This window comes from Capnocytophaga sp. CM59 (genome assembly GCF_000293175.1).
Lineage (GTDB): Bacteria > Bacteroidota > Bacteroidia > Flavobacteriales > Flavobacteriaceae > Capnocytophaga > Capnocytophaga granulosa.
Genome location: NZ_ALNN01000058.1, coordinates 1 through 57,671, shown reverse-complemented (window position 1 = coordinate 57,671; position 57,671 = coordinate 1). Strand labels below are relative to the sequence as shown.

Genomic DNA, 57,671 nt, shown 5'->3' with positions numbered 1-57,671 from the left:
TTTGGACGACCTTTTAGCCAAACAACAAGCCCAAGAAGCTTCTGGTGAGACAGATAAGACCCCTGGCGAAGCAGAAGGCGTAGAACCACCCAAAGTGGAACCCTATAAGGTCAATGATGGTATGTCTTTTAAAGATTTGGAGAAATATAAGCCACAAAACAAGAATGAGAAAAAAGCCAATAAGCGTACCCTGATTTCCTATTATCTCTCTGGAAGAGAAGCCGTTGCAGAACTTCCCAACCCTGTCTATACTTGTGAAGAATCAGGCAAAGTGGTCGTCAATATCACTGTAGATGACCAAGGACGAGTCATAGAGGCCTCTTATAACAAAGCCTCTTCAAGTACAGCCAACGGATGCTTGATAGACAATGCTATCTATTACGCCCGCAAAGCTCGCTTTAACAAAGATAGCAAAAACAAACAACTCGGAACCATTACTTACCTATTTCAATGATACGTACAGCCACCCCTGCCGATGCCCCTTTTGTGGCTCCCCTTATGTTTCAGGCTATGTCTGAAATCGTTTTCAAACTTATTCAACAAGAAGATATTCAGGAGTCTATCCGATTCCTTGAAAAGCTCTTTATCCAAGAAAACAACCAATATTCCTATGAGAATACTTTGGTCTATGAAAAAGATAAACAGATTCTCGGTTCGCTTGTCTATTATAATGGTGCCCATATAGACCCCTTGTCTCAGTCTGTTTTTGATTTTATCAAAGCTTCCTATGGACATGACATCCGCTTGGAAAAAGAAACCCAAGCTGGTGAGTATTATATAGATACACTAAGTGTCTCCCCCAAGGTACAAGGAAAAGGTATAGGCTCCTCTCTGCTACTCCACCTCAAGGAACTACTCAAGGGAGAGACCATTGGACTATTAGTCTCTATGGACAACCCTCAAGCAGAAAAGCTTTACCTTCGTATGGGCTTTGTATATGCCGATATGAAGATGCTCGCGGGGGCTCCTTACAAGCACTTGGTATACCAATCTTAAGGCGTTAATTAATCATTAAACATCAGTTCATTAATCATTAAATTTCTTATCTTTGCAAATAAGAAATGAATTATCAATTATGAATATAAAAGATTTACAAGAGAAAGTAGAGGCTGCATGGGAAAACCGCCGTCTGCTTTCCGATGAAGCTACTATGAAAGCCATTGATGCTACCATAGACCTACTCGACCGTGGAGAACTAAGGGTAGCCACTCCTTCTGATAAAGGCTGGCATGTACACGAATGGATTAAAAAAGCAGTCATTCTATACTTTCCTTTCCGCAAAATGGAAACCAAAGAGGTAGGGATCTTCGAGTACTATGATAAGATTCCCCTCAAGCACAACTATGAGGACAAGGGCGTACGTGTAGTACCTCCTGCTACCGCTCGTCGTGGGGCTTATCTCGCCTCAGGGGTCGTACTGATGCCTTCTTATGTAAATATTGGTGCTTATGTCGATAGTGGCACCATGGTTGATACATGGGCTACCGTGGGTAGTTGTGCCCAAGTGGGTAAGAATGTACACATAAGCGGAGGGGTAGGTATAGGAGGCGTGTTGGAACCCCTACAAGCCTCCCCTGTAGTGATAGAGGACGGCGCTTTCTTAGGCTCTCGCTCCATCATAGTAGAAGGAGTACGCGTAGAGAAAGAAGCTGTCTTGGGTGCCAATGTAGTACTGACAGCCTCCACCAAGATTATAGATGTAACAGGGGAGAAACCTGTGGAATACAAGGGCTATGTCCCTGCCCGCTCAGTAGTGATTCCAGGTAGCTATACCAAGCAATTCCCCGCTGGTGCTTACCAAGTACCCTGCGCCCTTATCATCGGACAGCGAAAAGCCTCTACAGACCTAAAAACTTCTCTTAATGAAGCTCTTAGAGACTTTAATGTAGCAGTATAAAATAACAACTGTGTTATATTTTTGTTAATTACATCTTTTTCTTAGAACTACGCAAAAACATTGCGCAGTAGGGTTATAATTTTGCACCCAGAAAGAGAAAAAGAACCTCTATAACAAATTGTATTTATAACATATTAGGACAGTAGCTCAATTGGGTAGAGCAGGTAATGGTAAGATTATTCTCTTTTAGCAGGTCAATTACCATTTACTTCTGAGCTTCTAACTCCCTGGTTACGGGTTCGAGTCCCGTCTGTCCTACAAAAAACAACTAAGAAAGGTCAAACAGAAGTTACTTCTCTCTTTTAGGTTAAGATTTACTTCTGTGATTACCTTTCTTTTTTTATTGTATAATGTGCTATGGAAAAGATAACCGCCCTACTAAAAGTTGCCCTTAGGCAAAACGCTTTATTCGTCCCTGATATGATGCCTTTTCAAAAGGCTATACAGCCAGGCACCTTGGAATTGGTAGCTGCCTTGCGAAAACATGGTTTTGGCCTTACCGAAAACCTTTTGCATGCTATCAATGGTACGACAAACGAGTATCGCCAGTCTGTTGTCAAGGTAATAAAAGAGGTACTTCATGTGAAACTCAACTGGGCACCCCTTATCAAGAATTGGGAAGTGCCTACAGGCGAGGGCTTTATTGACCATCTTATCACTGCTTTCTATAACCAATATCCTCATTTGATAAAGTCTGATGATTACTTTGACTATCTATATGAAGAGAGCTATAAGAAAGAAAATCATAAGGAGCCTTTTACCCCTAAGCATGAACGCTTTTTAGCCTGCGGACACTATATTCCTTATGGTACTTTTCCGCTGGATCGCTACAATGGTTGTCCTTTCTGTGGAACCCCTTTTGAATTGGGTGAAATAGAATATCAAGGACAGGGTAGCAAGTTAAAAATCCTTGACCTATGGCGTGAAGCAGAGGCCAATACCTTTTTCCAAAACCTACTAAGCTCCAAAACTGCTTTGGATGCCACTCAGTCCGATTCGCTTAAGCTGTTGTTACCTTTTTTCTCAGTGGCTGCCGAGACTCGTATTGGTATGAAAGAGACGCTCGTCTTGGTAGTAGATAGCTACATTGCTCAGGGTGAGGAGGCCGAGGCTGGAGCTTGTTTTAGCTCTCCTACCGATATATTGCGCTATTTGTGGTATAAAAGAACAGGTTTTTTACAAATTGTAGAACCTAAGACCATCATGAAGAAGGACGCTAAAAACAACTGCCATATCGTCAGATCCTTAGACCTGAGTATGACTGTCAAAGAAAGAGCACAAAAAGAACTCAAGCTCAAATACTCCCGCCAGGAATGTGCCAGAGTGGCGTGTTGGCTCAATGCCTTACCTCTTTCAGCGGAAAAGGCGTGTGAGATCATGCACCCTAAGCGTGAGATGTGGGTGCGCTTTATCCGTGCCTTGCGCTTGGCGGAATATAGCAAAAAGAAAGGTTTTGAAAAGCTCGCTACTCTTTTGGACGTATTCTATAACGAGCGTTATAGTGTATGGCAAGCCGAACTTAATGCTGCTTACCAGAATATGGATAGCGAAAAGGCTTTTTTCCTGCTTAAACAGCGCCCTGGGGTCTTTGCCCGCTCTCTCTTTGCTTGTATGCTTTGGCTGGGAGCCGATGACACGCTTTCTGCCTTCAAGGAAATCATAGACCAAGTGCCTACTCGCCTGCTCTTTACCCTAAATACATATGCCGATTTGTACTTTAGCAAAGAGGGCAAACGCAGCGTACAGACGATCTTAGGAACTCGAGTAGAAATTCCTAAACACCCTTTGGTTGTCGAAAGCTATAATGAGGAGCAATTGGCTGAGATGAAGGCCAAGATAGAAGATCTTTGCTTATGGACAATACAGCATCAGTTCGCTAAGGAGGAAAATAAGAACCATTTTATCTATATAGACCCACAACTCTACCATATACCGCTACCTATAGGTGATAGAAGCCATAATGTACATGACTTCAATGCAACCCTTATGGGTACTCGTTTCCCATTAGAAGGTAACGAAATACGCCTTTTTATGCAATGGGGTAAAGACCTGCCTGCTCAGCATCTCGATATGGACTTGTCCTGCCGTATTATCTATAAGGACAGGACGGATATTTGCTATTTCGGGCAACTTACCACCTTAGGGTGCCAGCACAGCGGAGATATTCGCAGTATCCCTGACAAGATAGGTACGGCCGAATATATCAATATTGACGTCAATACCCTACGCCAGCACAAGGCCAAATATGTAACCTTTGTCTGCAATGCGTATTCTTGTGGTGCTTTGTCGCCTAACTTAGTGGTAGGATGGATGGATAGTAAGTATAAGATGAAAGTATCCGAACGCACTGGAGTAGCTTATGATCCTTCGGCTGTGATTCATCAGGTGCGTATCACCCAGCCCTTGCAGAAGGGACTGCTCTTTGGGGTGTTGGACGTGGAGGCTAAAGAGATTATCTGGATGGAACTCCCTTTCCAAGGACAGGTAGCCCAGGCGCTTTCTATAAGTGGGGTAAATGCGCTCTTAGAAAAACTCAACAGCAAATTCACTATCGGAAACCTACTAAAGCTCAAAGCCGAAGCCCAAGGGCTACAAATAGAAAATGACCCTACCCTTGCTGACGAGGTCTATGATATGCAGTGGGCGGGACAAGGAAAGGTGAGTGAATTATTTTTTAAATAATTTTCTCAAATATATTTTATTGTTTGGAGAAAAAATATTACATTTGTGGCAAAATTAAAGATAATACCATGAATCACAACATCAAACCTGGAGTTGCAGTAGGAAAAGAAGTACAAGAGATTTTCCAGTATGCAAAGCAAAAAGGATTTGCCCTCCCTGCTACCAATGTCATCAGTTCCAACAGTATCAATGGGGTATTGGAAGCCGCAGTAGCTATGAAAGCTCCTGTGATTATCCAATTCTCCAACGGAGGTGCCCAATTTATGGCTGGTAAAGGCCTTTCCAACGAAGGCCAAAAAGCAGCTATCTTGGGGGCTATCGTAGGAGCAAAACAAGTACACCAACTAGCTGAAGCCTATGGTGCTACGGTAATCCTACATACTGACCACTGTGCCAAAAAATTACTTCCTTGGATAGATGGCCTATTGGACGCCTCTGAAGCTCACTTCAAGGCTACAGGCAAGCCCCTTTTCAGCTCTCATATGATTGACCTCTCTGAAGAACCGCTCAAAGAGAACATTGAAATCTGTAAGAAATACCTCGAGCGCATGAGCAAAATGGGCATGACCCTCGAAATAGAGCTCGGTATCACAGGAGGTGAAGAAGACGGGGTAGATAACTCCGATGCGGACGAATCTCGCCTATACACTCAGCCTGAAGATGTGGCTTATGCTTACGAAGAACTCCTCAAGGTAAGTCCACAATTTACCATTGCGGCTGCTTTCGGTAATGTACACGGAGTATATAAGCCTGGTAATGTGAAACTTACTCCTAAGATCCTAAGAAACTCACAAGAGTATATCTCCAAAAAATACAATGTAGCACACAACACTATTGACTTTGTATTCCACGGAGGTTCTGGCTCTACCCTTGAGGAAATCCGCGAGGCTATTAGCTACGGAGTGGTGAAGATGAATATAGACACCGACCTACAATATGCTTTCACCGAAGGGGTACGTGACTATATGAAGAACAAAGCCGCTTACCTACAAAGCCAGATAGGAAACCCTGAAGGAGCCGATGTACCTAACAAAAAGTACTACGACCCTCGTGTATGGCTTAGAGAAGGTGAAAAAACTTTCATCGCTCGTGTAAAGAAAGCCTTCGAAGACCTCAACAATGTGAATACTTTATAAAAACTGCATTCATAAGAAAAAGCACTGCCTTTTGGGTAGTGCTTTTTCTTTTTTGAGTTATAATCTCTTGATTAGAAAGCAATTGTAACCTGCTTAGAAGTATCAACTGTAAATACAGAAGCCTTATAAGACTCTGTACCTCCATTTGTTAAGAATATATAACGCTTATCTTTCTCCAAGTCCTCACAAGTAACCACTCCTTGTGCGTTAGTAGTTACCTCCTTGATAGTTTTTGCTCTTAATTCAACTCTTATGATAGTAGATAGACGATTATTATTTTCATAATAATTCTTTACCCATTCATCAGTCTTTCCTGCATATATACTTTCTACTTGACGGAAATATACCTTAGTATTGGCCAAGGGTTGTCCATCTTTAGTCAAAGTGATTCTAGCAAAAAGACTCACCAAGTTAATAGTAGCTTCCTTGGTCTGTCCTTCGGCTACAGTTACACTCACCTCTTGGTAACTTCTCTCGCCCAATACCACTGCCTTATAGGTACCCGGAGCTGGGGTAAAATTAGCTACTCCCTGTGCATCGGTGATCGCTTTAGTTGCGCTACCTAATACTGCTTTTACTCCTTGCTTGTCATAACCTACAGCAACTGATGCTTGGAAACCTGCCGCTGTAATAACATCGAGCAGATATACTTCTTCTCCTTGTAGCGGATTACCATTCTTTGTAACTGTAATCTTAGCGGCTGTCACTGGAATGGCCTTTAGTGTAATTGTGATAGCATTATCTCCCTCTGTAATAGTGTGTTCCACTACATCTGAAACGATTTTATTTCCCACTTTCACTATAAAATAGAGCTTTTTCCCTATGTAGTTTTTTACATCTATAGCCGCTTTTCCATTCTCTATAGCTGCATGTCCTTTCACAGAAGTTCCATCTTCAGTTTCAGAGAAAAGCACCTCTGCCCCTGTATGTTCTACCCCCGTAGTAGTGATCTTTGCTACTGCCTGTTTCTCTTGATTTTTGTTTTGGTCTTGCTGACCTGTCTGATTCTGGTCTTGTTGACCTGTCTGATTTTGGTGTTGTGGTTGCGGTTCATCATTGTTTTTGGAGCAACCCACTACGAAGGCTGTAGCAAAGCAAACAGCCGCGATAAATGTGTAATTTTTTTTCACGATTGTAATAATTTTAATTTCTTCCTACTCTGTTAAGGGCTTTTCGGATACCGCCTATGATTTAACTATTTATCGAACAACTACAAAAAAAGCAAGTCTGCCTATGGAAATTCCATAAGCAGACTTACTTTTAAGAAATAGCAAACAGACAAACGCGGCCTACCTTATTAGTATAATAAGGTGCTGTGCTGTGCTGTGCTGTGCTGTGCTGTGCTGTGCTGTGCTGTGCTGTGCTGTGCTGTGCTGTGCTGTGCTGTGCTGTTTCGCATTACAAAGTTACGAATTTTTACTGAATTATACAACTTTTTTAACTATAAAGTTGCTTGATTATTTAACCTCTATTTAGGTGCAAATTTACATATTTTTCAATAAACACCAACTATTTAAGCGTTAAATTTTTTAGTTCTTTTTTCTATTTACAAATGAAAATATAAAGAAAAATACTATATAAAGAATTTATATAAGTACAAACCAAAAGTTATTACCCCACTACCTCCTTCACTTTTCACTTTTCTCTCTTCACTTAAACGTTTCTATTGCTTCATAGAAGTCTTGTTCATCTATACCGAGGTTTTGGCAGAGCCATTTAGCTCCTGATAGGTAGTTCATCTGCTCCTTGCCTGAAATCATCAGAGGCATTTCTCCCTCTGGGGTAATAAGATAGGTAGTGCCTCCACTTTCTTGGTGTGGGGCTGTCTCATAAGGCATCAGGCGCAATTGGTTTTCTGTGCTTTCGGCCAATGCTTTGAGAGCTGCATCTTCCTCATTATATAGTAGGATCCCCCCTTTGGTAAGGGTATTTATGAAGTCGGTATACTGCTTTTCCTTACCGCTCTCTATATGACTGATCAGTGCAAGAGTCGGGCGATAGAGCTGAAACATAGGTACTTGTTCTATGGGTGAGAGGGTATCTCCGCCCTCAATAAGTACAAATTCTGCTTCAGGAGAATACTTACAAGTAGGGATATTTCCTATAGGAGATTCCAAAAAATAATCTATCTTTTTGGAAAAATAATCCATCGTATGTAGTACCATGGCCGCTATCTCACTTCTTCCCTGAGTGCCAGCAATAACCACTCTGGTTTTCATCTTATGCAATTCATAGAGGAAAGCCCCATAGGAATAGATAGGCAATCCAAGTGCTTGTGCCTGTTGCCATTGCGGATGGGTTGGGGATACATGCTCTCCTATTACTACGGCTTCTGTACTTGGGGAAATCTCTGACACTGAGCCACTTTCTGAGACCTCATGCACAGGCGAGAGTGCCACTACAAGGGATGACAGGCAAGACGCCCCCTCTGTAATAAAGTGTATTTTCATCGCTATTGTTTAGAAGTGCAAATGTACGAAAATTTTTTTTCTTTCCCATTTCTTTCCCAAATTATGTTTTACCTTTGCATCGTAAAATAATAAAATAATTAGATTATGAACACATTTAGAAAAATCGTAACTGTTGTTACTGTACTTTTTGCTGTAAACCTTGCTGCTGCTAATGATGTACCAATCAAATTCAGTGAATTGCCTCAGAAGGCGCAAACCTTTGTAAAAACGCATTTTTCAGAGTCCGATATAGCCTCTGTATGGAAAGATACCGAAATGCTTCTTGTAGAGGATTACACCGTTGTATTCAACAATGGTACTGAAATCGAGTTCTATCCAAGTGGCGAATGGAAAGAAGTAAAATCACGTGGTACAGAAATTCCTGCCAAGATTATTCCTAGTGGTATTGCCCAATATGTAAGCCAAAACTACAATGGTCATCCTATTAAAAAAATTAGTAAAAAACGCTATGGATACGAAGTAGAACTCTCAGGAGGAACTGATTTAGAATTTAGCCAAAACGGAAAATTCCTACGTATAGACGACTAATTAAAATAAAAAAATCGGGATTCACTCCCGATTTTTTTTATTCATTCATACTCATAAGGAACTCTTCATTGTCCTTTGTCTTCTTTATTCTGTCTTGGATAAACTCCATAGCTTCCACTAAATTCATATCTGACAGATACTTACGGGCGATCCACATACGCTGGAGTGTCTTTTCATCTTGCAAGAGATCATCTCGGCGAGTAGAAGAGTTCACCAGATCAATAGCAGGGAAAATACGCTTGTTGGCAATACGGCGATCCAGCTGTAACTCCATGTTACCCGTACCCTTAAATTCTTCAAAGATAACATCGTCCATCTTAGAACCTGTATCGGTAAGGGCAGTGGCGATGATAGAGAGAGAACCTCCATTTTCTATATTGCGGGCGGCTCCAAAAAAGCGCTTAGGTCTGTGCAAAGCGTTGGCGTCCAATCCCCCTGTGAGCACCTTACCTGAGGTAGGTTGTACCGTGTTGTATGCACGTGCCAAGCGAGTGATAGAATCCAAGAGGATTACCACATCGTGGCCACACTCTACTAAGCGTTTGGCTTTTTCCAAAACGATATTGGCAATCTTAACGTGTTCAGTGGCTTCCTTGTCAAAGGTAGAGGAAATAATCTCCCCGCGTACACTACGTTGCATATCAGTTACCTCTTCTGGTCTCTCATCTATCAGCAATACCATGAGATACACCTCTGGGTGATTGTCGGATATGGCATTGGCTATATCTTTCAAAAGGCTCGTCTTCCCTGTTTTAGGCTGAGCGACAATCATACCACGCTGTCCCTTTCCGATAGGGGCAAAAAGATCTATGATACGGGTAGAGACAGAACTCCTACGCCCTGAAAGATTAAATTTTTCATTGGGAAATATAGGGGTCAGGTTGTCAAACGTTACCCTATCACGTACCGATTGTGGGTCACAACCATTGATTTTCAGTACTTTAATAAGCGGATAATACTTTTCACCTTCCTTAGGCGGACGTACGGTTCCCAGTACAGTATCGCCTGTACGCAAGCCGAAAAGACGAATTTGAGAGGGAGAAACGTAGATATCGTCTGGAGAAGCCAAATAGTTGAAGTCCGAGGAGCGAAGGAAGCCATAACCGTCGGCTACCAGTTCAAAGACGCCCTCGCACTCTACAATCCCGTCAAATTCGAAATCTGGAGAGCGATAGCGGTTCTTCTTCTCCTTATCAAAATTCTCATTGTTATTTACCTTAGGGGTATTGTTATGATTTGAAGGGGCAGCATTTGGCTGAGGAAGTGGATTAGGGGCGGTCGTCGGGGGGACAGTTTCCGTGGAAACTGGTTTTGCTGCTGGAGTAGGCTCTGTTTTTTTCACAGCAGGGATAGCTGTATCAGCCTCCTTTCGCTCTTGTTTGGGGAAATTATTAGCTTTTTTGTCCTTATTGGCATGTTGGGAGAATTTCCCTTTGTTTTCCTTATTAGTATTCTCTGGTTGTTTGCGAGCAGCTTGAGCAGCTGCGTCTTTATTTTCCAAGACAGTACTATTTTCCTTGGGCTGCGCTTCTTTTTTGTTTTTCTCTTTTTTAGGACGTGCTTCTTGAGATTTTGTGGTATTAGGAGCTTTTTCTTTTTTATCTCTATTATCCTGATTTTCTTTAGCTTTAGGTGCCGCCTTGGCAGGTTTCACCTTTTTCTCTCCCTCCTCAGAAGGCTTGGTCTCTTTCTCAGAGAGGATCGTGGCTGGGTTCTCGGCTTGGAAATCAATGATACGATAGATAAGCTCTTCTTTTTTGAGCGTCTTAAATTTTTTCATTCCTAAGGATTGTGCAATTTCTTGCAAATCAGGAAGTTTTTTCTCCTTCAGATCGGAAATTTCAAACATATATTCAATAGATTGATATGAGTTTATTTTATATAGGGGATTAAAATAGAAAAAATATTCTATTTGGAAAGATTTTTAAAAATATAGTTGGGAATATTTTGAGAATATCACCTGTAGAGCAAGCGATCTATTTTATTTTCAAGTACTTATTTGAGATGGCAAAGATACACATTTTTTTTAAGGAAAAACATTTTTTCATGAAATTTTTTTTTACTATCTTTGTCCCCACTAAATCAATGAAATGATACAACGTATTCAAACTATTTATATGCTGATTGTCAGCCTTATAAGTGGAGTTGCTTTGTTCTTTAGTTTTGGAGATTGGCCTTCATTATTGCTCTTTGGACTAAGTGCCCTACTGGCTATAATAAGCATATTTGCTTTCAAGAACCGACAAAATCAATTTGTTTTGAACAGATTCAACATATTGAGTAACCTTATTTTACTGGGTGTATTTTCGTGGAGGACGCTACAGTCATCTGGAGAAAATTCGTTTTCTGAGAAAGGTGTTCAGCTCGTAGTCCCATTCATTTCTATCGTATTTTTGTTTTTGGCCAATCGCGCCATTCGCAGGGACGAAGAATTGGTAAAATCGGCAGACCGCCTACGTTAGTACCAAGTAACTTTGTGTGTAAGCTATCCTACACCCCGTGTGTAGGATAGTTTTTTTGCTCTTATATCAAAAGAAAAGAACTACCCCCCCAAGGGAGATAGTCCTTTTTCAAACCTATGTTTAACAGAAAAATTATAAACTGGTATAAGGGGCTTTCTTGAATTTCTTTACCAAATCCTTAGGTGCTCCTTTTTGATTGACTAAGATAGCTATGGTTTTGTAGCGTACATAGTCCTTGCTGGCATACAGATAACCTTTGTTATCATTCTCTGTCCCCCAAGAGTTCTTCACTATGTAGTATTCCTTACCTGTTTGGTCTTTCGCTAGGCCTACAATGTGCATAGAGTGGTCATCAAGGGTTTGATAGTTATCAAAAGCCTCTTGGCGGAACTGGGGCGTAATTGTTTTTTCCTTCCAGTAAGTATGATAGTAGTTTTCTTGCTCTGCAGGGCTTAGGCTCTCAAAATCCTTTTCAGGAACGATTGCTAAACCATTCTGCCAACTGAAGAATTTTTCAGAGACATCGGCCTCCCAACCTACAGTGTAACCTTTTTTGAGGGCATAGTCTATGGTTCTAATTAGATCCTCCATATTTACATTGAAGGCATAATCATAGCTCCAGTTATCAGGTACTGCCATAAGGACATTGTGATACTTAGGCTTGTCCTCTACGGAGATCATCTCTATGTATTTTTCATCTTCCAAACCTACATACTCTTTGGCAAAAGAGTGGGCATCATACATCTTACCATTGTACATAAAGGTCTTAGGCACTTCTCCTAAGTAGGCGTCCATTTTCTTTTCAAACACCTCTTTCCAGTTGTCTGGGAGTTTTTTCATTTTGACAAGCTCTTCTAGGTAAGGCTTCAAGTCCTTTTGCATCTCGTCAAAATTGTTATAGGTAGCCCCATTGATCAGCCCCGTATAAGCCGATTGTGGAAGCACTCCATAGCGGCGATAGCTGTTGATTACATCATGAGGCTCGCCACCATCACCCCAGTTAAGTGCACCTTGCATACGCACATAATTGATAGCTTTGTCCAAATAGATCTTACGCGCGGTGTAGATTTCGGCCAAGTCTACAGGTTTTTTCTTCTTTTTCAAGGCTTCAGATTCCAAGAAAGACGAACCTGCATAGCTCCAGCAAGTACCACTCCAACCTTGGTTTTTTACATCGGTAGCATCCAAGGCCAAAACAGGAGTAATTTGGTAATACTTCTGTATGTCTTTGCCCTTGTTGTTGGCCAATGCATTAATCAAATTCTCTTGCGCAAAGGCCTGTCCTGCACTAAGAAGTACCAAGACAGAAAAAAATCTTTTTATCATTATATAGTAATTTTGATGCTAAGTATCGGGTACTAACTTACATACCCTGCTTTTTTGTATTTTTTAAGCAAGTCCTTAGGGGTTCCTTTTTGGTTGACTAAGATAGACATAGTTTTGTAACGTACATAGTTCTTAGATACGTATAGATACCCTTTGTTATCATTATCAGCTCCCCAAGAGTTCTTTACAATATAGTACTCTCTACCTTTTTGATCTTTGGCTAGACCTACGATGTGCATGGCATGGTCATCAGTAGTTTCATAGTTATCAAAACCTTGTTGGCGCAAAGCTGGTGTGATTTCTTTTTCATTCCAGTATACATGGAAATAATCTTTTTGTTCTGCCTCTGTAAGGTCATTGTAATCCTTTTCTGGTACCAAGGCCAATCCGTTCTTCCAACTGAAATATTTCTCAGATACATCGGCTGCCCAAGCTACGGTATAGCCTTTGCTGAGTGCATAATCTATGGTGCGGACGATATCCTCCATATTTACATTGAAGGCATAATCATAGCTCCAGTTATCAGGCACTGCCATAAGAGTATTTTGATATTTAGGTTTGTGTTCTACCGAAAGCATTTCTATATACTTTTCGTCCTCTAAGCCTACTACTTCTTTAGCAAAAGATTTTGGATCGTACATCTTGCCATTGTAGAGGAAGGTTTTAGGCACAGCTCCTAAGTAAGTATCCATTTTTTGTTCAAATACTTCCTTCCAGTCGGCTGGTACTTTTTCACTCTCTACAATTCCCTTGAGGTAACCCTCTAGGTCCTTTTGCATTTCGTTAAAATTATTAACAGTAGCACCGTTAATTAAACCTGTATAGACAGACTGTGGAACCGCTCCATATTTGCGATAGATATTGATAATATCGTGCAATTCGCCACCATCTCCCCAAGTAAGAGCACCATGCATACGCAAGTAGTTAATAGCCTTTTCCAAATACACCTTACGAGCTGTATAGATTTCTGACAAATCCACAGGTTGTTTTTTCTTTTTCATCATTTCTGACTCCAAGAAAGAAGCCCCTGTATAGCTCCAACAAGTACCACTATGTCCTTGGTCTTTGACATCGGTTACCCCTAAGGCAAAGATAGGCTTAATCTGGTAGTACTTTTGTACATCTTTTCCTTGATTGTTTGCCAAGGCATTGATCAAGTTGTCTTGTGCAAAGAGCTGTCCTGCTCCCATGAGCACAAGTACTGAAAGTATTTTTTTTGTCATAATTAATAATTTAGAATACTATTTATACTGTATTTTTTCAACTTTTCTCGCCCATGAAGAAAGTCCAATTCCATAAGGAAAGTACATTGTACGATTTCCCCGCCTAAGTGCTCTATGAGCTTGGTTGCTGCCTGTGCAGTACCGCCTGTGGCCAACACATCGTCATGCAAAAGCACGCGCTCGCCCTTAGCAATCGCATCGGTATGGATCTCTAAGCTACTGTTACCATACTCTAGGTCATAGTGTTCGCCTATAACCTCTCCTGGGAGCTTACCTGGTTTTCTAATAGGTACAAACCCCACCTTAAGCGCATGCGCCAAGAGGATTCCAAAAAAGAAACCACGACTCTCTATGGCAGCCACTTTGTCTATTCGCTCATTTTTGAGAGGGGCTAAGAGCTGTTGCAATACAGCCTCGGTTGCCTCAGCACTGGATAGTATAGGGGTTATATCCTTGAAGACTACTCCTTTCTTAGGAAAATCAAGAATGTCTCGTACAAAATCTTTTATTTGTATATTATTCATTACAATTGCTTTCAAAAAACCTTTTGCAAAGATACGTTTTTTTAATTGAAAAACCTAATATATAATGATTAATGTTTAATGATTAATGCCATTAATCATTATCGGCGTTAATCATTGATTGGCATTAATCATTAAACATTATTGTATAAGTCCATCTACAATGCGGATAATGCGTTGTGTCTGGGCGGCGATGTCCTCCTCATGGGTTACAATAACGATAGTTGTGCCCTTGGCATTCACCTCTTTGAAGATCTGCATCACCTCAGCGGTTGTCTTGGAGTCCAATTGTCCTGTAGGCTCATCGGCCAGTAGCAAGGGCGCATTGGCAATCAGTGCGCGGGCTATGGCCACACGCTGTTTCTGTCCACCTGAAAGCTCATTGGGATAGTGCTTTGCCCAAGAGGCAATGCCTAAGGGTTCGAGCTTTTCCATGGCGCGCTCCTCTCGCTCCTTCTTAGGGACATGCTGGTAGAAGAGCGGCAGGGCTACATTCTCCACCACATTCTTATAGGCAATCAGGTTGGCCGCTTGGAATACGAAGCCTATATTTCGGCTGCGATAGGCCGAGCGCTCTACACTATCCAAAAGACTCATATCCTGACCATCAAAGTAATACGTACCACTATCGTAAGTATCCAATAGGCCTATGATATTCATCAGGGTTGATTTGCCCGAACCCGATGCCCCCATGATAGAAACCATCTCACCGTGCTCTACTGTGAGATTGATCCCTTTGAGCACCTGTAGGGTGTCATATTCGGTATGATAGGCCTTTTTAATATCATTGAGCTGAATCATTCTGCACTATTTTATCGTTAGTGGTTAGTCCCTTGGTAACTTCAGTATATTTTCCATCGGAAATTCCCAGTTCTATATACTTTTTCTCCAATGTTGCCCCATTTTTCACCCATACATAGGTAGAATCATTCTTATAACCAATATATTTTTCCTCGATAGAAGGTACATTCTTCTTGCTATTGAGGATAATTTCAGCGGTTGCAGAATAGCCAGAGCGAATCACAGGCATCTGTGCATTTACAGGAAATTCCGCTTCCAAGGTGTATTTCATGATCCCATTCTCCAAGGTACCTTTGGAGGATATTTTGGTGATTTTGGCCGTAGCTTTAAGGTCTTTATACGCATTGAAAGCCAAAGAGATACTATCCCCTAAGTGTATATTCTCCAAGTACTGTTCGGCTAGCTGAGTACGAAAAACAAACTCTCCCATCTTGGCCAAGATAGCCACGGTAATCCCTGAATTGAGGGTGTTACGCTCAATCACTGAAGCCCCTTCTTGTAAGGGTAGGTCTATGACCGTACCTGAAATACTGGATTTTACTATATTGGAGGTCTCACTCTTTCCGATCACCTTACCTGTTTTCTGGATTGCCAATTGGTTCTGAGCCGATAGGAGTTGTTCCTTGGCCGTACCGTATTCTCTTTCTGCGGTTTCCATATTAGCTTGGGAAATAGTCTGTGCCTGATAGAGTTTCTTAGAGCGCTCATAGGACAGCTTGGCTGCATCAAAGTTTATCTGAGCCATTTTGACATTGTTCTCCAAGCGTTCCAGCTCTAAGGTACTAGGTACAAGGCTGATAGAGGCCACTGGAGACCCCTCTTGCACTACATCGCCTATCTTGACAAAGATTTTGTCCAAGACCCCTGAGAGCTGCGACTTGAGTTCTATTTCCTTGACAGGATACACATTGCCAGGGATATAGATTTCCTCCTTGATGTCTCTGTTGGCTATACTTACAGAAGGCATTTCCACCTGTGCTTTGGAGCTGTTAAGCCAAAGGAAGGCTACCACTCCCACGAGCACTATGGCTAAGAAGATTAAGAGTTTTTTCTTTCTTTTCATTACAATTAGTTTTGAGTTTTAGTATTATAAAATCTAAGGACTATAAGGTTTTAGCTATTGATTCGCATTACTAATAATGATTCACTTTTCACTATTCATTGTTCACTTTTCACTCTTTTCTTTTTCCCCGAAAAGGTTCAGTGCTCTTACCCAAGAAGTTTTCTTGTAAGAGATAAAAATATCAATGACCAACAACACAAAGGCAATAGCTAAAAACCACTGGAATTGGTCTTTGTAATCGGAAAATACCTGAGACTCATATTCATTTTTCTCTATGTTGTCCAAGGCCTTTTTTATATTATCCAACACCTCACGCGTATTGGTACCGTCAAAATACTTACCCGATGCCCCTTGTGCTATTTCCTCCAATAGGGGTTGGTTGAGTTTGGTGATGACCACCTGCCCATCTTTGTCTCTTTTGGGGAAGGTCTGCCCATTTTCAGTGATTGGAATGGTAGCTCCTTGAGCGGTTCCCAGTCCAATGGTAAAGATACGGATTCCCTTATCATTGATCTCTTGCAACAAATCCCCTGCCCCTTGCTCGTGGTCTTCCCCATCGGAGAGGATCACAAGTATTTTGGAAGCCTGTCCTGAGTCCTTAAAGTAATCTATGGCCGTCTGTATAGCCTCCCTTATGGCCGTTCCCTGAGAGGAGAGCATATCGGTATTAATCCCTTGAAGGAATATCTTGGCGGCCGAGTAGTCCGATGTCAGTGGCAGTTGCGGGTAAGCCTGTGCAGCATAGGGCACAAAGGCAACCCTATCCCCATGTAATTGTTCTATAACTTGGGAGATAATATGTTTGGCTTTTTCTATGCGGTTAGGCTTCACATCCTCAGCCAACATACTCTTGGAGACGTCTATGGCAAAAACAATGTCCACTCCTTCACGCTTTACGGTCTCCAGTTTTGTCCCTACTTTGGGATTGACAAGCCCTATGACAATAAAAGTGAATACAAGGATAAAGAAAACAAACTTTACCCAAGGCTTGAAGTGGGAAGTCTCCGAAGCCAAACGGGAAAAAGTGGGCTTCTCTGCAAAACGCTTTACGGCTCTTGCCCTCCATAGCTGTACCCCTACATAGAGTAAGGTAAAAAGAGGGAGCAAGAGCAATAGGTAAAAATATATTTTTTCTTCGAGGTGTATCATACAAAACTTCTAAAAACTGTGTGTCGTAATCCGAACTCAGCAGCCAAGAAAACCAAGGCTAAGAGTGCCCATAAGCGGAAATTCTCCTGATGTTGGTAGTACTTGAGTTCTTCTATCTTTGATTTTTCTAACTTATCTATTTCAGTGTATATTTGTGCCAACTTCTGGTTATCCGTTGCTCTAAAATACTGTCCACCTGTGGTTTGTGCTATCTGAGTGAGGAGCTTCTCGTCTATCTCCACAGGTACCATATCGTACTGCAAAGAGCCGTCGGGGTTATAGGCCACAGGCGAAAGTGCTTTACCGTTGGTACCTATCCCAATGGTATAGACACGTATGCCATATTCTTTGGCCAGTTCGGCCGCACTAAGTGGGTCTATTACCCCCGTGTTATTTACCCCATCTGTCATTAGAATAATTACCTTACTCTTGGTCTTGCTATCTTTAAGGCGGTTAATGGCCGTCCCCAATCCCATACCTATGGCAGTACCATCCTCTATTTCTCCCTGCTTGATGTCCTTAAGTGCCTGAAGCACAACCGATTTATCCGTGGTAGCAGGTACCTTGGTATAGCTCTCCCCAGAATAGACGACAATCCCTATACGGTCGGACATGCGCTGCTCTATAAACTGAGATGCTACTCGCTTGAGCGCTTCTATCCTATTGGGTTTGAGGTCTTTGGCAAGCATACTGGAGGACATATCTATAGAAAGGATTATATCAATCCCTTCGGTAGTTTTCGTCTTGGTAATTTCTGAGGAAGAGCGTGGGCGCGCCAAAGCTACAATAAGTGCAGCCAATGCCAAGCCTCGCAGTACATACAAGAGTGGTCGTAACCTAACTCGCCATGTACGCAAGGGCTGTACCCCTTGCAGAGAAGAGAAAAGTACAGACGGCATTTCCCTCTTTCTGCTAAGCCACTGCCAAAGAATCAGCAGAGGAAAGAGTAAGAAAAGCCAAAAAAATTGGGGATTCTCAAAGGTGATATCTTTCATTTTAATATTCAAAAACATACATGCTTTCAAGGCTCAAAGTTACTAATTTTTTCGGGATATTTCAATAGAAAAATTGTTTTTTTATATAGAACAGACTCATTTTAACTTACTTGCTGAACTCCCGTTAATTAAATAAGAAAAGGCCGTCCCTTTGGGGACTGCCTTTTGTTTTACAAAACTATTTTAAATTAGTTTACAGCATTAGAGAGTTCAGTTCCAGGTTTGAACTTTACTACTTTTTTAGCAGGGATACTGATGGTTTTCCCTGTCTGTGGATTTCTTCCTTCACGGGCAGCCTTTTCAGATACTGACCATGAACCAAATCCTACCAAGGAGATCTTATCTCCTTTTTTCAAGGTCTTTTCTACAGTTGCTAAAAAAGCTTCTAAGGCCTTTTTTGCATCGGCTTTTGAAAGTCCAGCCTCTTGTGCAATTGCGTCGATGAGTTCTGTCTTGTTCATAAAATAAATACTTAAATCGTTAAATACAGTACAAAAGTAAGGTTTTTATTGAGATAACCAACCATTTAAGACGAAAATTCATTGAAAATGAAAAACTTTATCGTTTCCTTAGCCCTTACTTTATTTTTTTATGAGAAAATGACCTAAATAATCAAGCAAAAAAATCGCCCTCTGCAAAGTGAAAACCATTGAGAAACTCACGAGCACTCATGCGTTTTTTGGAAGGAAATTGCAAACTTTCTATCTTGAGAAAGCCGCCTTGTACAGCTACTTTTATCTGCTTATCTTCCAAGAGAACACGCCCTATAGGTAGGTTATGGGTAGCCTCCTGTGGAGTGGCTTCATATATCTTGACCGCATACGTCTCTCCCTCATGATGAAGCTGTGCCCATGCTGTTGGGTAAGGCGACATACCACGTACAAACCTGTCTATCTGGGCAAGGGATTGCTCCCAAGATATGTGGGAAGTCTCCTTGTGTATCTTAGGGGCTGGTTTTTCTACCACTTGTTTCGGCTGTGACTGTGGAACTGCCTTATCTGAAGCAATCAGAGCGAGGGTCTCCACTACCAGGTCTGCCCCTACTGTCATGAGCTTGTCATGGAGTGTACCCGCCGTCTCTCTGGGAGCAATAGCTACTTCCTTCCTAAGGAGGATTGCCCCTGTATCTATCTGCTCATCTATAAGGAAAGTGGTTACCCCTGTGGTCGCCTCTCCACCAATAATCGCCCAGTTGATAGGGGCTGCCCCTCTATAATCGGGAAGTAAAGAAGCGTGTAGGTTGAAAGTACCCTTTCGGGGCATCTGCCAAACTACCTTAGGAAGCATACGGAAAGCCACTACCACCTGTACATCGGCTTGGAAGGCCTTTAGCTGAGCTAAAAAGCCCTCATCGCGAAGGGAAATAGGTTGCAATACAGGAATCTGCTGAGAAAGGGCATACTTCTTGACAGACGACTCTTGTAGCCTCTGTCCACGCCCGGCAGGCTTATCGGCTACCGTTACTACGGCTACTACCTGTAAGCCCGCTTCTACCATGCGTTGGAGTACCCCCGTAGCAAAATCAGGCGTCCCCATAAATATAATACGTAAATCTTTCATCTGTAATTAGTTGTTAGTCACTCGTCATTAGTCATTAGTCATTATCAAAGGATTCCATTAAGTTTAGAGTGTAGCTTCGTCGTCTGTGTATCGGTAAGGCTGGCTACATAGCAGGTAATGGCCAATATCTGCTCATAGAGGCTGTCCTGTTCCTGTAAGTAACGTGCAGGAATGGTCTTGAGTATAATATGGTCATAGGAGGAAGTCGTCCCATGCCACTTGTGATAGACAGCTGTAAAATATACCCTAAGCAGATGCTGGAGAATGGCATACCCGGCCAACTCCTTCTCTACAACCTGTGGTGACTGGTAGATATTGCCTACACTCAGGTCTATAATATCCTTGATTTGGTTCTTATACTTGCTTTGCTCCAAAAGTGAGGAGGTCAACTCCCCCCTGAGCAGCTTTTCTTCGTTTTCCTCAAAGAGGGCAACCGTCTCCCCTATCAGCGTACCTATGGAAAGTGCTCTAAGGTAAGCTACTCTATCTTGCTTATGGGTAAGTTGGTAGTACTTTTGGGTGATATTCTCAGGCTTTATTTTGCTCCCTCGTATCAGTTGTATAAGGTACTCCAAGGCATTGTCTTCGGGAATCCAACCCAAGTTGATACCGTCCTCAAAATCAATGAGCGTATAGCAAATATCATCAGCTGCCTCTACCAAGAAAGCCAAGGGGTGTCGTACATAGCGCGCTTGGTCTCCCTCGTCTATAGGTAAGAGCGAAAGCTCTTGGGCAACCTCATGGAAAAATGCCTTGTCCGACTGGAAGATATTATACTTCTTATCATATACTGCCCCAGTGGGTTTTATCGGTAAGGATTCCTTAGGATATTTGATAAAGGTACCCAAAGTAGCATAAGTAAGGCGCAAGCCTCCCTGTACTCCTGCGCGGCTTTCGGTCAGAATCTTAAAGCCATTGGCATTGCCTTCAAAACTACATAGGTCGGCATATTCCCGCTCGGAGAGCTGTTCTTTGAGTACGCTCCCCTCGTGATAGCGAAAGAAATCACCTATAGCCTTCTCACCACTATGCCCAAAAGGCGGATTACCTATATCGTGCGCCAAAGCAGCCGAGGCGACAATGGTACCAAAGTCATTCATCTGGTAGCCCAGCGCTTGCAAGTGGGGATACTTCTGGAGTACCTTGGCTCCTATGGCTCGCCCTAACGAACGCCCTACCACGGAGACCTCCATACTATGGGTCAAGCGTGTATGTACAAAGCCTGAGCCTGAGAGGGGAATGACCTGTGTCTTGTCCTGCAAGCTACGGAAAGCTCCAGAGAAGACTATACGGTCGTAATCCACATCATAGCTCAGCCGCGTAGGGTCTTCCTCCTCTCGTGAGCGAGTCTTGGTGTCTCCTTGTTTGCGCAAGGATAGTAGGTGTTGCCAGTCCATCATTTGAGTTTTGAGTTTTTAATTTTGAGTTCGAAGGATTATAAGATTTTAGTATTTAAGAGAGTACCTTACTGAACGCCTCTGAGTATTTGGTAGGGGTAAATTCAATGATTTGATAGGTAGCTATTTGGTGCTCATAGAACGGATCTTGGGCAATGATTCCCTCTACCTCTCCCCTATTGCTTGCCTTACACAAAATCACTCCTCCTGTGCGAGGTACTTGCGCTCCCGATGCTACAAAATACCCTGAAGCATAATGCTTATCTAAGTAAGCACGATGTGCCTCTAAGTGTTTTTCAACCTCATTGAGGTCTTTCTGATAGGTTAAAATAATAAGATACATAGGATAGTTTTTAGTGATTAGTAGTTAGTGTTTAGTGTTTAGTTATCAGAGACTTAGCTACTAATCACTATTCGCTGATCACTATTCACTATAAGTGGCAAAGATAGGAATTTATTTTGAGTTTATCAATTTTTTTATAGTATGATGGTGTATATATCGAAAAAAAATAATATTTTTGCACCAAATTAAAAAGCATTATATGTCTCAAACAAGAAAAGCAACTAGTTTGCACAGTAAAGTAACAGAGTTACTTCAAGCACAGATAGCTATGGAAGCCCATGCAAGTGCCACTTATTTAGCAATGTCTTCTTGGTGTGATGCCCATGGTTACAAGAGAAGTGCTGCTTTCTTCCTTAACCATGCTGACGAAGAACGTGGCCATATGCTCAGAATATTTAACTTCTTGAACGAAAACGGTGTAAGAGCACTCTCTCCTGAAGTGACCAACATCCAACAAGAATACAAGAGCCTTAAGGACGTGTTTGAAAAAACTTTAGAGCACGAAATCGCTGTTACCGACTCTATCAACAACATCGTAAAGGTAGCACGTCATGAAAATGATTTCGCTAGTGAAAGTTTCCTACAATGGTTCGTTAACGAACAATTGGAAGAAGAACGCCTTGTACATGATATACTTGATATGTTCGAGTTCGTAACTAAAGAAGAGCCTTTCGCTATCAAACTCCTTGACGAGCGTGTGCCTCTCGAAAGCTAATCAAGCACTTAACAGAATAAAAGGCTGCCTGAAAAGGACAGCCTTTTTTGTTATTCGATAATCAATTTTTCTTGTAGAGATGTCCTCTTATTTCATCTGTAGAAATAAAAAAATGTCCAAAACCTTTTTCTGTCAGACCTAAAATAAGTTCTTTGTCTCTTGACCAAATTCTATGCTTGTACTGAAAGTACATAGCAATAAAAGGATAATCATCTTCGTCAATATCCTCTACAATAGTATATTTTTTTCCTTAGCCAGACGGAGGGCTACATTTCTATTGGTTTCTTTAGAAAGTGCCATAATAAATTCATAATCTTCAGGGCTTTCTTCTTCGAAAGTAGGCTCTACAAGGGCTGATTTTTCCCTTGTAACAGTCTTTTTTGTCTTTGTTTTGGTCCCCTTAAAGAAAACAAAGCTAAATGTCTTAAGAAGTTCCATAAGGGCAGAGGCTTGTGGGTGACTCGCATTAATGGTAAAGGTCATAGACATAAGATTCTTATTTTGTAAGGCAAAGATACAAAAATTATTCCAAAGTAGGAATTAGTGATCGTTTTTGCTTTTAAGGACAAAGCAAAAACATACAAGTAGCTTTAAAGCGAAGTAATAAAAGTTAAAAATCCTAAAACTACCCCTACCAAATTGGGGATAATGAGAATATAATCTGGCTTAGGCTCTTTTGTCCAGCCATAGACCACCCAGATAAGACAAGACCCCGCTGCAAACAAAGGTTGCCAAGGTTGTGCTTTGTGCCCCTCTAAGTTGGCCATAATTTGAGGAATATAGGCTACAAATACCGCCACTCCTATAAAGGCTCCTATGGAACCTATAAACAAATTAATTTTTTGCTTGATATTTCTTTTTTCGTTCATAATAATATTTTTTTCTGCAAAGGTAGTAATAATTTTCGTATTTTGCAAAGAAATCTCAAAAATAATTAGAAAAATTTTCATTTTACACTCTCCATAATGAAGCCTGTAATCTGCGAATATGAGGGTCCTCCACTACATCAATAATAGCTAAAATATCAGCTGGAATACGCATGTGATGAATGAGTAATATTAATCTTTTTTGTCAATTTCTAAATTTACTAATCAGCCTCGCCAACTCTTCCGAAACCTTATATTTAAGAAGAAACAATACACTCATCCCCCCTACAAGTAATGATTTCAAACCAATATTCACCAGCGGGTGAAACGGAAAATCCCAAAAGAAAAAGCATCCTATCGCTAACAAACCAAAGAGAGTAGTCTGTAATGTTTCCTTATAAAAAGGCTGTAAGCCATACTTGCGATACACAAAAACCGACTTGAGTAGGTTATACGAACTAAAAGCAATCAGGGTCGCTACGCCCGCCCCATTGATACCATAAAGGGGAATCAGCCACCTATTCATCAGAACGGCTCCTATGACCAAGAAAACGCCCAAAAATAGCACTGTGCGATAGTAAGGAGAATTGAGCAATACGGCATTGCTAAACCCTACTAAGGCATCAGAGAGCTTTACTACGGATATGATAATAAGCACCCAAAGCCCTGTGCTGTAATCCTTATCAGGCAAGAGGGCGTAACACTGCTGGGCATTCACCACAATAAGTACACAAATGACCATACTCACAAAGTAAGTATTTACCGTACTGCGCTTGTACAAATCTGCAAGCTCTTGGGGTCTCTGTTGGTTCATAAACTGTGCCGTGAGCGGACTTACGATCTGGTACATACTGCGGTAAGGAATAGCAATCACTGTGGCGGTAAAAATAGCTACATTGTACACCGCAATCTCACTAATCGGCAAATATTGGTTGAGCATAAACTTATCTATGTCCATCAACACAGAAGCTACTGAACCTGATAAAATCACAAACAAACTGTACAAAAAGACTTCCTTCTTACCCTGTGGCAGTCCCCAAGCAAAGGTAGGTCGGCGTACATAAAAAGCAGAAACAAACATCAAGAGCATACGCAGGACATACACCCAAAACACCCCCCACATTAGCTGATGAAAATCAATAATACCAAAGTAAATGGCTACTAATAGAAGCATCACCCCTACCCTATGGAATACCTCCTTGAGGAAATTGCCAAAGACCGTTTTGAGTTGTACCCGCATCCAAGCGTAAGCTATCTCAAAATAAGCCATAGCTACCGCTGTAAGGAAGATAAGCCACACATACGGACGCACTTCTGCATTCTTTGCCGATAACCATTGTGTGATTTGCTCATATGCCATACTTCCAAAAAGCGTAGCAGGGAGAATCACTAGTAGTGGCAAAAGGCAAAGCATCAGGTTGAGTTTGCCTTGTTCCTGCCTATCGGTGTAAGCGGAGTAATAGCGTACCCAAGTGTTGGACACCCCAAAGGCTATCAGTGGAGAGAGAATCGTAGCAGTGGAAGTAACATAGCTTACCAAGCCATATTGTGCTTTGGAAAGGAAATAGGTAAATAAGAAAAGAGTGTTCAACGCCCCTATGGCAAACCCCAAATAGGTAGCCACTACATTCTTAAACGATTGTCGGAGTACGATGCCCATAATATTTATTTTTCTAATTCTTCTCTATCAACCACTACCCATTTCCCATTCTTTTTAGCCCCTTCCCGCTTGATAATCCCTGCTTTGGTTAGTTTTTCTATATAGTATCTAACACTATTTCTCTCATCTATTATTTCACTTTCCAGTTCTTTCCTCGTTATTCTAGGATTTTCTTTTATAGCCTTTATTATCTTATGTTCAATATTACTTAAGATTTTATTGTCAGATTTATTAGGTAGTCCCTCCAATTTATTAGGTAGTTCCTCAGATTTATTGGGTGTTTCTTCCGATTTAATGGGTGTTTTATTGGTAGATTCTCCTAATTTATTGTCAGATTCTCCTAATTTATTGTCAGATTCTCCTAATTTATTGTCAGATTTATTGTCAGATTCTTCTCCAAAACCTTCTTCAAAGTAGGTTGTAGAAATTGGTTCTACAACTCTGAAAGCGGTAATAAGTGAAAAATCAAAAGAAGCCTTTCCATTTCCATTCTCTTCCAATTCTTTCTGTACCCTATATACACCACGACTAAAGCGGTTCACATAACCCAATACCTTCATAGCCTCAGCTATAAATTGCTTGTTTTTGTTTTACCCCAACTCCTTAGGATCTATCCCCAATACCTTATACCAAGCTTGGGCGTTCTCTGAGGTTGGGTCTATGCCTTTGCCTTCGGTATAAAAAGGTTCCCATTGCCAATCCTCTCCTCCTATGCAGCCAATAGCAGCGTAGTTCATCAGAAATTCTTTAAAGTTACTGCCTATATAGAGTCCATGGTTCTCACTGCCATCGTGACTAAGATACACAACCTTACCATAATTCTCTGGTTCTAACTCAATAGCGATATAATCGCCGTTGCCTACTTGGTGAAAAGCCATTTTATTATGCCAAACACGATCATATTCGTTATTGTAATCGGGATATACCTCTTTTACCCAACCTTTGCGGTCGTCCTCATAGTCCAAAAGCAAATCCAATCCAAAAAGCAACTGTCCACGAAAGATTTCAACTAATTTATCAGGTAGAGAAATGTCCCCCTCGTCTGTAATGTCGTTGATATCCCAATAAAAATCCAAATGAGCGGTGTTTTCCAAGAGTACTTCACGGAAATGCGAAGGCAATATATAGCCTAATTGCTCCTCTACTGCTTTGATTTCCTCTTCGGTAGCTGGTTTTCCTATTGTTAAAGGGTCTATATTACCACCAAGGGTTTCTATCTTTTCTAAAAATAGGTTTAAGCGTTTTTTAAAAAGATCGAAATTGTAAGTTGATGTCATCATAATATTTATTTTATGGAATTAATTGTTTGTTTTTACTTCCCAAAAGCCATTTCGCTTACCATTTTTGCGTTCGATAAGTTCTTTTTCTACCAGATTTGCCGTAATAGTCTTTACGGTACGTTCTGATTTTCCTATATGCTCGGCAATAATCTTTTGAGTAGCGGTAGGATTCTGTTGTAAGTATTGTAATACTGCCATTTCCTCTAAAGTGCAATTCAAAGTGCAAATTTTGCACTTTGAAATTTGTTCTTTTGCACTTTGAAATTCTTCACCTACTAATAAATACCGGTTTTTAAGCTCGTTATCTTCGCCTAAAAGTAGATTTCTAAAGAAACGTTCTATATATTCGGTAGTTGCTGTTATCCCTTTAGCAAGGTTGTTGTAATTGGCACGGACTAATTAAATAATCACTATTTACCTTTCTTGCATTTTTACTTTCCTATGCAGAATGTGAAGTTTAACATATAATTTTTTGTTTATCAATGAATTAAGATGATTTTTGAGGTAAAAAAATGTAAAAACGCAACCAAAATAAAGAAATTAAGGTGAAATAAGAGAAAAAATACTTTGTTTTTTGAGTTATTAGAAAAGTGGTTTTTCTTTGCACAAAGGTACGTATTTTTTTGTGATTCAACAAAATTATTCTCTATTTTACCTTTTTTATATTAATTCATCTACTCTTTCCCCTATACTATTTAGATAAGCATTTAAATCTATTGCTGGAATAGTCCCTATTGCTTGTTGTAAATATCTTGTTAATTGCATAAAAAATGTTATAAAAGAATGTTCTTCACTACTAAAATGAAGGTCATTAAATTTTCTATTAGAATAAAACTTCAAATAGGCTTCCTGCCCTACCTGAGTAATCTCTTCATTTGGAGTATAATCTACATAAAAACTTCCATAATCTGCAATACATCCTAAATCAATAGTTTTTAAGCCTGTTAAACTCTTTAAATGCTCTTCTATTGTATCTTTTTTTGAAAAGGAGTTTGTACTACACAATATACCACCTAATATTTTTGTTAAAGCACGAGGGTTACAAATATTTCCTCCATTCACAAATTTAGCAGCTTCTCTTTTTAGGACTCTAACACTTTCTATTTTTTCTCCTGCATATTCAATATATGATTTTTTTCCTACATTACCTTGTATATCAGGTTTTACTTCAAAAACAGCGTATACACCTTCTGCAGGTATGTAATAAAATCCATTTTGATTAAATATGAAAGGTGTGAACCAATTATCATATATAACAATATCTATTTGCTGACTTGTATTCCCTTCGTGGTCTATTACAATAGCCTTATCTACAGAATATCTATTAGGTAAGTATTTCCTTAACCATTCAATCCACGCATTTTCTAATGAATCACCTTTTGAACCAGGATGATAAATAAAATCTCTGTTGGTGTTAAGTTGTGCGGACATTTGGTTTTGTAAACCACTAAAAAGCATTTTTAAATCAACTTTATTCATATTTGTAAATTTTATTTTTATAGTAAATGTAAAAATCAAATTCAACTTCTTCCTCTTTATTATATCCAATAATCAGAAGTACAGGGTTCTTTATACTATTAGGCTCTTTGACTATTGTATGTATTGCTGAAATATCTGTCTTACTTGGGATTGCCTTGTTATCAGGATGAGTGTGCCATTCTCCTATATAAGTTTTCTTTGGCACTTCATTGTATTTGTCAATAAACTCTTTTTCTAACCCTTCTGTATTTCTTTCAAAATTGAATTTAGTAGATTTGTATTTTATAGGTAATATTGAGTCAGTAATTACTAAATGAGTGTCATCTTCAAAATATCCTATTAAGAACCCTCCAAATTCATTTGGATAAAACTCTTTTCCCTTATTGTACAATGAGAATAACAATTCATCTGATACTTTAAGGCTCATCCCTATTGACTGAATACTTACTTCCAAATTAAAACTCTTTTAAAATAATTCCAAAATCATCTTCTTTTGTATCAAGAATAAAGTTTCGTAATTCTTGTCCATTCTTTTTTCTTATATTGATATGTTTTATAGCAAATTGAACTAATACATTAATATCGTTGTAGGAAGCCCTAAATGTAGGGCTCCAGCAGCCTGTAGGATTATACAAATCCTCTTCTTTTAAGTTTGAGCTCAGTCTTTGAAACTGTTTTAAAACAAAATCATATCTATTATTTTGAACAGCACAAACTAACTGTTTGGCATAATTAGAAATAGATATATTTAATATTTCAGAGGAAATATCTAATTGGCTAAAAATATAAAGCAAATCATTATCAGCTGTACAATCTATAATAATGTCATACCCACATAAATATGTTTCCATCTTTCCTTTTAATTCATAGTTTATTAGATTTGTTTTCAAAAAAGGTTCAAACAACTCTGAAAAATAATAACTATTCTTTGTTTTTAAAAAAGGAGAAATTGTAAGGAGATTTGCTATTAAATCATCTACCTTATTAGTTATGCCTGTAATGAAAGGATATTCAGACCTGCATACATTTTCAGGTTCTTTTATATCAAAATCAATTACATCAAGCTCTGTACAACCCGACCTAACTAATGTTTTCGCTAAAATACTTCCAACAGCTCCAATGCCAATCACTAATATTTTACTTTGAACAAGAGCCTCACATAATGTTCCTCTACCAAAAAAATATTTTGGAGAACAATTTTTTGTTATTGCCCAATTTACTTTTACATCTTCAATTAATTTAGTATGCCATAATTTATTTATTTTTTCTCCCTTAGTAGGTAATGTTCTTGATTCTAACATAGCTACTTCCCAATGGGTTTCCTTATTGGGTATATCATAACCCATTAGTAAAGGAAAAATAAAGTTCTTATTTTTTTCCTTATTGTACTCAGCAAAATTATACAAAAAGTCTAAAAACTGCTGAGGTAATAATGCTTCAAATTCTCCCCATTTTTCAAATATCCATCGTTGATTATTGGACGGAAAGTCCTTGATAAAAATGAAAAGACCTAATTTTGTGGAGATTTCTTTAAGAAGAGGATTCCATTCTACATCAATAACTTTATTTGTTGTTTTTGAACTTAAAAATTGAATAATATTATTAGAAATTAGTTCTTGATAATATGTCAATGTACTTATTTCTGAATATTCTATATATCCATATTCATTTTTATTGAATGGATTTTCAGGTATATTAAAGAAAAAAGAATAATATCTATCCTTAATTTTTTCAGGAGAAACAATAAGATGTTCATAATGAGACTCTATTGTATCATTAATATAATATTGCCTAATCCACAGCTTTACAGCTTCAATATCATATTTTAATTTTTCTTCTAACAAAACACTATGAGGAGAATGAATACAGATATTTCCATCCTTCATAATATGCTTATATTTCAGCAATTTTTTATTACTGAATTTTATACTTTCGTCATTATGGTACTTAAAAGGATATGAACTATTTATAGTAACATCAAACTTAATAGACTCGCCTGTCTCTTCTACAAAAATAGATATTAATCCTTTTATAACACCATTTTCTAATGTTATAAAAGGATTAATAATAGTTACATCAGAGATGTTCTTTATCGTACTATTGATTTTTTTTTCTCTGTTCATAAGTTACATTACCCAAAATTAAGATTAGGAGGTGGAAGAGGCATTTTTGTTTTGTTATTATCCTCTTTGCTTTTAAATTTAGGATTTTCAGGGAAGTAATACTTTAAATAGTCTTCATCCTCATCAATTCTTTCTAACATATTCTTTATATCACGAGAAAGTTGCTCTCTTTCAGAATTTGTTAATGTATCTATTAGATTATTACCACTATTACCAGGGTCCTTCAATGCAAAGTTTTCTTTAGTTACATTATCCTTGATAAAATCTAATACGATTCTAAGGGTCTCCCACACATTGCCCTCAATTTTCCCATCATCAAAAGCTCGGATTGTGATTAATTCTAAGAAAAATGATTTGGGGTACTCTCTTTTTGCGCTGGTTTTCCATACTTTTAATAGACGAATAATTTTTCTTATTGAATCTTTCTCATTGGTAGCTCTACCTCTAATATTATCTATCTGAGCTTGTATATTTGTTTTAATTCTATCACTCCCTTTTTCAAAATTCTCATATTGCTTATACGCATATAGATTTAGGTTTTTATCATAATTGTATCGTTCTTGATTATATTCTCTACCAGGAACAACATCAATCTTTATGGAATCTCCATCCTTATCAGAATTAAATTCCAAACCAATAGAAACTTTCTGTTTTCTAATAGAGGCTTCATCTTTATATTTTTCACAAAGGAAGTCATACACCTCATTATACATCTGCTCTAATGTTCCACTTGCACCAAAAGCATTCCTTTTGAATGGAGTAACCATATCAAAATCAAATTTAGTGTTGATAGCTGTGTTTTTAGCATAAGAGCCTGAATTAAAAGGAGAGTAAATATTGCCTTTATATTTTTCCTCTAAAGCTCTCTTTACCTCATCCCTTTTTGTTTTATATTTTTCTAAGAGTTTTTCTTCCTTAGATATTTTGTAAGAATCAATAACAGATTCTAAGTAGCGTGCTTTATCCATAGGGGCAAAATTATTGTTTTTCCTACATAGGGGCAAAATATATTCCATTTTATAAAAAAGAGACACTATGTCAGTTAATTAATTAAAAAGAGACACTATGTCAGATTAAAGAATCACAAATAAAAAAAGCAAGCCTTTCAGCTTGCCTTTTTATTTAGGTATCTAACTCTTGTAACCGTTGTGCTACATCCTCATACTCTATGCTGTGTGTATAGACTTTTTGATAGAGTTGCTTTGCCTGCTCTTTTTCTCCTTTTTCTTCATAGAGATTGCCTAATAGAAACATAATGTCTATCAAATCATCATCAGGATTAGAAGTGCGCAAAGGTGCTTTTTTAAGGGTTTCTATAGCTAAATCTATTTGATTCTTACTTATGAAACTATTAGCTATACCTTGCAATGCTTTTAGGAATAATTCACTGTTTTTAGGTATCTTCTGAAAGTACGAAATTGCCTTATCATAGTTCTCACAAAGGTAGTAACAATTCCCTGTCAATAGTACTTGTCTTTCATCATATTTGCGAGAAAGCAAATCTTCGTATAGCTCAATAATTTTAGGACAATCAGTCTTATCATCCTTCAGAATAAGTGTTTCTACATAAAGGAGCTTTAGCCTTTCAGAACTTGGATTTAAGCTCAAAGCCTTACCAAAGCAATCGCTTGACTCTGCATACCGTCCTAAATAATACAAACAGACTCCTTTTAAATCTACTATATCAGATTCATAGGGACTTAAAGGTACTTTATAGAGAGCGGTATCTAATGTAGCAACAGCTCCTTCAAAATTTCCCTTATAGAAATTAGATATAGCCGTTTCAAGATGAGCTTTCACAACCTTCTTAGGAGAACGAGACCTTCTGACTAAAAAGAAAATCATTATCACTCCTATTACAAAAGGAATCAAACAGATAGATATAAACCAAAGGAGAAAGGTCAAACAACCATCGCTATTACCATATTTGTTTTCATCAATAGAAAAGCCTAATAGGTTTATTCCTTGTTGATAGGAGTTTGACGGTTGCGATGTGTTTCTGCTTCTTAATAGGTTAGAGTGATAAGTAAGCCCTGTATTAGGAATATTGATAGTGTTATATAGCTGTCCATTGCTACTTAGTCCCAATCTGAAACCACCAGCTCCTACACTCATCCCAACTCCTGATGTACTAAAATTGAGTCTGAAAGCTCCGAATGATTGACTTCTACGAAAACGAAACCCCATATTATTTTACATTAGGATTGAACTCTTTTGTTTTAACATACTTCCCTATGTTAGGAGTATCTTTTGAAGCATTTGGAAAGATGTACAACGTGTTATAGTGTATGTCTACATTATCCTCTCCTGAAAATAATACTATATGATGTGGAGCTAATAAGCCATTTTCTGATGTATTTAAACTCCTTCCTAATGTATTTGTTACATAATGACTCTTGCAATAAAGGTCTAATGCTTTTTTATTGTCAAAAAAATCAATAGTAATTTTCCCTCCTTTTTCTGAAACAATCTTATTTATAACTCTTTCTATTTCAGCTATAAAATCATTGTTTTTAAGATTGATTTTGTCTATCAAAACGAAGTAAGAAGGAGCTTTGTCATAACGAATAACAGTAGTCAAATCTTCTTGAATTTCATACTTTATTAGAGGTTCTTCTTTTTGAGCAGTTGCTGGTTCTTGCTCTGTTGTATTTTCTTCTGTCTTGATGATAATTTTAGATTTGTTTTCTTCTTTTGAAGAAGATGTTTCAGAAGATTTAGGAGCAGTAGCTCCTGCTATTGTAAATAGTACAATATAAGAAACATACCTAACTATTTTGTTTTGCCAAAAACTCACATTTTCCTTGAGTTTATCAGAAACTGTGGGTAAAAGAACAACCCCAAGAATTACAAAAGCAATTCCTGTTATAATGCTTTTTTGAGTAATAACACCTAAACCTGTTATTATGAATAATATTCCTAAAATATATTTTGCTACTTTCATATTTGTATTTTAAACTATTCTATAATTTGAATGATTGAACAATCAAGTGGGTCAATTTTGGCTTTTATACTTTCTGTTACAATACCTCCCAAAGCATTCCTACCTCTATAGACCATATTGATAATTGCATAACCATCATTAGTCATTACGTATGTTGTATTTACGTGTTCAAAACTTTTAGGGTCATTCATTAGCCCTTTTACATATTTCACCAAATCTCTATGGTAACCGTCCCAAGCACTAAAGCAATTATCTTTAAATTTTTCTATCTTCTCTTCTCGCTCCTTTCTTTGTTTCTCTAATTGTTTTTCTTGCTCTTCTTTCTGTTTAGCCAATCGTTTTTCCTCTACTAAACGTTCTTTTTCTTGTGCTAATGTCTTTTTATAAGTCTCCATAGCCTGATAGTCTATAAGGGTACTTATTGCGGGAATTTCGTTGTTAGGATAAGTAACTTCTCCTTTCTTTGAATAGGTGATAATAGTTCTTTTTGACGTGATTGCATTGTTGGAATCAAAGTCAAATTCTACCACTAAGTTTTGAATCGCTCCATTTTCATTATCTTCTTTTAGGTAGTTGGTAGCCTTACTAAAATCAAACTTAGGGTCAAATACCATTGTATTCTTTCCCTTTTTATTGAGAAATTCTTTAGGGTTTGCCATTGCAGAACTGCTTCCTAAATCATTACCTACAGATTCCAATTTCTTTAGCTCATTAAGAGCTTTGTCGTTAGTTTCTTTTTGTATGTAGTTGATGATTGTTGTATCTCTTGCAGGAGGTAAATTGGTTGCACCTATCATTAATAGAACAAAAAGAGATACATATCTTACTATTTTATTGTTCCAAAAGCTGAATTTCTCTTTTAACTTATCAGAGATAGGAGGCAAAATTAATGCTCCAATAGCTAACAACATAATGCCAAATAAAATTCTTTTATCTATAAAGGCATATACGCTTAAAAGTAATGTAATTACTGCTAAAATATATTTTGCTACTTTCATAAAATGAATTGTTTTTAAGATTAATAATTTGCTATGATGAAACTCTCATATCTTTTAAGAGGTGTCCTTGAGAACTGTTTAGTTTTTAGGTTTAGTTTGAAATAGGTCTCTTCATTTTCATTTCCTGATTGTAAACCTATAATTTCATTAGTGCTTTTAGAGAATTGAATACGGCTTAAATAGTTCTTTCCTATTTCTGCAATAGTCTCTAACTCTTTACCTGTTTGAAGGTCTAATTTTACGATTTTATTGTAGGCTACATAAGCATATAATTCATCATTAGCGACTATAAGCCTTTCATATCCTTTAAAAGGCACTTTTACAATCTGTTTTGTAGTTAAATTAAGTTTGAACAAACTATTCTTTCTCTCCGATGTTTCTGCATTATATTTTGTTTGTTCTCCAATAATCTCATTGGTACTTTTAGAGAAGCGAATATGACTTAAATAATCATTCCCTACCTCAGCAATAGTTTCTATCTCTTTACCTGTTTGAAGGTCTAATTTTACAATTTTATGGTTGCGCAAATCATAAGCATACGGTTCATTATTAGCTATTATGACCTTCTCATAATGGTTACAAGGTAGTTTTATAATCTCTTTTGTAGTTACATTAAGTTTGAATAAATAATGTCCTGAATTTCCTGATTGTATGCCTATAATTTCATTAGTACTCTTTAAGTAGTAAATACCTCTTCCCAAGTATTCCTTACCTATTTCAGCAATGGTTTCTAATTCTTTACCTGTTTGAAGGTCTAATTTTACAATTTTACTATAGGCTACATAAGCATATAAAACACTTGGTTTAGGAAGAATAGTTAGGCGACCTATACTCTTAGAAGTTTCATTGGAAGATAGGATAACTTCTCCTGATGTAGCCTCTTCAGGAATTTCTACTTTTAGACGGTTGGAAGTTACTTCTTTGATAGTCCCTTTTACTCCATTAAAAGTAATTGTGTAGGTTTGTGAAGGAACAAAATTCTCTCCTTCAATGGTAATAATATCTCCTACAGTAACCTCTTGTGCAGAAAAGCTTTTAACTGTAGGAAAATTAGTTTGTTGAGGTGTAGGTTGTTCTTTTGTTGAAGCAGAAGCAGGTTCATCTTTAGAACAGCTCACAATGACTCCCATACAGAACAAAGTCAAGAAGATTTTTAATGCTTTCATAAGCTAAAAAGATAGTTTTTGAATGCTTTTCAGCCCCTAAAAGCGGTTAGTAATATAAAATAAAAAAGCGTGGGACTGCATAACCTTATTTGTTCTTAGGTATCGCCAAACACCCGTACCCTAATAAGTACAGCCCACGCCGAAGCGTGAGCGTTTTTACTTATTATTTTGTAGGGTACTATAAAATTGGCGATTTTAAGAAGCACAAAATAATAGCTAAACGCTAATATGTATTTATGTTAAAAATGTTTTTTCTTCTATATCTATTCTTTTCTTGTAAAATGGAGCGACAAAGGTAGTACAATTCTGTGATGTTACAAAATTTTTAACAGTCTTTATTCTACAAATCTATCGCCTTTGGTATCATCGTACCATAGAGAAAATCATAAGACTCTTGAGCATTGAAAATTAAATTTTCTACTATTAGTTTCCTATTAAAATCTCTTGGTATTTTCCAACCAATCATAACTTCTTTATCTGTAGATAAATGGTCTATAGGAGAAATCCACATTTTTATATTATAATTTCTCTCTATTTCCAAATTATACATCATTATATCACGCCCTGTATAATTATATTTCCCCAACTCATCTTTATCACTATCTAAGTCATATACTTTAGTAAGAGCTATTAATTTGTTCCATATTATTCTATTTACTGTACCTAATAAATAGTAATCACTATTATAGTTCTCTTTTTTAAAATTAGAAGCTCCTAAAAGAGACGCTAATTCATCTTCACACTGCTTGTGAAAATATATAAACATTCTCAATGCTTCACAAAAACTACTATATTCAGCCAAAGTTAATGATGTGAAAGACGAAAATAATTTCACCAAAACTTGACCTTTTGAATTTCCTTTGAAAACAATTTCTTCAATGCTCTCCTCTGATGATACCAACTCATAAATTTCTGAACGATTTGGCACTATAGAAAACTCCTTCCGCTTTATATCTAATGAAAAACTACCTACTTCATTCTTTATCAAATGAGGTAAAAAGGAATTTAGGAAGACATTTTCATCATTATAGCTATAATAATTTCCAAATTCATTTTTTGAAATAGAATATCTATTTTCATTTACTTCCATAAATAGTTCAGTTATTTTGACACCTAAGCTATTAGCTATTTTTTGTAATGTTTCTAAGGTAGGATTTCCATTAATGATATTGCTTAATGTAACTCTATTTATACCCATAACATTTGCTAAATCATTTATAGTCATACCTTTATCTTTAAGTATTTCTTTTACTTTTAGTAAATTCATAATATAATATTTTAACTGTGCAAATGTAATAATATAATTTTAAACTCACAAGAAAAAGCTCAAAAAAATAAATTATAAATAAAACGCTACAATAATTATAATCCCCCACTGATAGGCATATACCATTTTATTCCTCCTCTATAAGTCTTTACCCAATTTGCATAGGCTAAACTATCTGCATAGTCAGGGCTTCTACCTAAGAGCTTTTTAATAGCTTCTTTGCTGATAACCTTCACTTTCTTATCTGAATAGATTTCATACTGAATAGACTGCAATTCTAACTTTAGAGTTTCATCAGTGAGGTTACCTATTTGTCCGTTCATCATATCTCTTCGCAATTCATAGTACATTTGTGAGCGCAAATTAAAAGGTAAAAAGGCTTCTTCATATTGGCTTTCTTCAGGCTTTGAACCGCCCTGTAATTCAATCACATCATAGCCTGCTGACTTTAAATTATCAACTACACCAGCACCCACTCCCACGCTATCTATTCCTACATAATTAGGGTCTATATTGTAGTCGTGAATAAGCTGTATGGTTCGTGTTACTATCTCTGTTATAGAAGTCTGTTCATAGCTCTCTATTAGCTCAATATTACCGTTTTTAAGGATTGTAAAGACGGTTTTATCATCTCCGTACCTTGCCACATCAATCCCCATAGAAGTAACTTCTAAACCATTTTCTATTCGTTCTGCACTACTTATGATTACTTCACTTGAAATAAGCTGATTAATCATATCTACAGCACTCCAATCAGCATAAAGATACTTCCTCAAAAACTTAGGATTATCCTTAAAGGCTTCCTTTAGAGTGATAACATACTCACTGTTTTCATCATAGTTATCTGTAGTTAGACTTTGGATATATACCTCATCAGGATTAGTAGACTGAATGAAAGTAGAAATAAGCCAACAAGGTTCAGGATTGCTGGTCAATCGCCCTTCATAACGAGGTTTCTGCTTGTTTGGTAATACCCAGCGCAAACGAGTTTTGAGCATATTATACACCTCAACTGATACTTCATTAGCTTCATCAATGCCAAACCAACCTATCTCCAAACCTTTTATCTTTTGAAGCATTGGGTCTTTGGCTATATTGGCATCAAGAAACAGCAACTTTGAATCATTGATGAAGGTTACTTCTAAGCTTGTTTGATTAAAGCTCCTAATAATTTCCTTTGGGCAGATAGAAAAGAAGGTAACCAATGTAGTCCTACGGAGAACAGAGAGTTCCTTTCTCACAAGTACTAATCGGTTACCTTTGAATTTCATTGCATTTTTGATAGCCTCTGCACAAAGAAAATAGCTTTTTCCTCCACCTAAAGCTCCTCCAAAGAGCATATACTTAGCTCTGCATTTATGAGCAATTAGTTGCTTAGGTTTAGGCTGATAATAAAGTGAAAAGTCTATTCTCATAACTATTACTTTTAATCAGGTATATTACAGATAAACTCTATATTACCTGAATGTTCTACTTCTATTTTAAACAACCCTTGTAGGGTAGTTAATTCTTTATTCACTGACAAGGCGGTTTTATAGTCCTTCTTCTCTATGCTCAATCTGTATAGCTCTTCATATCTTCTAACTGCTTTAGCATAATCATAAGCTACTTGCTTCTTTACTGATTGCTCTATGAGAGTTCTTGCCTTGCTGATATACTTATCTGCTTGCCTTTCTCCTATATTCCAATTTTCAGAACAGTATAGAACTATAAATTCCCTATTATTACCATTAATGAGCATTGAGGATATGGACTTTATTCGCCTTTCTATTGTGTTCTTATCTGATTTTGGCATACCCATATTTCTTCTATTTTTTATAATCTTCCTACTATATTACAAGTTTGATAACTTATAAGCAATAAAGTTCTATATACTTGTTATCCAATAAATTAACAAAAGTCTTCTTAAACTTATTGCTAAGATATTTTTCCTTTAGTTGCCTTATTTTTGACTTTATTATTTTTGCATTGCTTTTATTTAGCTTTTCTTCAACTTTTATAAAATCAGGATGTAAGGAAGCATAAAAAAGCATTCTATCTTCATCAGACATTGAACTAAAATCTACTTCTTCACTAAAGGTAACCTTTGAGAAGCTATCTTTCAAATCTTTATACAAATCCCTGATTTTGTTATTATCAGCTAAATCAGAGAGAGTTCTTATTGTTTTAGGCAACTTTCTTTTCTGATTATAACAAAATTCAACTCTAAGTGTATTTTCTGGGATTAAGACATTATTCATTATCTTAACCTGTTGGAATTTATCATAAACTTTTAGAGCATACTCACTCATCACACATTTTCTTCCATAGAAAATATGCTTATGTTTCATTTTTTCAAATTCTCGATTGTGATATTCAGCAAATAAGTTGAGGTATTCTTTTGCTGGTTTGTGGGTAGTTATATTGAAGCCATATTCTAATTTCCTAATTACAAATTGACTTGCTTCTGTCTCAAAATATTTAGTTATTATATTGATACTGTCAGTAAGTTCAGAAAAGGTGAAATCAGAATGGTTATTCCCCTTGTAGAATTTATGCAAAGAATTTGTAATCCGTATTTTATCCTCATACAGAATAATTTTCAATCCTTTAAAATCACTTTCAAAACCATTTAAAAAGCCTTTCTTAAATTTGGGAGTAAAATACAATTCTTTCCAATAGAAAGGCTCATACGATTCTGAAGAAATTTCATAAGAGAAAGGAGCTTCAATATCTACAAAATCAACCATTTTAAAATCGTTTTTGCTGTAAAACTGATTTTGTAGCTACTTCGCTTTCTATCTCTTTATTAGTCATTTTCCTATTAGTAAGTAACCATTCATCTATTTCAGTTCTCTTGAAATATAGTTGCTTTCCATTAGGCTTATAACAAGGTATTTCTCTTCTACTTGTAAGTTTGTAGATATAACTTTTAGAGTAATTTGTATATTTAGCCACTTCCTCTAAAGTTAAAATAGTTTTAGCTCCTTGATTAATTCTTTCAAGATTCGTTAATCTTTCTTCTATGCTTTGCATTGATTCTAAATTTGTCATAACTAATTCCTTTAATTATGGCGCAAAATTAGAAAGGAAGGGAAAGAATCATTGAATACCTTTTTGAAAGGTAAACATTAAGGTAAACAATTACTTTGTAAGTTTATTTACTATATCTTCTGTAATCAACTTGAAATCAGCACTTATCTTTATCTCAATATCTGTTTTGAGAGACTTAGCTTTTTCGGTGAAAATTTCATCATTATTCTTCACAAAACAAGAGTAAAGTTGCTTATAATCAAAATTAGTTTTAGTTGAATCTATAATTTTATTCTCCTTTAGTTGCTTTATAAGGTAAATAAGTTGAGTTACATTCTCATTTTTCCAAGTGATAGCTTTTTTAATTTGAGTAATTGGAGTTTCAGAAAATATAGCCTTGAAACTCTGAAAATCTATGCTATCTATTAGTTCATAATCTATCAAAAGTTTTTTTAATTCATATATTTTCTCTTCTTTAAGCAACCATTTATAGGTAAGTTTAGAGTTTATCTTTCGTTTGGCAGGTTGAGGTTTATTGCCACCTTGCTGAATTAACTCTTCTATAAATTGCTTGATACTAAAAATATAGTCTAATAAGCCGCTATTGCTTATCCCATATATTTTTTCAAATTTAAGAACTCCAGATTCTATATCATTTAGTTCTTCAATTAAAGAATTATAAAATTCTATTTTAGTAACAAATTTTCCTTGTTTCCGTTGAGACTTATAGAAATTTCGAAATTCCGACTCAAATGTTCCGTATAGCATTTTTTCTTCTCCTGCTTCAATAAGTCTACGAGGATAAATGCTCTGTTCAATTTCAAGAACTCTTTTATTTAAAGGTTCTAATGCAGTTCTAAATAGTAGATAGTTTTCCATAGCTTATTACTTCTTAAATTCAGCATCAAAAATACTTGCAGCTTCTCGTCTTTTTTTGTCAATAATTTTAGCATAAATTAGTGTTGTTCTTAACTCTTTATGCCCTAACATATCTTGAATAACTCTTATATTTACATCTTCTTCTAGTAAAATAGTAGCATAAGTATGTCTTGCACAGTGAAAAGTAATTAGTTTAGTAATGCCTGCTTCTAAAACCCAACGAGCTAAAGCAGTATTCATATAAGCACTATATTTAAGCCCTACAAAAACTCTCTCATCAGGTTCACCCTTTTCTCCTATATACTCAAGAGCGATGTCAGGAATATCTAAATACTCTACTCCTTTTGTTTTCTTTTGAGAGAAGTGTACTTTATAACCATCTTCAGACTTACGTACATATCTCCAAGTTAATTGATTAATATCAGACCAACGCATACCTGTAAAGCAACTAAATAAGAAAGCTCTTTTTAGAACTTCATACCTACAATCTGTTTCCATAAGAGCTTTAACTTCTTCTTTTGTTAGATACTCTCTATTTGACTCATCTGGTTTAATGTTCTTGATTCTCTTTGCAGGATTTTCATTAATAATTTTATCATCAAATGCTTGGTTTAAAGCTGCTTTTAGTTTGTTAAGATATGAGATGACTGAATTTTTAGCCAAAGGTTTCCCTGTCTTAGTTTTATTAGTCAATAAAAACTCCTTAAAGCCTTCACAAAATTCAGTAGTAACATCTTTGAAGGGAACTATCTTCCCTGCATATTTTATAAGTTGCTTTAGAGCACTATCCCAATTACCATAATTTCCGTTACTTTCTTTTCGTTCATCTGTAAGTTTTTGGAAATACTCTATGAAGTTAGCATTTAGTAAATGAAGATTATTGAAACCATAAGTTCCATTTTGAATTTCTAAAATTCTTTGTGCTTTTACAGCTTCTGCAAATTTCAATTGTTCAGCATTATGCTGTTTTTCTGCTTGATTTTTTGGCTTCTCATACAAGAAATAATCTAAATATTCATAGTCTCTTATATGTTTAATCTTTCCTTCTTCTCTAATATATCCTTTATATATTTCTAAATACAAGGATATTTTCCTTGTTTTTTTAGATGCTCTTTGTCTTAGATGTATATTCATAATATTTACTATCTTTACATTTTTGGTTGCAAAGGTAGTAAAAAAATGTAAATACACAGTAAAAAATGTAAAAATAAAATCAAACAAGAGAAAACAAAATGACTAAATTATAATGTAAATAACTGATTTATTTTACTTTAGTTTGATGTTGTTTTCTCTTGTTTGGCTACTTTACTTTCCTATGCAGAATCGTGAAAATATATTTCCCAAGACTTCGTCATTGCTCACCGCTCCTGTGATACTGCCTAAGTGGTAGAGCATCTCTCGTATATCTATAGCCAACAAATCTCCTGAGAGCTGTGTAGTAAGTCCTTCCTCTACCCTATCAAGAGCTATAAGGGTTTGCTGAAGCGCTTCCAGATGACGAATATTAGTAATAATGGTAGCACTTTCTGTTGTGGTGAGTTCTTTGGCATAGAAAGAAAGGATCTCTTTGAGTGCTTCTATATTGATTTTTTCTTTAGCCGAGATTCTTAGCTGACCATAATCATATTTTTGTTCTTTATGGTTTAGTTTTTCTTCTATTTCTTTATCAAAATCAGACAGACCTATATATTCATTATCTGTTTTGTTATGTAAAAGTAATATTTTTAATCCTTTTCGGTAATTCTCTTGTACAAATTGGACTACTTCATCGGTAGTATTCTCTTTTTCGTTGTACAAATAGAGTACGATTTGTGCCTTTTTTATCTTTTCCTTCGCCTTTTCTACCCCAATCGCTTCTATTTTATCTTGTGTATCACGGATTCCTGCGGTATCTATAAAGCGGAAAGTAACTCCTGCTATATGGAGTGTTTCCTCTATAGTATCGCGTGTCGTCCCTGCAATGTCCGACACTATGGCGCGCTCTTCATTGAGCAGCGTATTAAGCAGAGTTGATTTGCCTGCATTGGGTTTGCCTACAATAGCAACAGGTATCCCATTCTTGATCGCATTGCCTGCGGAGAAAGATTGCACAAGTCTTTGCAGAGTTGTTTTTATCCTTTGCAAAAGTTGTTCCAATTGACGTCTATCGGCAAAGGCAACATCTTCCTCTGAAAAATCTAATTCCAATTCTATCAGCGAGGCAAAGTTAAGCAATTCTTGTCTAAGTCCTTCTATCTCGGAGGTAAAACCTCCGCGCATTTGTTGCAAAGCTATTTGGTGAGCGGCCTGACTATCCGAGGCAATCAGGTCAGCCACCGCTTCGGCTTGGTTAAGAGCTAATTTTCCATTGAGGAAAGCACGCTTGGTAAATTCTCCTGCTTCTGCCAGTCTTGCTCCGTGAGACAAACATAGTTTGATCACTTCCTGAATGATATAAGGACTACCATGACAGGAGAACTCTACCACTGGTTCACCTGTATAGGATTTCTTTCCCTTGAAAATCGTTGCCAAACACTCATCTATCACTTGGTCTTCACTTTTAATCGTTCCCAAATGGACGGTATGAGAAGGCGCCTCGGATAAAGGTTTTCCACTTAGTGTTTTGAATATTTTGTCAGAGAGTGTTATCGCTTCTTTTCCTGATAGGCGAATAACAGCAATAGCTCCCACACCTGTGGCAGTAGCTAAAGCAACAATAGTATCATCGGTATAAGGTGTTTTTTCGTGATTCATAGGTGAAATATTCTTTTTACAGCTATTCTTTTTTATTTTTGATGATAAATAACCTGTAAGTCGTCGAGAAAAAATAATTTTTATAAACGAATAAAGCATAATCCCACTTAGGATGGGTATATACCAGATAGTTTTCGTATTGTTCTAAGGTTCCTCCTGAGATAGAGAAATAGGAAGTACTGCTATCCAAGAGGTTTTCACCATCGGACATAGTCATTGTATCTTTCAGATGAAAGGTATTTCCATTCACTTGAATAGAAAAGAAAAAAACTCCCTCTTTCCAAGTGGTACGATAAGAGATCTCTCCTCCATCTCCATAACTGGTACTGCTTCCTGAACTCTCTTTTTTGAAATATTGAGGAATGATTTTATCACGTCTTTGGCTCTCTTCATCTTTAACAAGCTCTTTATTTTTTAGCCCAAATAAGTCCATTCTTTTTTCTTCTGACATTTCATAATCAGAAAGCTGTTCTATAGGTTGAAAAGACTTATTGCCATCTATTGCCCAAGAGCAATAACGTTTTCCTTTGAAATCCATCAAATAATCCCCGTAGAATCCATCAAAAAGATTGTCTATTCCTTCTATTTTTTCTATTTTCAATGTGTCAATCCTATTTCCTTGCGTATCATATTTGGATAAATAACCTAAAGGTTCATCATCACTTATAATAAGTTCATTTTTCTGATTGACAAAAGCAAATTCTATTAATTTGTTTTCTCCTTCGGGAAGCATCTCCATCGTATTTCCTTTGTAAGAAACTGTATTTCCACTAAGTGCTACATATTTTTCATATTTAGAAGGAAGTGTCATATCCGAAAATGTTTTTGCTATAGAGTCATAAAGTCCATCATAACCAAAGAAACTTGCTATTAATGGAATGGCAAAAAATCCCGAAATAAAAAGTCCTATTTTGGCTATTTTCCTCACTTTTTCTGATTTATAAAAGAAAGAAAAATAGATAAGAACTCCTACCACTAAGGTAAATATTACAGAAAGATATAACATAGCAATTGTTATAAAGAAAAATAACATATATCTTGCCGTGTCAGAATAAAATGCATAGAAAATCAAAATCCCCAATACTAAAAAAGCAGGACTTATAAGTACAAAAAATAGTTTGTTATCTATTGAAGTGTCTATAATATCTATAATCCCAAAATATAGAATATATAATAAGAAACTAACACCAAATACCCTTCCAAAGTGTGGTTTTTTATTTTCCATAAGTGTAAAATTTATATTTTTAGAAAACTAAAGTTGCTCCATGTAACCAATAAACTATTAATGCTATTATGAGTAAAAAAACTATATTCCAAAGCCATTTCTCTGCCCATTTGTAGAAAAAACTATAAAATAAAAAGAATAATAAAGCTATCAATAAAGGAACTACTATAAGATTTATATAAAAATACATCATCCAAACATCGAAACTACTAAAATAAAGATAATCCCACTGGAGAAGAAGTTCCGTTATAGCGTAACAGAAATTGATAAGTAAGAGAATCAAACTTATAACAATTCCTACTGAGATAGTCGGTTTCTTTTTCATAAACTAATGATAGTATAAAAATATTATTATCTTTATAAATAAAACAAAGCTGCCATTAATAACGTAATAATCAATCCTATTCTTGCCCATTTATAGAAGAAACTATAAAATAAAAAGAATAATAAATTGACCCCAATGATAAAAGGGAATATATAGAACAGAAAAAGATAAATGAAAAATTCCAAACTATTATAATTAAATTCGAAACCATTTTGTTCTATATAATATACAAACATATAAACAATAGATAATACAGTAAGTGCTATGTTTATAATGATTCCTATTTTGATATTCGGTTTTTTCTTCATATAATTAATTTTTAATTAGTAAAACGGTTATATTTTAAAGAGTTATACTGTATAATACACAAAAACAAGACTATATAATAGAATAACCAACCAATGATAACGCTTGACATAAGTAAGCATATTAGCAAGCGAGACAAGCCAAGCAATCATCCCTACTGAAATATAGATAAAAAGCTTAATAGGTACGTCAATATTAATATCTGATGAATATTTTATCTTTGCTAAAACAATAAAAATTACTATCGGAAGCCAAGCCAATATAGGAAATCCCTTTTTATTTTTCGTATATTCTTTCATAATCTTCAAGATTTATTTTTTATTAGGTAATATTTGTATCCTGTGCCGAGCAAAGCATAGGATAAGTGTCTGTTAGTATATAATCGTATATCATTGTATATTTCCAGTGTTTCATTCTGATTCTGATAATAGCGAATATCATCGGTATGGCCAAAAGGAAAAAGATTTTGATAATAGAAAGTCTTTAAGTGTAGCTGCTGTTCATTCAAGAGCAACTTGAAATATACATCGCCTCGATATTTTTCTTCTTCAAAAGATTCTCTTTCTCCCAGTAGTTGAAGTCCAGAATTATAGGTTTGTTTTTTCAAATAATACACAGGTTCTATATGGCGCTCTTTTGGGGCTTCTCCTATTTCAGGAGTAGGATTTTTGAAAGTTGTAAACAAATAAAAATGAGCTGGAAAAGAAAAATCTATATCTTTTGAAGAGAAGAAACCTTTCGTATAGGAATAATACAATTCATTTTCTTTTTTGATAATAACAATTTGGTTCTCTTCACCATATATGTGTATAATAGTTATCAAATCGGTAGGATTCTCAAACAAATAGGCTTCTATATCTTTTTCTGAGAGTTTCCCCTCTCCCTTTAGTTCTTTCATAGATAGAAAATCCTTCTTACTATCTATCATAAAAGAAGAATAGGATTTTTCTACAAAATCTATCAAATAGCCTTCTTTCAGTGTAATGTTCCTCTTCTCTTTCTGATTATTTTCCAAATATAAGGTATCCAAAAGGTTTCCCTCTTTATCATATTTCAATATATAATCCACGGGCGCCTTGACATCTTCTGCATCATATTTGTAATACACTAACAAATTATCATTTGGGTCAAAGAACAAATCAGTATAAGCATATATATCACTTTGAGGAATAGGCATAATTATTTTTCCTGCTTGTCTTACCTCTTTGTCATCTAACAAATCATATCCTTTAAGCTCTTTGGGCATTTCTATATAAGAAATAAGATATTTGTAATAGGAATATACCACAGACGAATGCTTAACAAGAGAAAACGCAAGCATACAAATAGGAAATATACGTATAAAACGCTTAGTTACGCTATTTTTTTGATAGTAATAATAGGAAAATACACCTATCAAGAAAGATAACACATACAATGTATATAATAATATTTCTTTTTTTATAAATACAGTTCCATAATCACCTGATAAGATTAAAAAATATACCAATAAAAAAATAACCCCTGTAAGAAAAGCAAAAAATAAGTGTGATAATTTCTTTTTCATAGCTGTAAAATACTTTTAATTATGCCAAATAGTAAATAGAATATAATATTAATGCAAACAAAAGAGGTGTATAATGGAATAAGAAAGTACAAACTATAAGAATAACTCCGGAAGCAGCTAATATCTTCCATAATTTAGGATATATAAATACATAAATACTCAAAAATAACATTGATATTTCCGATATACGTCCCAGCATACCAAAGATTCCAAACCAAAATTCAAAGAATGATGAGGTATCAAAATAAGGAAAAAGAAAAGGAAAGGTAACAATAGAACAAATAATAATTCCCGTTTGGTTTTTCTTATATATATTATATCCTAACAGATTTACCATCAGGCAAAAGAAAAAAAGATATAGCACCTGAGGGACAACATAGAAAATGGCATATCCCGAACTATTTGTACGGAACATCCATAGGGAGAAGGCTACTAAAATAGCCAATAGTATAACCATTGCGATGGTCATAACTCTTAAAAAAGGAGGCTTTTCCATAGGATTATATTTTATAGTCTATAATTATTTCATTTAAGATTTGTACAAAAGAGTACTTTTTCTTATGTCGTTGCTTCAATTTTTCTATTAATTTTCTTATTTTTTCTTTTTCTTCAGGTGCATCTTCCAGCATCTTGCGAATATAGGAGGCTATTCTTTCATATTCGGTACGATAATTGGCATTTCCTGCAAAATCAATCACCTCTTTAAAAAGTTTTTCCATGATTTCAATAGCATAATACTTCTTCAGATAATGTAAATAATTTAAAATGTCAGAAATATCTGTATCTTTTACCTTATCCCATAGGGCTTCGTACATATCTTCTTTTTGATAGATCATAAAAAGAATAGGAGAAACTATTGCAACTTTCCAATAAGACATCAATGCTTTCTTTTTCTCCATGTAGTAGGTTTCTTGTTTCTTTATTTCTTTATCTATTACCTTTTTCCATTCTTCAGCGGTATAAGTGCTTTTCCAATTATCATAGTATTGGCTATCTCCATCTCCATAAAAAGCAAATTTTTTATAATATTTCCGCATTGTATCAAGATCACCTTCCTCTTTAGCTATCTGAGAGAGAAGTTCTTCCCATTCTCTTACAATATTTTCTGTTCCAAATCTCTGTTTTAGTTCTGTAATTCCTTCTTTGAGACATTCTTTTGCAGCTTTATAATCCTTTTTCTCTATAAGCATATCTACTTTCATTCTTCTAAAGAAAGGATGTGCTATATTTTTATCTATGATTTTATCTGCTTCTTTTTGTTTCCCTAATTGCGATAACAATTTTATCTTTTCAATCGTATAAAACCTCCTTACACTACCTAATATTTTATTTTTATCAAGTACTTTATCTATTGATTGTAAATAATCTCCCTCTTTTTGTAATGTAATACTAAGTTTTCTACCTGCTTGAGGAAGTTTGTTGTCATAATAATCTTCATAAAGTTCTGCATTTTTAACCATCTGTTCTAAGAGAAAAGGAAATAGTACCTCTTTTAGGCTTAGTGGTACTCTCTCATCCTCTGCTAAGAAAATAATAACGTCTAGTACCTTATTAGTATTACTGATAAAGGTATTAATTAGATAGCTTGACTTAACGATTATCTCATGTAACTTGACAAAAAGACATTTAGCGAATATAAAAGCATCGCGATAGTTACTATTTCCTATATAGATATTAATAGTTTTAAGGTGCTTTTTAATTTCTTTATTCAGGTCTGGTAGATTTTGAGAATCACCACCACGATAGCGAGGCTTGATGGTTTGGTCTATAATCTCAGTTATCTTCTTTTCAAAATTGTTATTCTCATTTTTATCTATAAAATAAAGTTCAAAATCACTTTTAAAAACTTTATTCTTAGTCATATAGGTTTTGATAAACTCCTCCAGCTCTGTGCGGGATATTTTTTCCAATAAGCTTTTAAGGCTATCTCTCTTACCTTTAGTTCCTTGTTTTCCTTTGGCAGCTTCTTGTTGTTTTTTAGCCTCTATAGCCAAGAAAGCCGCTACCATATGCGAGCAGACACCTTTTTTCTTGTGCTCACAAGAGCAAGAAGTCTCCCTAATGGTATTTTTATGCAGTAGTATTTCCACTTCGTAAGTAGTCGCTCCCTCTACTGAGGCGACCCATAGGCCGTCCTCAAGCTCTTCTAAGGAAGATAATTTGCCTTGTTCAAAGGCTTCTTCGCCTTGTTTTACCAAAATTTCATCTACAAATTTATCAAAATTCTGAATAGTCATGATTTTTTTACTCTTTTATGAGGATTATTTTATAATACACAGGGGTATATAGTAAATGATATTTTAGGTTTTTATTACTATACAAATAGATATTTTTACAGATCTCAAGAGGCTCTGTGCCATTTTCCCAATAGTAAGTAGGGGACTTTACACTTCTTCCATGATAGACAAAGGATAAGAGCAATTTACTCGGCAAAGATAGTGAAAACATTTGTTAATTGTTAATTGTTAATTGTTAATTATTACACCCGAACTTTGTTGATGTTCTTATTATCAAAATTCACTTTTAATTATTACATTAATTTACTGACAATCAGGATTTTAAAAATTAAATTTAGTGCTCATTTGCCATTTAAAAGTACTTGTGAAATTGGAATAAATAATTAATGTTTAAAATATTTTATTTTCTCAGATAAACGAAGTATATTTGCACTCTGATTAAAAACAGCGAACAATGATTAGGAAAATCTTATTTTTTCTTCTTTTAAGTGTAGGTTTCTCACTTTCACTTTCTGCACAAGTACAGAATCTTAACTTAGAGCAACTTGCCTATATCAATGTAGATCAACTCTCTGACGAACAAATTCAATCCTTCTGGGAGAAAGCACAAGCACAAGGCTACTCCATCACTGACTTAGAGACTGCTGCTCGTGTAAAAGGCGTGCCTGTCTCTCAGATTACTAAGCTCAGACAACGTATCATGACCCTTTCTACTACTGCCAAAAGGAAAACAACTACCCCAAGTAGCAAGCCTACCTCTTCTGAGCAAGAAGTATTTGGCCGTACAGGAAAAGAAAGAGATTCTATAATGGTTATGAAAAAAAGTAGAGTTTTTGGCTACGATTTTTTCCAAAATCCTAAAATCTCCTTTACTCCAACGATCAATGTACCTACCCCTGAGAGTTACATCATCAATACAGGTGACGAACTCTTGGTAGAGGTATGGGGCGCTGCCGAAAGTAGCACTACCCAAAAGGTAGATAACCAAGGTAATATCATTCTCCCTATGGCTGGAAAGGTACATGTAGGAGGTCTCAACTTTGTAGAAGCCAAAGCTCGTATCAATACCGCTTTGCGTAAGATATATGCAGGTATCTCCGCCCCTGAAGGTAGTTATGCTAAGGTATATATAGGCGTTTCCATTGCCAATATCCGTACCGTAAAAGTCAATATCATAGGAGAAGTAGAAGCCCCAGGCACTTACTCTCTTAGTGCTCTTTCTACAGTAATCAATGCGCTCTATGCCAGTGGAGGCCCTACTGAAAATGGTTCTTTTAGAAATATACAAGTGGTTCGTGGAGGAAAAACCATCGCCCACTTAGATATTTACAACTTCTTACTCAAAGGTTCCCAAGAAGGGAATATCAACCTCAATGACCAAGATGTCATCATTGTGCCTCCTTATAAAAACCAAGTAGAGGTAATCGGCTTTGTCAAAAGAGAAGGTATCTATGAGGTCAAAGATGGTGAAAAACTCTCTGCTTTAGAGGATTATTTTGGAGGATTCAAATCCAATGCATACAAAGATGTAATGGTAGTAGAACGTATCATAGGTGCCAAGCGCGAAGTAAAGGAAGTCCCCTATAATGAAGCCAGCAAATTTACTATGCAAGCAGGTGACAAACTCCTAGTACATAAGCTCTCCGATGTATATCACAACCGAATCAGTATCACAGGGGCGGTATATCAACCAGGTAACTATGCTTACTCAGAAGGTATGACCGTCTTAGACCTTATACAAAAAGCCGCAGGTGTAAGGGAAGAAGCCTATCTAAATCGTGCTATTCTCTTCCGCTCTATAGACCATGTAGATAAGCAAAGTCTTAATTTTTCCCTCAAAGATCTCTTAGAAAAGAAACAAAGTATTGCCCTACAACCGAATGATAGTCTGCATATATATGGCAGAGATAGTCTCATCGCCAAGCCTATGGTACGTATAGAAGGGGCTGTGCGCAAACCACAGAAGTTTGCCTATGCCAAGGGACTACTCCCTGCCGATCTTATCATCATGGCTGGCGGCTTTATAGAAGGCGCCGACCAAACACAAGTGGAGGTAGCCCGCCAACTGAATGATGCCAATTTCAAGACCATCAGCAAAGTATATACTGTATCCCTCTCTAAAGAAGGAGGGGAAAGTATCGCCTTAGAACCCAATGATATAGTAACCGTCCGCTATCAAAAGGGCTATATACCCCAACAAGTGGTTAAGATAGAGGGAGAAGTCTCTTTCCCTGGTTTTTATGCTATTCTTACTAAAGAAGAGCGTATCTCAAGCCTTATAGAGCGCTCTGGTGGATTGGCTCCTTATGCCTATGTGGAAGGTGCCACGTTAGTAAGGAGGAAAGATAAAGACGAAAAAGATCAAAAAGCCCAAGAAAAACAACTTAAGAAACTTAAAAAGACGGACAAGGATCTCACTCTTATTGAAACTAAAGAGGAAGAAAACACCCCTGAAGCGTCTGAATACCGTGTAGGTATCAATCTTAAAAAAATCATGGAGAATAAGAACTCCTATCAGGATCTTGTACTAAAAGATGGGGATGTACTTATTGTCCCTTCTGAAAAACAAACCGTTGAGGTAAAGGGATTGGTACTAGCTCCTTCTTTAGTGCGCTATGAAAAAGGAAAATCTACTAAATCCTATATCAATAGTGCAGGAGGATTCTCCGACAATGCTCAGAAAAAATCAGTCTATGTTGTATATGCCAATGGAGACGTAAAAGGTACCAACCGCTTCCTTTTCTTTAGAAGCTATCCTAAAGCTGCTCCAGGAGCATTGGTGATTGTTCCTGAAAAGCCAGAGAAAAAACCAGTCTCTACAGCTGAAACGGTTAGTATAATGACCGCAATAACTACCTTAGCTATACTTATTTACAACGCTTTTAAATAACAGAAATATGAATCAAGAGATACAAAAAGATGATGAGATAGATTTGCTTGCCCTATTGCTAAAAATATGGAATGGAAAGAAAACTATCTTAAAATATTTTATCATATTCCTACTTATAGGCATTTTTATTGCTATTCTTTCTAAAAAGGAATATACTGCTACTTCATTAGTATTGGCTCAAGAGAGTGGTTCCTCCTCTGGAGGAGGCTTATCAGGCTTGGCTTCTTTGGCGGGTATCAATTTGGGTTCCTCTTCAGGAGAACTAATTTCTCCTAAGCTCTATACAAGTATTGCCACTAGTATTCCTTTCCAAAGGAAGATGACACAAGTTTCTATACAAACTTCCAAAGATAGTACTCCTATAACTTATGAGCAATATTGCCAAAAATACCAAAAAGCAGGAGCCTTGGATGTGGTAAAGAAATATACTATTGGCTTACCAGGGGTTATCATAGGAGCCTTTTCTTCCAAAGATAAAGAGGTTGTACCTCAGCCAACTGCCGATGGTTCCTTAGAAGTATATAGTGTTACTCCTGAAGAAAAAGAATTATTTTCTCTACTAAGCAGCCAACTACAGATTACTAATAACGAGAAAGACAATACTATTTCCTTCTCTTTCTCCATGGGTGATCCTGTAGCCGCAGCTCAGATGTTAAGTCAGGCTAAAAAAACACTACAAGAGACTATCATAGAGTTCAAAACTCGTAAGGCTAAAAGCCAATTGGAGTTCATAGAAAGACAATATGAAGAGGCCGAAAAGAACTTTAAGGAAAAACAAATGAGATTGGCAGCTTTCCAAGATAGTAATAGAGGTCTTATCACTGCGGTACCTATGACCCGCCAAACACAATTACAAGCCGAATATAGCTTGGCTAATAATGTGTATATAGAACTGGCCAAGCAGCTTGAAAACCAAAAAATCAAACTACAAGAGGACACCCCTGCTTTTATTGACATAGAACCTGTCAGTATTCCCTTAGAAAAATCAAAACCTAAAAGAGGCTTGATTATTGCCATTTGGGGATTTTTGGGTGTCGTTGTAGGAATTGGCATTATTTTTGGTAGAGACTTCATCAAGAGTATAAAAAATAAATCTACTTCTGAGGGAGATATATAAATAGTATCTTTAAAATATTGATTATTATGGGTTTAAATAAAAATTCTGTTTTAGGATATGCTACCTTGATTATGATCCTCTTTGGATTAATACTCATAGGGCTGGGTATCTTCCGTTATGAAGATGTAGCCGGCTGGGGATTTGCTTCCACTGGGGTGGGATTCCTGGCTATTGCTTGGGTGTTTGATGCACTAAAAGGCAGAGTATAAAACAACTTAACTATAAAATAATGAACGAATTTCAACCTATACCTAAGGCTTATGTTTGTAACCCTTTACATCATAAGACTTATCTTATAAATGGAGAACTTAGAGAGTGGAAAGGGGCCTGTGATGAGGTGTATTCCACTATTTCCTCTACAGAACAATATGCTCCTACCTTGGTAGGAAGCGTTCCTCACTTGACTGAAAAAGAAGCCCTTGAAGCCCTTGAAGCAGCAGCAAATGCCTATGGAAAGGGTAACGGCCTATGGGCTACTATGCGTGTGAAAGATCGTGTAGAGATCTTGGAACGCTTTACCAAAGAGATCCAGCACAAGCGTGATGAGGTTGTACAACTGATGATGTGGGAGATTGGTAAAACAATTCTTGAATGTCAAAAAGAGTTTGACCGCACCATAGAATACTTATACAATACCTTAGAGGAGTATAAGAAATTAGATCGTGATAGTGCCCATTTCCAAAAAAAAGATGGTATCTATGCTCATATTCGTCGTGGCCCTCTAGGAATTGTCCTCTGCTTGGGGCCTTATAACTACCCTCTTAATGAATCATTTGCGCTGCTGATTCCTGCACTGCTGATGGGAAATACGGTTATCTACAAACCCCCAAAATATGGCGTATTGCTTATTACCCCTCTATTGGAAGCCTTTAGAGATTGTTTCCCAAAGGGAGTTATCAATATTGTTTTTGGGCGCGGTAGAGAAATTGCCTCTCCTATTATGGAAACTGGCCGCATAGATGTTTTAGCACTTATAGGTAATAGTCGCTCGGCTATAGCCCTACAAGACAAACACCCTCACAAGAATCGTTTGCGCTTGGTACTAGGCTTGGAAGCTAAAAATCCTGCCATTGTCCTACCCGATGCAGATATAGATCTTGCTGTAAAAGAATGTGTGGCAGGAGCGCTTACCTTCAATGGGCAACGTTGTACTGCCTTGAAAATACTCTATGTACATGAGGATGTAAAAGAGGCTTTCTTGTCCAAATTCACTGAGGAGGTAGACAAACTCCCCTTTGGAAACCCTTGGGAGGTTAACGTAAAACTCACTCCCCTACCCGAACCTGATAAACCACAATATATCCAAGACCTTATAGACGATGCCCTACAGAAAGGAGCTAAGATCCTCAACAAGAAAGGTGGTGAGCGTTGTGAGAACTTTATCTTCCCTGCGGTACTTGCTCCTGTAAGCCCCGATATGCGTGTCTATCAGGAAGAACAATTTGGCCCTGTGGTACCTGTACGTTTCTTTACTGATAGCGACCAAGTAAGAGAAGAGATTGCCGACTCTCACTATGGCCAACAGGTGAGTATCTTTGGACATGATGTCTATACATTGGCACCACTGATCGATGCTATGGTAAACCTTGTATGCAGGGTGAACCTCAACAGCTTATGTCAGCGAGGTCCCGATGTTTTTCCTTTCACAGGCCGCAAGGATTCGGCTGTGGGTACTCTTAGTGTGTATGATGCACTTCGCTCGTTCTCTATACGTACTTTTGTAGCTTCTAAGGATAATCCATATAATAATGAAATCCTTGAAAACTTACTAAAAACAGAAACGTCCAACTTCATCAATACTACTTATATACTATAGGATTTTAATTTTTTAATATATATCATATGAAACTATTTGTCATCGTATTGATTATCTTAGGCCTATGTGTTGTAGGCATGGCAATAAAAATATGGGGCAAAAAAGGAGGTCGATTCTCCGGTACTTGTGCCAGCCAAAGTCCTTATTTGAACCCTGAAGGGACGCCTTGCAGTTTTTGTGGAAAGCTCCCCGATGATTCGGAATGTAAAAAATAATATTCAACAAGTCAGTTATCCTAAGGGGTAACTGGCTTTTTTTGTATATCAGATGAAGCCTACTCCCTTTAATTTTCCCTTGTGTATCCTTCTTTTGGGTATGATCCTTGGTATTATAGGACAAGACCTACTCAATAAGATAGGAATAGCCATGAGCCTGCTGCTCAGCGGAATAGCAGTAGGGGGTATTTATTACTGCCATTTTAGACTAAAAAAGTTCCTAAAAGAGACCGTATTTTTAGCAGGAATGAGCTTGGGTATTTTGGCCTACAATATACATTATGAACCCAACGATAGCAAGCATTACCTACATAAGCTCTCTCCTGAGAAAGCATATAGCCTTGTGGGAAGGGTAGAACTCATCAAGAATAGGCAGGTGATTGTTGCGCTACAACCTACAGAAACGGCAAATTATAGAGGGAAACTCGTACTTTACCTAAAGGATACCTTAAGGGAAAATGCTTTAGGACAAGCGATTCTCTTTCATAGTAAGCTCTCCTCTATTGCTGCTGCTCAAAATCCCTATCAGTTTGATTACAAACGCTATATGGAACATCAAGGGATCTATTGGCAGGGCTACCCTACCTGCTATGAAATCAAGGATGCTCCTTGCTTTTCTCCCTTTATAAAAGCCAAACAGCTACAAGGCTACTTGGCAGCTACCCTCTCCCACTATCCATTCTCTAAAGAAACTGTGGGGGTACTCAAAGCCTTAGTCTTGGGGGTTCGCTCGGATATTACTCCAGAGCTCTACCAACAATATATCAATGCGGGAGCTGTCCATATCTTAGCTATTTCAGGGCTTCACATAGGTATTATTACCTATTTGCTAACGCTTTTTATCTCCTTGGTGGTACCTGCACATAGAAAAGGGGTAAAAATAGCACTTCTCTTAGTCTTTTTACTTACTTATGCGGCTATTACAGGATTTTCTGCTTCTGTTTTGAGAGCTGTAGTCATGTTTGGCGGCTATAGTATTGCTTATTTGGCAGAAAGTAGAAGAGCTCGCTATGATAGTCTGCTACTTTCGGCTTTTATACTACTGCTTTGCAAACCCACTTTTCTTTTTGAGGTAGGATTTCAGCTGAGTTATATGGCGGTACTCTTTATTGCTTTGTTTTTACCGCTAGGAGACAAGTATCGATTTGAAAATAGATTTCTTAACTTTTTTTGGGACATTATCAAGGTGAGTATCGCTGCACAGATAGGTGTGTTACCACTCTCCTTGTACTACTTTCACCAATTTGCGGGATTGTTTCTAGTAACCAATGTACTTATTTTACCCCTCTTAGGAATTATCTTATCCGTAGGAATAGGCGTTGTCCTTTTGGCCAGTATACAGCTACTCCCCTATTGGCTTTTAGTCTGTTATGAAAAAGCCCTTTCGCTGATGAACCATATGATAGGCTATATAGCTTCGGTGGAACAGCTGGTTATTCGCGATGTGTATTTTGACACTATCTGCTTGTGCTTGTGTTACTTAGCTATTGTATGGGCTGTCATATACCTAAGGGCTAGAAAGATAAAATTTGTCTATTTTTTCTTTCTAACGCTACTGTCTTTGCAGACCTATTTCTTTTATCTGAAATATGAAAGTGCAAAAAAGGAGCAACTTATTGTCTTTCACCAATATAAAAAGACTGTTATTGCTTTACAGCAGGGTAGAGAAGCTACTTTTTATCTTTCTGACACTTTGTCAGTACCCCACACACTTATTAAGAATTTCTGTACTCAACAACAAGTGTCAAACCTTCATTATAAGGCCTTAGAGAATATAGTCCCTTTTAAAGAAGATTTTCTCACCATCATTGATGATAAATTCTATTTAGATACCTCCTACCCGACTCATTACCTATTGCTAAGAAATAATCCTAAAATTCACTTAGAGAAATTTTTGAGTAATATCCGCCCTAAAATGCTCATTGCCGATGGTAGTAACTACCCTTTTATCATAGAAAAATGGAAATATACCTGTCAGAGATTACAAATTCCCTTCTATGATACGAAAATAAAACCAATAATAGTGACGAGTGACGAGTGACTAATGACTAATGACTAATGACGAGTGACTAATGACTAGTGATATTAATCATTAAATCTCTGGTTTGTTGAAACTCTGCTAATACTTCCTCGAAGACCTCTTTGACGGTTTTTACCTCCTCTATCAGGCTGCTTACTTGGCCTATTTCTAATTCGCCTTCTTTAAGGTCTCCGTCATACATACCTAATTTGGTTCGTCCCTTACCTAATAGCTGTTTGAGATTCTCAGGGGTGGCTTCTCTTTGCTGATAAAGAGCTTCTACCTGCTCGTAGAAGGGATTCTTTAGCAGACGTACGGGAGAGAGTTCCTTAAGAGTTAATACCGTGTCACCCTCCTTGGCTTTGAGTACCTCTTGTTTGAAAAGGGAATGTACAGAGGCCTCATCTGTGGCAATAAAGCGGCTACCCATTTGCACCCCTTCGGCACCGAGCGCCATAGTAGCATACATAGCCCTACCTGTGGCAATTCCTCCTGCTGCAATCACAGGAATGGTTACTTTCCGACATACCTCAGGCACTAATACCAAAGTGGTGGTCTCCTCTCGTCCGTTATGTCCGCCTGCTTCAAAGCCTTCAGCTACTACGGCATCTACCCCAGCTGCTTGAGCTTTGAGCGCAAACTTGCTACTACTTACTACATGTACCACTTTTATTCCTTTCTCATGGAGCTTCTCTGTCCAAAGAGCTGGATTGCCTGCCGAAGTAAAAACTACAGAGACGCCTTCGTCCATAATGACCTCCATGGTTTGGGCACTATTGGCGTACATAATAGGCACATTTACCCCAAAAGGTTTGCTAGTATGTGCTTTACACTGCCTGATTTGAGTACGTAACTCCTCGGCTGACATAGAGCCAGAACCTAGCAGCCCCAATCCGCCTGCGTTACTTACGGCTGTTACCAACTGCCATTGGCTCGCCCATATCATACCCCCTTGAATGATAGGATGTTCTATACCTAATAAAGTTGTTATTCTTGTTTTCAATTGTTAATTGTTAATTGTTAGAGTGTAAAAAAGTAGGAATAATTTCCTTTATCCCTACTTTTTCATTAGTCATTTAAGTTTCGCAAGCTCTGTAATCAACTGATTCTCAAAACATCCCCCCTACCCCCCCTCAAGGGGGGAGTTAATAAGTAGTAGAGGTTCAATAAGTTATAGAAGGGAAAATTTCTAATTTAATAAACAAATTAGACCATTTCAACGCCCTTAAAGACACATACTCCGCTCTCGCAACTCACATACTCTGCTCCAAGTATTCGCAGACTATCCTTTGGAGGGG

The 57,671-nt window shown here is 37.0% G+C and carries 56 protein-coding genes, 1 tRNA gene and 1 pseudogene (1 of these 58 running past the window's edge); 15 read left to right on the top strand and 43 right to left on the bottom strand.

All coding sequences use genetic code 11. From position 1 onward, the window contains the following. From HMPREF1154_RS11400 to fbaA, 6 genes are all read left to right on the top strand, one after another. Positions 1-454, top strand: the 3' portion of a protein-coding gene (locus HMPREF1154_RS11400; RefSeq protein WP_034567433.1) for an energy transducer TonB family protein. It extends 314 nt beyond the left edge of the window; 454 of the gene's 768 nt are visible here — the last part of the coding sequence; its start codon lies beyond the left edge, outside the window; it ends in the stop codon at positions 452-454. Further along, positions 451-996, top strand: a complete 546-nt coding sequence (locus HMPREF1154_RS11395) for a GNAT family N-acetyltransferase (protein WP_009642711.1) — start codon at positions 451-453, stop codon at positions 994-996. The genes HMPREF1154_RS11400 and HMPREF1154_RS11395 overlap by 4 nt, the downstream gene beginning before the upstream one ends. A 79-nt stretch (positions 997-1,075) precedes the next feature. Next, a complete protein-coding gene (locus tag HMPREF1154_RS11390; RefSeq protein ID WP_009642724.1) occupies positions 1,076-1,897 on the top strand; it encodes a 2,3,4,5-tetrahydropyridine-2,6-dicarboxylate N-succinyltransferase in 822 nt (273 codons plus the stop codon). A gap of 136 nt (positions 1,898-2,033) precedes the next feature. After that, positions 2,034-2,155 (top strand) — tRNA-OTHER (locus HMPREF1154_RS13425). Between the two features lie 99 nt (positions 2,156-2,254). Then, positions 2,255-4,579, top strand: a complete 2,325-nt coding sequence (locus tag HMPREF1154_RS11385) for a prokaryotic RING finger family 4 (RefSeq protein ID WP_009642748.1) — start codon at positions 2,255-2,257, stop codon at positions 4,577-4,579. A gap of 68 nt (positions 4,580-4,647) precedes the next feature. Next, positions 4,648-5,715 carry a class II fructose-bisphosphate aldolase gene (gene fbaA / locus HMPREF1154_RS11380; RefSeq protein WP_009642758.1) on the top strand — a complete coding sequence of 356 codons (1,068 nt, stop codon included), beginning with the start codon at positions 4,648-4,650 and terminating at the stop codon, positions 5,713-5,715. Positions 5,716-5,786: 71 nt separating this feature from the next. Here fbaA and HMPREF1154_RS11375 read toward each other — a convergent pair whose 3' ends face one another. Both HMPREF1154_RS11375 and HMPREF1154_RS11370 read right to left on the bottom strand, forming a co-directional pair. Then, on the bottom strand, positions 5,787-6,845 hold the full coding sequence (locus tag HMPREF1154_RS11375; RefSeq protein WP_009642752.1) for a hypothetical protein: 1,059 nt from the start codon (positions 6,843-6,845) through the stop codon (positions 5,787-5,789). 519 nt (positions 6,846-7,364) lie between these two features. Continuing rightward, positions 7,365-8,165, bottom strand: coding sequence for a hypothetical protein (locus HMPREF1154_RS11370; RefSeq protein WP_009642712.1), 801 nt, complete (start codon positions 8,163-8,165; stop codon positions 7,365-7,367). 105 nt (positions 8,166-8,270) lie between these two features. On the opposite strand from HMPREF1154_RS11370, the gene HMPREF1154_RS11365 reads away from it, so the two are divergent. After that, positions 8,271-8,714 carry a PepSY-like domain-containing protein gene (locus tag HMPREF1154_RS11365; RefSeq protein WP_009642713.1) on the top strand — a complete coding sequence of 148 codons (444 nt, stop codon included), beginning with the start codon at positions 8,271-8,273 and terminating at the stop codon, positions 8,712-8,714. 37 nt (positions 8,715-8,751) lie between these two features. On the opposite strand, the gene rho is transcribed toward HMPREF1154_RS11365, so the two are convergent. Continuing rightward, on the bottom strand, positions 8,752-10,563 hold the full coding sequence (gene rho / locus HMPREF1154_RS11360) for a transcription termination factor Rho (RefSeq protein WP_009642753.1): 1,812 nt from the start codon (positions 10,561-10,563) through the stop codon (positions 8,752-8,754). 241 nt (positions 10,564-10,804) lie between these two features. On the opposite strand from rho, the gene HMPREF1154_RS11355 reads away from it, so the two are divergent. Further along, positions 10,805-11,176 carry a DUF4293 domain-containing protein gene (locus HMPREF1154_RS11355; protein ID WP_016419305.1) on the top strand — a complete coding sequence of 124 codons (372 nt, stop codon included), beginning with the start codon at positions 10,805-10,807 and terminating at the stop codon, positions 11,174-11,176. Between the two features lie 132 nt (positions 11,177-11,308). Here HMPREF1154_RS11355 and HMPREF1154_RS11350 read toward each other — a convergent pair whose 3' ends face one another. From HMPREF1154_RS11350 to HMPREF1154_RS11300, 11 genes are all read right to left on the bottom strand, one after another. Then, entirely contained in the window at positions 11,309-12,502 is a 1,194-nt protein-coding gene (locus HMPREF1154_RS11350; protein ID WP_009642749.1) for a C1 family peptidase, read from the bottom strand. A 32-nt stretch (positions 12,503-12,534) separates the two neighbouring features. Further along, entirely contained in the window at positions 12,535-13,725 is a 1,191-nt protein-coding gene (locus HMPREF1154_RS11345; RefSeq protein ID WP_009642738.1) for a C1 family peptidase, read from the bottom strand. Between the two features lie 2 nt (positions 13,726-13,727). Further along, a complete protein-coding gene (locus tag HMPREF1154_RS11340) occupies positions 13,728-14,240 on the bottom strand; it encodes an adenine phosphoribosyltransferase (protein WP_172539832.1) in 513 nt (170 codons plus the stop codon). A gap of 147 nt (positions 14,241-14,387) precedes the next feature. Further along, a complete protein-coding gene (locus HMPREF1154_RS11335) occupies positions 14,388-15,047 on the bottom strand; it encodes an ABC transporter ATP-binding protein (protein ID WP_009642707.1) in 660 nt (219 codons plus the stop codon). Next, positions 15,031-16,110 carry an efflux RND transporter periplasmic adaptor subunit gene (locus tag HMPREF1154_RS11330; RefSeq protein ID WP_009642732.1) on the bottom strand — a complete coding sequence of 360 codons (1,080 nt, stop codon included), beginning with the start codon at positions 16,108-16,110 and terminating at the stop codon, positions 15,031-15,033. Before HMPREF1154_RS11330 ends, HMPREF1154_RS11335 begins: the two co-directional genes overlap by 17 nt. Before the next feature lie 102 nt (positions 16,111-16,212). Continuing rightward, positions 16,213-17,259, bottom strand: coding sequence for a vWA domain-containing protein (locus HMPREF1154_RS11325; RefSeq protein WP_009642751.1), 1,047 nt, complete (start codon positions 17,257-17,259; stop codon positions 16,213-16,215). Next, on the bottom strand, positions 17,256-18,254 hold the full coding sequence (locus HMPREF1154_RS11320) for a vWA domain-containing protein (RefSeq protein WP_009642721.1): 999 nt from the start codon (positions 18,252-18,254) through the stop codon (positions 17,256-17,258). Before HMPREF1154_RS11320 ends, HMPREF1154_RS11325 begins: the two co-directional genes overlap by 4 nt. A 188-nt stretch (positions 18,255-18,442) precedes the next feature. Further along, positions 18,443-18,715, bottom strand: coding sequence for an HU family DNA-binding protein (locus tag HMPREF1154_RS11315; protein WP_009642725.1), 273 nt, complete (start codon positions 18,713-18,715; stop codon positions 18,443-18,445). A gap of 151 nt (positions 18,716-18,866) precedes the next feature. After that, complete coding sequence (fmt, locus tag HMPREF1154_RS11310) at positions 18,867-19,814, bottom strand: methionyl-tRNA formyltransferase (protein WP_009642745.1); 948 nt, start codon at positions 19,812-19,814, stop codon at positions 18,867-18,869. Between the two features lie 44 nt (positions 19,815-19,858). Continuing rightward, on the bottom strand, positions 19,859-21,214 hold the full coding sequence (gene dgt, locus HMPREF1154_RS11305; RefSeq protein WP_009642698.1) for a dGTP triphosphohydrolase: 1,356 nt from the start codon (positions 21,212-21,214) through the stop codon (positions 19,859-19,861). 52 nt (positions 21,215-21,266) lie between these two features. After that, positions 21,267-21,554, bottom strand: a complete 288-nt coding sequence (locus tag HMPREF1154_RS11300) for a YciI family protein (RefSeq protein WP_009642757.1) — start codon at positions 21,552-21,554, stop codon at positions 21,267-21,269. Positions 21,555-21,753: 199 nt separating this feature from the next. Here HMPREF1154_RS11300 and HMPREF1154_RS11295 point away from each other — a divergent pair, with 199 nt between their 5' ends. After that, positions 21,754-22,269, top strand: coding sequence for a ferritin (locus tag HMPREF1154_RS11295; RefSeq protein ID WP_009642699.1), 516 nt, complete (start codon positions 21,754-21,756; stop codon positions 22,267-22,269). Positions 22,270-22,330: 61 nt separating this feature from the next. Here the strand turns inward: HMPREF1154_RS11295 and HMPREF1154_RS13230 are convergent. The 28 genes and pseudogenes from HMPREF1154_RS13230 to HMPREF1154_RS11150 form a co-directional block, all read right to left on the bottom strand. Beyond that, a pseudogene (locus HMPREF1154_RS13230) lies at positions 22,331-22,510 on the bottom strand (PIN domain-containing protein); the annotation flags it as partial. Beyond that, complete coding sequence (locus HMPREF1154_RS11290) at positions 22,498-22,758, bottom strand: hypothetical protein (protein ID WP_009642726.1); 261 nt, start codon at positions 22,756-22,758, stop codon at positions 22,498-22,500. The pseudogene HMPREF1154_RS13230 and the gene HMPREF1154_RS11290, both read right to left, overlap by 13 nt. Before the next feature lie 101 nt (positions 22,759-22,859). Next, positions 22,860-23,138, bottom strand: coding sequence for a SemiSWEET family transporter (locus tag HMPREF1154_RS11285; RefSeq protein WP_002666358.1), 279 nt, complete (start codon positions 23,136-23,138; stop codon positions 22,860-22,862). Between the two features lie 202 nt (positions 23,139-23,340). Further along, entirely contained in the window at positions 23,341-24,795 is a 1,455-nt protein-coding gene (locus HMPREF1154_RS11280; RefSeq protein ID WP_009642727.1) for a lipopolysaccharide biosynthesis protein, read from the bottom strand. A 5-nt stretch (positions 24,796-24,800) separates the two neighbouring features. Then, positions 24,801-25,355 carry a winged helix-turn-helix domain-containing protein gene (locus HMPREF1154_RS11275; protein ID WP_009642743.1) on the bottom strand — a complete coding sequence of 185 codons (555 nt, stop codon included), beginning with the start codon at positions 25,353-25,355 and terminating at the stop codon, positions 24,801-24,803. Between the two features lie 30 nt (positions 25,356-25,385). Next, on the bottom strand, positions 25,386-26,072 hold the full coding sequence (locus HMPREF1154_RS11270; protein ID WP_009642759.1) for an SMI1/KNR4 family protein: 687 nt from the start codon (positions 26,070-26,072) through the stop codon (positions 25,386-25,388). Positions 26,073-26,093: 21 nt separating this feature from the next. Continuing rightward, a complete protein-coding gene (locus HMPREF1154_RS13800; protein ID WP_009642715.1) occupies positions 26,094-26,273 on the bottom strand; it encodes a winged helix-turn-helix domain-containing protein in 180 nt (59 codons plus the stop codon). 462 nt (positions 26,274-26,735) lie between these two features. Next, positions 26,736-27,554, bottom strand: a complete 819-nt coding sequence (locus HMPREF1154_RS11260; protein ID WP_009642756.1) for a DUF6602 domain-containing protein — start codon at positions 27,552-27,554, stop codon at positions 26,736-26,738. After that, positions 27,547-28,008 (bottom strand): Mov34/MPN/PAD-1 family protein, encoded by a 462-nt coding sequence (locus HMPREF1154_RS11255; protein ID WP_157231280.1) that lies wholly within the window; start codon positions 28,006-28,008, stop codon positions 27,547-27,549. The genes HMPREF1154_RS11260 and HMPREF1154_RS11255 overlap by 8 nt, the downstream gene beginning before the upstream one ends. 1 nt (position 28,009) lies before the next feature. Then, positions 28,010-29,677 carry a ThiF family adenylyltransferase gene (locus tag HMPREF1154_RS11250; protein WP_009642702.1) on the bottom strand — a complete coding sequence of 556 codons (1,668 nt, stop codon included), beginning with the start codon at positions 29,675-29,677 and terminating at the stop codon, positions 28,010-28,012. 8 nt (positions 29,678-29,685) lie between these two features. Continuing rightward, entirely contained in the window at positions 29,686-30,645 is a 960-nt protein-coding gene (locus tag HMPREF1154_RS11245; protein ID WP_034567428.1) for an SMODS domain-containing nucleotidyltransferase, read from the bottom strand. A 154-nt stretch (positions 30,646-30,799) separates the two neighbouring features. Continuing rightward, positions 30,800-31,864 (bottom strand): DUF4236 domain-containing protein, encoded by a 1,065-nt coding sequence (locus tag HMPREF1154_RS11240; protein ID WP_083846555.1) that lies wholly within the window; start codon positions 31,862-31,864, stop codon positions 30,800-30,802. A gap of 1 nt (position 31,865) precedes the next feature. Then, the gene (locus HMPREF1154_RS11235; protein ID WP_009642735.1) at positions 31,866-32,621 is read right to left on the bottom strand and encodes a hypothetical protein; all 756 of its coding nucleotides are present in this window, start codon (positions 32,619-32,621) and stop codon (positions 31,866-31,868) included. Between the two features lie 14 nt (positions 32,622-32,635). Continuing rightward, positions 32,636-33,619, bottom strand: a complete 984-nt coding sequence (locus tag HMPREF1154_RS11230) for a hypothetical protein (protein ID WP_009642754.1) — start codon at positions 33,617-33,619, stop codon at positions 32,636-32,638. Positions 33,620-33,639: 20 nt separating this feature from the next. Then, a complete protein-coding gene (locus tag HMPREF1154_RS11225; RefSeq protein WP_083846554.1) occupies positions 33,640-34,785 on the bottom strand; it encodes an IPT/TIG domain-containing protein in 1,146 nt (381 codons plus the stop codon). A 340-nt stretch (positions 34,786-35,125) separates the two neighbouring features. Continuing rightward, positions 35,126-36,052 carry a helix-turn-helix domain-containing protein gene (locus HMPREF1154_RS11220; RefSeq protein ID WP_009642740.1) on the bottom strand — a complete coding sequence of 309 codons (927 nt, stop codon included), beginning with the start codon at positions 36,050-36,052 and terminating at the stop codon, positions 35,126-35,128. Positions 36,053-36,147: 95 nt separating this feature from the next. Further along, positions 36,148-37,467, bottom strand: a complete 1,320-nt coding sequence (locus tag HMPREF1154_RS11215) for a phage terminase large subunit (protein ID WP_009642717.1) — start codon at positions 37,465-37,467, stop codon at positions 36,148-36,150. 11 nt (positions 37,468-37,478) lie between these two features. Beyond that, positions 37,479-37,793 carry a hypothetical protein gene (locus HMPREF1154_RS11210; protein WP_009642710.1) on the bottom strand — a complete coding sequence of 105 codons (315 nt, stop codon included), beginning with the start codon at positions 37,791-37,793 and terminating at the stop codon, positions 37,479-37,481. Between the two features lie 109 nt (positions 37,794-37,902). Further along, positions 37,903-38,781 (bottom strand): hypothetical protein, encoded by an 879-nt coding sequence (locus HMPREF1154_RS11205; protein WP_009642746.1) that lies wholly within the window; start codon positions 38,779-38,781, stop codon positions 37,903-37,905. A gap of 1 nt (position 38,782) precedes the next feature. Beyond that, a complete protein-coding gene (locus tag HMPREF1154_RS11200; RefSeq protein WP_034567426.1) occupies positions 38,783-39,085 on the bottom strand; it encodes a helix-turn-helix domain-containing protein in 303 nt (100 codons plus the stop codon). Positions 39,086-39,175: 90 nt separating this feature from the next. Then, complete coding sequence (locus tag HMPREF1154_RS11195; RefSeq protein WP_009642733.1) at positions 39,176-39,943, bottom strand: hypothetical protein; 768 nt, start codon at positions 39,941-39,943, stop codon at positions 39,176-39,178. Between the two features lie 6 nt (positions 39,944-39,949). Next, positions 39,950-41,077: a tyrosine-type recombinase/integrase gene (locus tag HMPREF1154_RS11190; RefSeq protein ID WP_009642709.1), complete on the bottom strand. Its 1,128-nt coding sequence runs from the start codon at positions 41,075-41,077 to the stop codon at positions 39,950-39,952. A gap of 171 nt (positions 41,078-41,248) precedes the next feature. Next, a complete protein-coding gene (gene mnmE / locus HMPREF1154_RS11185; protein WP_009642703.1) occupies positions 41,249-42,676 on the bottom strand; it encodes a tRNA uridine-5-carboxymethylaminomethyl(34) synthesis GTPase MnmE in 1,428 nt (475 codons plus the stop codon). Positions 42,677-42,698: 22 nt separating this feature from the next. Beyond that, positions 42,699-43,901 (bottom strand): hypothetical protein, encoded by a 1,203-nt coding sequence (locus tag HMPREF1154_RS11180; RefSeq protein ID WP_009642716.1) that lies wholly within the window; start codon positions 43,899-43,901, stop codon positions 42,699-42,701. A 675-nt stretch (positions 43,902-44,576) separates the two neighbouring features. Beyond that, positions 44,577-44,831, bottom strand: a complete 255-nt coding sequence (locus tag HMPREF1154_RS11165; RefSeq protein WP_034567424.1) for a hypothetical protein — start codon at positions 44,829-44,831, stop codon at positions 44,577-44,579. Between the two features lie 5 nt (positions 44,832-44,836). Further along, positions 44,837-45,853 (bottom strand): hypothetical protein, encoded by a 1,017-nt coding sequence (locus tag HMPREF1154_RS11160; protein WP_232211998.1) that lies wholly within the window; start codon positions 45,851-45,853, stop codon positions 44,837-44,839. 244 nt (positions 45,854-46,097) lie between these two features. Next, positions 46,098-46,574 (bottom strand): hypothetical protein, encoded by a 477-nt coding sequence (locus tag HMPREF1154_RS11155; protein ID WP_009642750.1) that lies wholly within the window; start codon positions 46,572-46,574, stop codon positions 46,098-46,100. A gap of 4 nt (positions 46,575-46,578) precedes the next feature. Next, complete coding sequence (locus HMPREF1154_RS11150; RefSeq protein WP_009642741.1) at positions 46,579-48,315, bottom strand: SWIM zinc finger family protein; 1,737 nt, start codon at positions 48,313-48,315, stop codon at positions 46,579-46,581. A 454-nt stretch (positions 48,316-48,769) separates the two neighbouring features. On the opposite strand from HMPREF1154_RS11150, the gene HMPREF1154_RS11145 reads away from it, so the two are divergent. Genes HMPREF1154_RS11145 through HMPREF1154_RS11125 form a run of 6 tightly spaced genes read left to right on the top strand, consistent with a single transcriptional unit; the run spans position 48,770 to position 56,394 of the window. After that, positions 48,770-51,205, top strand: coding sequence for an SLBB domain-containing protein (locus HMPREF1154_RS11145; RefSeq protein WP_009642729.1), 2,436 nt, complete (start codon positions 48,770-48,772; stop codon positions 51,203-51,205). A gap of 7 nt (positions 51,206-51,212) precedes the next feature. After that, entirely contained in the window at positions 51,213-52,322 is a 1,110-nt protein-coding gene (locus HMPREF1154_RS11140) for a Wzz/FepE/Etk N-terminal domain-containing protein (RefSeq protein WP_009642719.1), read from the top strand. 26 nt (positions 52,323-52,348) lie between these two features. Then, positions 52,349-52,531 (top strand): CAL67264 family membrane protein, encoded by a 183-nt coding sequence (locus HMPREF1154_RS11135; RefSeq protein WP_009642706.1) that lies wholly within the window; start codon positions 52,349-52,351, stop codon positions 52,529-52,531. Positions 52,532-52,551: 20 nt separating this feature from the next. Further along, a complete protein-coding gene (locus tag HMPREF1154_RS11130) occupies positions 52,552-54,138 on the top strand; it encodes an NADP-dependent glyceraldehyde-3-phosphate dehydrogenase (RefSeq protein ID WP_009642730.1) in 1,587 nt (528 codons plus the stop codon). A 26-nt stretch (positions 54,139-54,164) separates the two neighbouring features. Next, a complete protein-coding gene (locus tag HMPREF1154_RS13225; RefSeq protein WP_009642731.1) occupies positions 54,165-54,353 on the top strand; it encodes a hypothetical protein in 189 nt (62 codons plus the stop codon). A gap of 52 nt (positions 54,354-54,405) precedes the next feature. Further along, positions 54,406-56,394, top strand: coding sequence for a ComEC/Rec2 family competence protein (locus tag HMPREF1154_RS11125; protein ID WP_009642705.1), 1,989 nt, complete (start codon positions 54,406-54,408; stop codon positions 56,392-56,394). A 28-nt stretch (positions 56,395-56,422) separates the two neighbouring features. On the opposite strand, the gene HMPREF1154_RS11120 is transcribed toward HMPREF1154_RS11125, so the two are convergent. After that, positions 56,423-57,376, bottom strand: coding sequence for an NAD(P)H-dependent flavin oxidoreductase (locus tag HMPREF1154_RS11120; protein ID WP_009642718.1), 954 nt, complete (start codon positions 57,374-57,376; stop codon positions 56,423-56,425). Positions 57,377-57,671: the final 295 nt, after the last annotated feature.

What these genes read in the sequence shown, in the direction of transcription:
- HMPREF1154_RS11395 (WP_009642711.1), top strand. Translation starts at nt 451, where the DNA reads ATGATACGTACAGCCACCCCTGCCGATGCCCCTTTTGTGGCTCCCCTT.
- HMPREF1154_RS11390 (WP_009642724.1), top strand. Translation starts at nt 1,076, where the DNA reads ATGAATATAAAAGATTTACAAGAGAAAGTAGAGGCTGCATGGGAAAAC.
- HMPREF1154_RS11385 (WP_009642748.1), top strand. Translation starts at nt 2,255, where the DNA reads ATGGAAAAGATAACCGCCCTACTAAAAGTTGCCCTTAGGCAAAACGCT.
- fbaA (WP_009642758.1), top strand. Translation starts at nt 4,648, where the DNA reads ATGAATCACAACATCAAACCTGGAGTTGCAGTAGGAAAAGAAGTACAA.
- HMPREF1154_RS11370 (WP_009642712.1), bottom strand. Translation starts at nt 8,165, where the DNA reads ATGAAAATACACTTTATTACAGAGGGGGCGTCTTGCCTGTCATCCCTT.
- HMPREF1154_RS11365 (WP_009642713.1), top strand. Translation starts at nt 8,271, where the DNA reads ATGAACACATTTAGAAAAATCGTAACTGTTGTTACTGTACTTTTTGCT.
- rho (WP_009642753.1), bottom strand. Translation starts at nt 10,563, where the DNA reads ATGTTTGAAATTTCCGATCTGAAGGAGAAAAAACTTCCTGATTTGCAA.
- HMPREF1154_RS11355 (WP_016419305.1), top strand. Translation starts at nt 10,805, where the DNA reads ATGATACAACGTATTCAAACTATTTATATGCTGATTGTCAGCCTTATA.
- HMPREF1154_RS11350 (WP_009642749.1), bottom strand. Translation starts at nt 12,502, where the DNA reads ATGATAAAAAGATTTTTTTCTGTCTTGGTACTTCTTAGTGCAGGACAG.
- HMPREF1154_RS11345 (WP_009642738.1), bottom strand. Translation starts at nt 13,725, where the DNA reads ATGACAAAAAAAATACTTTCAGTACTTGTGCTCATGGGAGCAGGACAG.
- HMPREF1154_RS11335 (WP_009642707.1), bottom strand. Translation starts at nt 15,047, where the DNA reads ATGATTCAGCTCAATGATATTAAAAAGGCCTATCATACCGAATATGAC.
- HMPREF1154_RS11330 (WP_009642732.1), bottom strand. Translation starts at nt 16,110, where the DNA reads ATGAAAAGAAAGAAAAAACTCTTAATCTTCTTAGCCATAGTGCTCGTG.
- HMPREF1154_RS11325 (WP_009642751.1), bottom strand. Translation starts at nt 17,259, where the DNA reads ATGATACACCTCGAAGAAAAAATATATTTTTACCTATTGCTCTTGCTC.
- HMPREF1154_RS11320 (WP_009642721.1), bottom strand. Translation starts at nt 18,254, where the DNA reads ATGAAAGATATCACCTTTGAGAATCCCCAATTTTTTTGGCTTTTCTTA.
- HMPREF1154_RS11315 (WP_009642725.1), bottom strand. Translation starts at nt 18,715, where the DNA reads ATGAACAAGACAGAACTCATCGACGCAATTGCACAAGAGGCTGGACTT.
- fmt (WP_009642745.1), bottom strand. Translation starts at nt 19,814, where the DNA reads ATGAAAGATTTACGTATTATATTTATGGGGACGCCTGATTTTGCTACG.
- dgt (WP_009642698.1), bottom strand. Translation starts at nt 21,214, where the DNA reads ATGATGGACTGGCAACACCTACTATCCTTGCGCAAACAAGGAGACACC.
- HMPREF1154_RS11300 (WP_009642757.1), bottom strand. Translation starts at nt 21,554, where the DNA reads ATGTATCTTATTATTTTAACCTATCAGAAAGACCTCAATGAGGTTGAA.
- HMPREF1154_RS11295 (WP_009642699.1), top strand. Translation starts at nt 21,754, where the DNA reads ATGTCTCAAACAAGAAAAGCAACTAGTTTGCACAGTAAAGTAACAGAG.
- HMPREF1154_RS11290 (WP_009642726.1), bottom strand. Translation starts at nt 22,758, where the DNA reads ATGTCTATGACCTTTACCATTAATGCGAGTCACCCACAAGCCTCTGCC.
- HMPREF1154_RS11285 (WP_002666358.1), bottom strand. Translation starts at nt 23,138, where the DNA reads ATGAACGAAAAAAGAAATATCAAGCAAAAAATTAATTTGTTTATAGGT.
- HMPREF1154_RS11280 (WP_009642727.1), bottom strand. Translation starts at nt 24,795, where the DNA reads ATGGGCATCGTACTCCGACAATCGTTTAAGAATGTAGTGGCTACCTAT.
- HMPREF1154_RS11275 (WP_009642743.1), bottom strand. Translation starts at nt 25,355, where the DNA reads ATGAAGGTATTGGGTTATGTGAACCGCTTTAGTCGTGGTGTATATAGG.
- HMPREF1154_RS11270 (WP_009642759.1), bottom strand. Translation starts at nt 26,072, where the DNA reads ATGACATCAACTTACAATTTCGATCTTTTTAAAAAACGCTTAAACCTA.
- HMPREF1154_RS13800 (WP_009642715.1), bottom strand. Translation starts at nt 26,273, where the DNA reads ATGGCAGTATTACAATACTTACAACAGAATCCTACCGCTACTCAAAAG.
- HMPREF1154_RS11260 (WP_009642756.1), bottom strand. Translation starts at nt 27,554, where the DNA reads ATGAATAAAGTTGATTTAAAAATGCTTTTTAGTGGTTTACAAAACCAA.
- HMPREF1154_RS11250 (WP_009642702.1), bottom strand. Translation starts at nt 29,677, where the DNA reads ATGAACAGAGAAAAAAAAATCAATAGTACGATAAAGAACATCTCTGAT.
- HMPREF1154_RS11245 (WP_034567428.1), bottom strand. Translation starts at nt 30,645, where the DNA reads ATGGATAAAGCACGCTACTTAGAATCTGTTATTGATTCTTACAAAATA.
- HMPREF1154_RS11240 (WP_083846555.1), bottom strand. Translation starts at nt 31,864, where the DNA reads ATGGGGTTTCGTTTTCGTAGAAGTCAATCATTCGGAGCTTTCAGACTC.
- HMPREF1154_RS11235 (WP_009642735.1), bottom strand. Translation starts at nt 32,621, where the DNA reads ATGAAAGTAGCAAAATATATTTTAGGAATATTATTCATAATAACAGGT.
- HMPREF1154_RS11230 (WP_009642754.1), bottom strand. Translation starts at nt 33,619, where the DNA reads ATGAAAGTAGCAAAATATATTTTAGCAGTAATTACATTACTTTTAAGC.
- HMPREF1154_RS11225 (WP_083846554.1), bottom strand. Translation starts at nt 34,785, where the DNA reads ATGAAAGCATTAAAAATCTTCTTGACTTTGTTCTGTATGGGAGTCATT.
- HMPREF1154_RS11220 (WP_009642740.1), bottom strand. Translation starts at nt 36,052, where the DNA reads ATGAATTTACTAAAAGTAAAAGAAATACTTAAAGATAAAGGTATGACT.
- HMPREF1154_RS11215 (WP_009642717.1), bottom strand. Translation starts at nt 37,467, where the DNA reads ATGAGAATAGACTTTTCACTTTATTATCAGCCTAAACCTAAGCAACTA.
- HMPREF1154_RS11210 (WP_009642710.1), bottom strand. Translation starts at nt 37,793, where the DNA reads ATGCTCATTAATGGTAATAATAGGGAATTTATAGTTCTATACTGTTCT.
- HMPREF1154_RS11205 (WP_009642746.1), bottom strand. Translation starts at nt 38,781, where the DNA reads ATGGTTGATTTTGTAGATATTGAAGCTCCTTTCTCTTATGAAATTTCT.
- HMPREF1154_RS11200 (WP_034567426.1), bottom strand. Translation starts at nt 39,085, where the DNA reads ATGACAAATTTAGAATCAATGCAAAGCATAGAAGAAAGATTAACGAAT.
- HMPREF1154_RS11195 (WP_009642733.1), bottom strand. Translation starts at nt 39,943, where the DNA reads ATGGAAAACTATCTACTATTTAGAACTGCATTAGAACCTTTAAATAAA.
- HMPREF1154_RS11190 (WP_009642709.1), bottom strand. Translation starts at nt 41,077, where the DNA reads ATGAATATACATCTAAGACAAAGAGCATCTAAAAAAACAAGGAAAATA.
- mnmE (WP_009642703.1), bottom strand. Translation starts at nt 42,676, where the DNA reads ATGAATCACGAAAAAACACCTTATACCGATGATACTATTGTTGCTTTA.
- HMPREF1154_RS11180 (WP_009642716.1), bottom strand. Translation starts at nt 43,901, where the DNA reads ATGGAAAATAAAAAACCACACTTTGGAAGGGTATTTGGTGTTAGTTTC.
- HMPREF1154_RS11165 (WP_034567424.1), bottom strand. Translation starts at nt 44,831, where the DNA reads ATGAAAGAATATACGAAAAATAAAAAGGGATTTCCTATATTGGCTTGG.
- HMPREF1154_RS11160 (WP_232211998.1), bottom strand. Translation starts at nt 45,853, where the DNA reads ATGCTTGCGTTTTCTCTTGTTAAGCATTCGTCTGTGGTATATTCCTAT.
- HMPREF1154_RS11155 (WP_009642750.1), bottom strand. Translation starts at nt 46,574, where the DNA reads ATGGAAAAGCCTCCTTTTTTAAGAGTTATGACCATCGCAATGGTTATA.
- HMPREF1154_RS11150 (WP_009642741.1), bottom strand. Translation starts at nt 48,315, where the DNA reads ATGACTATTCAGAATTTTGATAAATTTGTAGATGAAATTTTGGTAAAA.
- HMPREF1154_RS11145 (WP_009642729.1), top strand. Translation starts at nt 48,770, where the DNA reads ATGATTAGGAAAATCTTATTTTTTCTTCTTTTAAGTGTAGGTTTCTCA.
- HMPREF1154_RS11140 (WP_009642719.1), top strand. Translation starts at nt 51,213, where the DNA reads ATGAATCAAGAGATACAAAAAGATGATGAGATAGATTTGCTTGCCCTA.
- HMPREF1154_RS11135 (WP_009642706.1), top strand. Translation starts at nt 52,349, where the DNA reads ATGGGTTTAAATAAAAATTCTGTTTTAGGATATGCTACCTTGATTATG.
- HMPREF1154_RS11130 (WP_009642730.1), top strand. Translation starts at nt 52,552, where the DNA reads ATGAACGAATTTCAACCTATACCTAAGGCTTATGTTTGTAACCCTTTA.
- HMPREF1154_RS13225 (WP_009642731.1), top strand. Translation starts at nt 54,165, where the DNA reads ATGAAACTATTTGTCATCGTATTGATTATCTTAGGCCTATGTGTTGTA.
- HMPREF1154_RS11125 (WP_009642705.1), top strand. Translation starts at nt 54,406, where the DNA reads ATGAAGCCTACTCCCTTTAATTTTCCCTTGTGTATCCTTCTTTTGGGT.